A 55,307-nucleotide genomic window follows, 5' to 3' on the forward strand; every position below is an offset into this window, starting at 1 on the left:
GAACGAGGCAGACACATGAGCGAGACAGACACCCCCAAGGGAGAGGACGCCCGCGACCAGCTGGTCGCGCTGGCCGAACAGTTCTACGACCAGTTCCAGGACGGCGACATCCCCCGGATGTCGCTGCCGACGCGCTCGAAGTCCAACATCGAGTACGACGAGGACGCCGACGTCTGGGTGTACGGCGACAGCCAGTCCACGCGGTCCGCGAACTCGGTGCGGGGCGCCCGGAAGCTGCTGAAGTCCGTGTTCACCGTCGACTTCCTCGTCCAGCAACTCGAGGAGGGGCGGTCGTCCACGCTGCGTGAACTGTACTACCTCTCGGAGTCCTGGGACGAGGAGGAAGCCCAGTTCAACGACCAGAGCGAGAGCGACAAGCTCGTCGAGGACCTCGAGATCATCTCCGGCGTGAAACGCGAGGACTTCCACATGCGCCCCGAGGAGTCCGGCGCGAAGGTCATGGGGCCGCTGCTCCTGCGCGAGCAGACCAACCGCGGCGACCGCGAGATCCACTGCCAGGACGACGTCGGGCAGGGCGGCTACCAGATTCCGAACAACCCAGACACCATCGAGTTCCTCGAGAACGACGCGGACTTCGTGATGTGCGTGGAGACCGGTGGGATGCGCGACCGCCTCGTCGAGAACGGCTTCGACGACGAGCACAACGCCATCGTCGTGCACCTCGGCGGGCAGCCCGCCCGCGCCACCCGACGGCTCACCAAGCGCCTCCACGACGAACTCGACCTCCCGGTCACGGTCTTCACAGACGGCGACCCGTGGTCGTACCGCATCTACGGCTCTGTCGCCTACGGCTCCATCAAGTCCGCGCACCTCTCGGAGTATCTCGCCACCCCGCAGGCGCAGTTCGTCGGCATCCGCCCGCAGGACATCGTCGACTACGACCTCCCCACTGACCCACTCAGCGACTCCGACGTTAACGCCCTCGAATCCGAGCTCGAGGACCCCCGCTTCCAGAGCGACTTCTGGACCGAACAGATCGAACTCCAGCTCGACATCGACAAGAAGGCCGAACAGCAGGCACTCGCCTCCCGCGGCCTCGACTTCGTCACCGACACCTACCTCCCCGAGCGCCTCGACGAGATGGGCGTTATCTGACGGCGGTCGTCGACGCTGGCCGTCGGTCGGCGTCACTCGGTTCGCGTCTCCCGCTAGAAGTTCCGGTTCCGTCGGTCACTCGTCCAGCGCCACCGGAATCCCCCTGCTGGCGACGTCGCAGGCGAACAGGCGGCTGTCGCCGGCCAGCCGCTCGAAGGTGTTGTAGTGGACAGGGACGACGAGCTCCGGGTCGAGGCGTTCGGCGAGGTCGACGGCCTCGGTTTCACCCATCGTGATGCGGCGGCTGATGGGCGCGAGGAACACCTCGGGGTCGAGGTCGCGGTGGGCGGCGAGGGCGTCCGAGTCTCCGGGGTAGAACACTGCTGTGTCCCCGTGCGTGAGCACGAACCCGCAGCCGAAGCCCGGCGGGTGCGAGGACGTGCCGCCGGGCTCGTCGGGTGCGGTCTCGGCCGGAACGGACTCGACGGCGACGCCGGAGACGGTCGGCTCGTCGCCGCACTCGACCCGGCGGACGTCGTAGTCGAGGGCGTCGACCGATGCGACGCTGCGCCCGGTGTCGTCGGCCGAGACGCCGTCGTAGACGACGATGGTCGCGTCCTCGCTGGCGACGCGCTCGATGCCGTGGGGGTCGTAGTGGTGGGCGTGCGTGACGACCACGACGTCTGCGTCTTGGGCGTGGTAGTCGCTGGCCGGCGGGTGGTGTCTGGCGCCCTCGAAGTCACCGGGCGTCCACTCGCCGGTGAGCACGCCGTACCGGCCGGGGTCGGTGTAGGCGACGGTGCCGTCCGGCCACTCGATTCTCGCAGTCGCGTACCCGAGCCACTCGACGGTCAGCCCGGCCTGAGAGACGGTCATACGTCACACTACGGCTGGCTGGTCTAAAGGGGCGGTCGTGATTCCCAGTGCGTTGGCCAGCGCCGGCGGTCACTCGAGGAGGCGGTGGACGTCGCCCAGCGAGTCGAGAACGTAGTCCGGTCGGACGCCCGCTGCGAGCTCGCCGTCGACGTCGTCGTCGACGGTCGTGTCGCCGTCGACGCCCGTGCGCACGAGCGCCGTCGTCATACCGACGGCGTCACCCATCGCCACGTCGGTGTCCAGTCGGTCGCCGACGAGCAAGCACTCCTCCGGTGGGACGCCGAGCCGGTCGGCGGCGAGCCGGGCGGTCGTCTCCGAGGGTTTCCCGAGGACGGCGTCCGGCTCGCGCTCGGCCACCCCCGCGACTGCTCGCACGATGGCGCCCGAGCCGGGTTCGAGGCCGTCGCTGGTCGGAATCGTGACGTCCGGGTCCGTCCCCACGAACGTCGTCTCGCCGTCGGCGAACGCGTCGATGGCGGCCTGCAGGTCCCGGAAGTGGAATCCGCTGTCGAACCCGGCGACGACCACCTCGGCGGCCGCCGGGTCGTCGGTCAGGTTCACGTCGGTGTCCCGGAGCTGGGCGACGATGGCGTCGTCGGCGATGGGGTAGATCCGGTCGCCGTCGTGACGTTCACGGAGGTACGCGACGGTCGCGTCCGCCGACGTCAGGACTTCTCCGGGGCTGGCGTCGACGCCGTGGTCCCGCAGCCGGCTGGCGTGCTCGCTAGCGGGCCGCAGGGGGTTGTTCGTCAGGAACAGCACCGCTTCGGCGTGCTCGCGCAGCGCGGCGACCCCTTCCTGGGCGCCGGGGAGCAGCGCGTCGCCGCGAACGACTGTGCCGTCGAGGTCCAGAACGACGCCACGGTAGGTCACGGTACTCGCTAGGGACTGCCGGGGTTTGAACACTCGGGGCCAGCAGTTCGGCACTCGGCGCCCCCGGCCGACTGCTGTCGCTACTGCTGGTCGGCGAGTCGCTCGACGCGCTCGATGGTGTCGGCCGTCTCGGGCGTCTTGTCCTCCCGGACGGAGACGAACCGCGGGAACCGCAACGCGTACCCCGAGGAGTACGTCGGGGAGGTCTGGATCTCCTCGTAGCCGACCTCGAGGACGACCGCCGGCTCGATGTCGACCGTCTGGCCGTCCTCGCTGCGGACGTGTGGCTCGAGGCGGTCGGTGAGGGCCGCCAGCTCCTCGTCGGTGAGCCCAGTCGCCACCTTCCCGATGGTCTCGAACTCCCCGCCGTCGTCGTCGTCGTCCCGGGCCGACAGCAGGAAGGTCCCGAGGAACGAGGCGCGCCGCCCCTCGCCCCACTCGGCGCCGGTCACCACGAGGTCCAGCGTCTCCACGTCGGGCTTGCGCTTCAGCCAGTCTTTCCCGCGGTCGCCGGGCGTGTACGCCGCGTCCGGGCTCTTCAGCATGATGCCCTCGTGGCCGTCGTCCAGCGCCGTCGCCTCGAAGTCGGCTATCTCGTCGGCGTCGTCGGTCACCAGCAGCTCGGAGACCGCCGACTCGTCGCCGACGACCGACTGGAGGCGCCGGTGGCGCGCTTCGAACGGGGTCTCCAGCAGGTCCTCGCCACCCGCGTGCAGGCAGTCGAAGGCGTGCAGTTCGACCGCGACCTCCTCGCGCATCGACGCGACGTCGTGCTTGCGCCGGAACCGCTTCAGAATCTCCTGGAACGGCAGCGGGTCGCCCTCGTCGTCGACCGCAACGGCCTCCCCGTCGAGGATGACCGGGGCCTCGACGTGGGCCTCGACGAACTCCACGAGTTCGGGGAGCGCGTCGGTCACGTCCTCCATGTTCCGGGAGTACAGCGCCACCTCGCTGCCGTCGTAGTGGACCTGCACGCGGGCGCCGTCGAACTTCGTCTCCACTGCCGCCTCGTCCCACTCGTCGAGGGCGTCCGTGACCGTGCCCGCCTGCGCGAGCATCGCCTGCACGGGTCGCCCGACTTCCAGCCCCATCGCGTCCAGCGCCTCGACGCCCTCGTCGCGTGCGGTCTCCGCTACGAGGCCGTAGTCGTTCGAGACCTGCAGCGCGCGCTGGACGGACGCCGCGGGCACGTCGAACGCCTCGACGACGGCGTCCCTGACGGTACCCTCACCGACACCGATACGCATCTCGCCCAGCACCAGCCGGGAGAGGTACCGGGCCTCCTCGCTGGAACACCGATTGAACAGCCCGAACAGCAGCGTCACCTTCTCGTCCTGGCTGCCGTCGCCGGCCGCCGCGGCGAGGTCGGCGAGTTCGTCGGCGACCTCGCCCACGGTCAGGTCGTCGCTGCCGCCGCCGGCGTCGCCGAACGCGGCGAGGCCGGCCTGTCCGCCGAGGTCGAGGTCCGCGGCGACGGCGCCGATGTCGCCCGCCTCGGCCAGTCTGTCTTCGACGTCGTCGACGTCGACGTTCCGGCCCGCCGCCCGCGCGAGCGCCTCGTAGCAGAGCCGCGGCCCGATGTCGAGTTTCGTCTCGGAGTGCGCTGGGAACACCCGGCCCTGCACGAACCGCGCGACGACGCCGAGGTCGTCGCCGTCGGCGGCCGCGAACAGGTCGGCGACCAGGTCGACGACGGCGAGGTCCGCGGACTCGGCCTCGACGTCGGCGGCGCGCGCGGCGAACGTCTGGAACTCCATCGGCCCGCCGTAGCCGCCACCCGAAGGTAAATCCCGCGAACCGTCCGGCAGGTCGCTGGGCACGCGGTCCCGCGCCGCCACACATTTCACGGGGCACACCGATATCTCGGCGTATGCCAGCACCGGACCTCGTGGACCGCGTTCGGGACGTCCTCGATGTCGACGCCGACACGTTCCAGCAGCGCGTCAGTGACGACGCCGACGTCGTCCGCGAGGAGATCGCGGCCGGAACGTTCGACAACCCACAGGCCATCGTCGGCCTCGAGTACGAGTTCTACGCGACGACGGACGACGGGTCGCTCGCCCGCGTGCCGCGGCGCGTCCTCGAGTTCGTGGGCTTCGAGAAGGAACTCGGCCTCCACAACGCCGAGATGACGACCAGCCCGATGCCGCTCAACGAGTACGGGCTCGCCGCCCAGGAGGCCGAGGTCCGCGCGAAACTGGACGCCGCTACCGGGCCGATGGCTGCGGAGGGCCTGCACCTCGTCAGCGACGGCATGTGGACCATTCCGCCAGCGGGCGAGTCCGCCGAGAGCTACCTGACGGACAGCGTGAACCACGACGGCGTGGAGGTGGCGACGAACATGAGCGACTCGGCGCGCTACCACGCGATGGCCAACACCGACCAGCCCGCCGGGATGCAACTGGACGCCCCACACGTCTCGCTTGCGGCCGAGACGGTGATGCCGGAGGCGCTCATCACGTCGATCCAGCCCCACTACCAGGTCCCGCAGGCGGTCGACTTGCCGACGTACTTCCGGTACGCGCTGCGGTTCGCCGCGCCGCTGCTCGCGCTCTCGGTGAACGCGCCCGTGTTCCCGCCGGACCTCTACGACGAGGACGCCACGCCCGAGGAGATTCTCGCCGACGGCTGGCAGGAGTCCCGCATCGACGTCTTCGAGACCGTGCTGAACGTCCCCGGCGAGTCGGAGAAAGTGCGGTTCCCGGAGGACCTCGACAGCGTCGCCGACGCCGTCGACCGGGTCGCCGACGACGAGACCATCGTGCCGATGCCCGTCGACGAGGGCGGCCGATTCGACGACGAATTCGCGCACTGGCGGCGCAAACACGGCACCTACTGGCGGTGGGTGCGTCCCGTCTTCGGGGGGTCGTCGAAGGAGTCCGCGAACGCCCGCATCGAGTTCCGGCCCATCGCCGGTCAGCCGACCGTGCGGGACACCATCGCCGTACAGGCGGCGTTCGCCGGGCTCCTCGAGAACCTCCCGCGCACCGAACACCCGCTGTACGAGCTCTCCTGGGAGACGGCCCGGGACGCGTTCTACGACGCCGCCCGGGACGGCCTCGACGCCGACCTCGCGTGGGTGACCGCCGACGGCGACCACACGACCGACAGCCACGAGCTGTACGTCGACCTCTTCGAACAGGCCGAAGCCGGCCTCAAACGGCGGGGGCTCTCCGAGGAGCAGGCCGCGAAGTACCTCTGGCCGCTCCGCCAGCGCGCCCGTCACGCCGTCACGCCGGCGGGCTGGAAAGTCGAGCGCATCCGGGAGGCACTCGACGAGGGGAACTCCTTCGAGAACGCAGTCTACGCGATGCAGTACGAGTACATCCAGAACCAGCGGGAGACGCTGCTGGCCGGGAGTTTCGCGGACTGGGTGGGGCGCGGCGAACAGCTCCCCGAGAACTGAGCCGACTACAGCAGGTCGTCGAACTCCTTGTGGCCGACCGTGTCGACGCCGTCTGCGGTGATCTTCGTGATGTGGATGCCGTTACCGGAGGCGGTGTCGCGCTCGCTGGCGGACTTCACGGCGCGCGCGGCGACCTGCTGGGCCTCGTCCATTGTCAGGTCGTCGCTGTACTCCTGCTCGAGGACACCGAGCGCGTACGGCATCCCGGAGCCCTGTGCGGTGTACTTGTCGGAGAGCGAGCTGCCCGAGGGGTCGAGACTGAAGACGTGGGCGCCGTCCTCGTCGACGCCGCCGAGGATGGGGACGACGACGAAGAACGGGCCGCCACGGAGGAGGTTCGACGCCATCGTCGACAGCGCGTCGATGGACATGTACTCGCCGCGGCGGGCCTCGTAGAGGTTCGCCTCGGCGCGCAGCGAGCGGATGAAGCTCTGGGAGCCGCCGACGGAGCCGGAGATGGAGAGGGCGGCGTTGGGCTGGATCTCCTCGACTTTCTGGACGTTCTTGTTGGAGACGACGCGGCCGCCGAGGCTGGCGCGCATGTCGGAGGCCATCAGGACGCCGTCCTCGGTGGTGAGGCCGACGATGGTGGTGCCGGTCTTGTTGACCTTGTCCGAGTCGGCGGCGGTTCGGTCGCCGTCGGGCAGCGAGCCGACCTCCGGCTCGTAGGGGTTCGGCGTGTCGTCGAGCCGCGCCCGATTGCGGGCGAAGTCAGAGCCGTCGTTCGGGTTGAACATTACCAGTCGATACCAGTCCGGGACTGATAAAAGCATCTCTTCCGGGGATTCCCCGGCCGTCCGAAACCTCCGGATATACGCCGTCTACGCGGTGCTCTCAGGCGGCTGCGGCCTCGTAGGCTTCGGTGGCTCCCTCGACGAGCCGCCCGACCGGCAGGGTGACGCCAGCGCGGGCGGCGAGCAGCGCGAGCGGCATCGCGAGGATGCCGACGACGAGCGTGGACTGGTAGAGCGCGAGCAGTCCGAACCGGGTGACGCGTTCCAGCATCGATGGCAGCCACTCAGCACACGACCCTTGATATACTTACCGGCCGAGAGTGTCCGTCGAAGTCGGAGCTGTCGTGCGATTGTGTGATCTGGGGGAGGGGTCCCGCTGTCTCGCCTCGCTGACCGGCTGATTGACGTAGGCACGGGATTGGTGTGAGGACACGTTCGCGTACGTTACGAGAATAATCCGGGTCACGTCCGCCGAGCGCCCCGAACCACAAAGCACGACTTGCCACGCCACATTCGTCCCTACATGAGCAACTACGTCGTTGCGATGGAAGCCGCGTGGCTGGTCCGTGACGTCGAGAACTCCGACGACGCCATCGGCGTCGCCGTGAGCGAAGCCGGCAAGCGACTGAACGACCAGGACCTCGACTACGTCGAGGTGGAGGCCGGTGTCACGGGCTGCCCCGCCTGCGGGGAGCCGCTGGACGCCGCGTTCCTGGCGGCCGAGACCGCCCTCGTGGGACTGGTGCTGGAGCTGACCGTGTTCAACGCCGACAGCGAGGAGCACGCCCAGCGCATCGCGAAGAGCGAGGTCGGCGGCGCGCTCCGTGACGTCCCCCTCGAGGTCATCGAGGTCATCGAGGAGGACGCCGAGCCGGAGGAGGACGCCTAGACCCCCGAAGCTTTATTAATAACTCTCGGTTATCGGGGCGTATGCACCTGCCGACGCCCCAGGACCTCCGCGAACGGCGAACCAGCCTGGACCTCACCCAGAGCGAACTCGCCAGCCGCGCGGACGTCTCGCAGCCGCTCATCGCCCGCATCGAGGGCGGCGACGTCGACCCCCGGCTCTCGACGCTCCGCCGAATCGTCGAGGCCCTCGAGGAAGCCGAGGGCGACGTCGTGCGCGCCGAGACCCTGATGCACGAGGAAGTCATCAGCGTCTCGCCCGACGACGCCGTCCACGACGCCGTCCAGAAGATGCAGGAGGCGGGCTACTCCCAGCTGCCAGTCATCTCCAGTGGCGTCCCCGTCGGCTCCATCAGCGACAGCGACGTCGTCCACGCCGGCGAGGACGTCGGCGACCACGCCGTCCGCGAGGTCATGAGCGAGAGCTTCCCGACCGTCTCCGCGGACGCCACGCTCGACGAGATTTCGAGCCTGCTGGACCACTACAAGGCCGTGATGGTGACCGAAGACGGCGAGACCGTCGGCATCATCACGCAGGCCGACGTCGCCGCCCGGCTCAGCTGAGCGGGACGCCGAACTGGCCGGGTCGGTTACAGCGACAGCCCGCGAACCGCGACGCTCTCGCCCTCCTCGACGTGTCCGATGACTTCCCCGTCCGTCTCGCTCACCAGCGACTCGGCAGCAGGCTCCGGGAGTGCGACGACGAACCCGGTGCCCATGTTGAACGTTCGGTGCATCTCCTCGTCGCCGACGCCGCCGGCGTCCTGTACGTACTCGAACACCGCCTGAGCGGGCAGCGGGTCCGAAATCTCGTAGTGGAACTCGCCCATCCGTTCCAGGTTCGTCCAGCCGCCGCCCGTGACGTGCGCGGCTGCGTGGACGCCGTGCTCGCGGAAGTCTTCGAGCAAGTGCGTGTAGATGCGGGTCGGTTCGAGGAGCGCCTCGCCGACCGTCTCGTAGCCCTCGTAGGGATACGGCTCGTCGTAGCCGCCCTCCCGGGTCGCCGCCTCGCGGGCGAGCGTGAGGCCGTTCGAGTGGATGCCCGAGGAGGGGAAGCCGACGAGCGCGTCGCCCGCCTCGGCTTCGCCGGGGAACAGGTCGGCCTCGGTGGCGAGGCCGGCGACGGTACCGGCGATGTCGAAGCCCTTCACGACTTCCGGCATCACCGCGGTCTCGCCGCCGACGAGCGCGACGCCCGCCTCTTCTGCGCCCGCTGCGAGTCCCTCGCCGAGCTCGGCCTCCCGGCGTTCGCTCGGCTCGTCGACGGCGAGGTAGTCCACGAACGCCGCCGGTTCGACGCCCGCCGCGACGAGGTCGTTGACGTTCATCGCGATGCAGTCGATGCCCACCGTCGAGTAGTCGTCGACGGCCTCTGCGACGAGCAGCTTCGTCCCCACGCCGTCCGTGGCGAGCGCGAGGTACTGGTCGCCGAGGTCTACCAGCCCGGCGTACTCGGTGGTGTCGGCCTGCTCGGAGACGGCGCCGACCAGCGCCGCAGTCGCCGCCTCGCTGTCCTCGATGTCGACGCCTGCTTCGGCGTACGTCAGTCCCTCCTCGTCCTGTTCGGTGTCGTCGTCGTCGCCGGCCGCCTCGCCGCCAGTCATACACGGACGTGTGTAACTCGGGGCGTTAAGCGTGCCGGTCTGTGCGAGTCGGTCCAACTACCCGAGCACGCCGAAGAAGAACAGCACCGCCGGGCCGATGGTGACGGCGGCGGCCAGCGCGTACGCCACCGGACTCCAGTCCAGCACCGTCGCGCCGTCCAGCGGCCCGAACGGGATCATGTTGAACCCCGCCAGCAGGACGTTGATGAACAGCCCCCGGGAGCCGATGTCGGGCGCGACCGGCAGCAGCGCCAGCGACACGACTGCGAGGGCGACGTTCGTCAGCGGCCCGGCGACGGCGATGAGGCCGTTCTCTCTCGGCGTGATTCGGCCGCGGTGGTGGACAGCGCCCGGCGCCGCGAACAGGAACCCCGCGAGCCCACCGGCGACGGCCAGCCCCAGCATCCCGTAGTCCGCGCGGAACTCGGCGTCCTGCCCGAACCGCACCGCCACGACCTTGTGCGCGAGCTCGTGCAGGAGGAACGCCACGCCGACGGTCGCCAGACTCAGCAGGAACTCCCGCGCGAAGAAGTCGCTGGCGAGCACGTCGGTCATCGTCGTCGGCGACACCGGCACCCGGAACAGCGCGAACGCCACCCCGAGCAGGAGCCACGCCGCGACGAGGTCGCGGAGCTCTCGGCGAGAGACGTTCACCGTACCAGCCCCCAGAGCGCCTCGGCGCTGTTCTCGGCGCCCCGGACCATCGCGTCGGAGACCGCACCCACCGAGTCGAACGGTCCGCCGATGAGCGGGAGGACGACGAACGGGAACAGCAGCGTCGCCACGGTGCTGCCGATGTTCGTCATCGCGACCACCGCGATGAGCCGGAACAGCGGCACGTCCAGCATGTCCGAGACGATGTCACGGATGGGGCGGGTCTCGTCGTCGAGCAGGTCGTTCAGCGTGGAGATGTCGGCCACCCGCACCGAGAGGTAGCGGAGTTCGACGTAGCCGGCGAACCAGCCCGGCGCCAGCAGCGGATTGATGGAGGTCAGCCACGCGACGGCGCCGCCGACGCTCGCGGACGTCCAGTGTGCGCCGGCGAGCTTCGCCGTCACGAGAGAGATTACGCCGTTGAACAGGAACCACGCGCCGAACACCTGCAGGAGAATCGTGTTGTCGACGCCCGCCATCACGAGCAAGACGAAGAACGCGAGGAAGCCAACCGTCAGCAGGAAGCCGAAGGCCTTGAAGACCCACGACCCGCCGGACTCGCGGCCGGTCAGCGACTCCATCGGCGGCAGCTCTCCGGGGTGGGCGAGGTAGTGCTCGATGCCCTCGCGGTGGCCGGCGCCGACGACCGCGACGACGTGCTTGCCCTGTGCGCGCAGCGCGACCAGATTGTGCGCGATGAAGGCGTCCCGCTCGTCGATGAGGGCCTCGGCGCCCCCGGGACTGAACCGCCGGAACTCTTCCATCATCGCCGAGACGACGTCGGTGTCGGTGAGTTCGTCCATCGAGAACTCCTCGACGTCCTCCTCGGGGGCGGCTCGCGCGAACACCACGACGAAGACCGCGCCGAGCACGAGCCCACCGGCGATAGCGAACATCCCGACTTCGGCGAGCGCGGTGAGCAGGCCGGCGACGCCGCCGAGCACGCCTGCTCCACCCGGGACAGCCGGCAGGAGGTACGGGCCGCCCAGCAACTGCGCGACGACGCCGACCAGCCCGCCGACGAGTCCGCCGACGGCGAGCCCGAGCGTGCGGCTGTCCGTGACGCCGAGCGCGAGTTCGCCGACCATCCGGAGCTTCTCGGCGCCGGACATCCGGGCCCAGAACCGCTGGATCGTCACCTGGATGTCGCGGTCCACGAGCGCCACCTCCGACCCGGCGGCCTCGGCGGCGTCGACGGCCGCCTGCATGTCGGCGCCCGGTTCGATGCCGAACTTCTCGCCGAGGCGTTTCTGGACGTACGACAGCAGCCAGTACGCCAGGAACTGGAACGCCATACTCCCCTTCAGGAGGTCTTTCGCGTCGAGGTCCTCGGGGGCGTCGCCCTGCATCTGGCGGAACCGTCCCTCGTCCAGCTCGACGGCGACCGTGTCGGGCTGCTCCTCTGCGACGACGCGCTCGACCTCCTCGACGCTGTCCGAGGAGACGTGCGCCGTGCCGACGACCCGCACCGACCCCTCGCGGTCGGTCGACGCGGCTTCCTCACTCATTACCTAGCGGGTGCGGAGGACCGGCCTTACGCCTGTCGATACCCCCGAGGTCGGGGAGCCGTCCCCGGCAGTCGGCTGGTGTCGCAAGCTTTCAATCCCCGGACGGGCAAGGAACGCGTATGGCTGACTCCGCCCGGCTGATGGACTCGTACACGGAGATGACCGAGATGCTGCTGCCCAACGACACGAACAACCTCGGGCGGGCGCTGGGGGGCGCCGTCCTCCACTGGATGGACATCTGTGCGGCCATCGCGTCGATGCGGTTCGCCGGCAACCAGGTCGTGACGGCGTCGATGGACCACGTCGACTTCATCAGCCCCATCGAGATGGGCGAGGTCGCCGTCGTCGAGGCCTACGTCTTCGACACCGGCTCCACGAGCATCGACGTCAAAGTCGACGTGCGCGCAGAGGACCCCCGTGAGGGCACGGAGCGCAAGACGACGGAGTCCTTCTTCACGTTCGTCGCGCTCGACGAGGACGGAAAGCCGACCGACGTGCCGGACCTCGTCTGCGAGTCAGAGGCAGAGGAGGGGCTGCAGACCGCAGCGGTCGAAGCCCGACAGGAACAGGCGCGACAGAACTGAACGTCGGGACTGCGTTCGAGGTGCCGGCCGGGGCGTGTTCGCGCCGAGCGGCTACGCTTCGACTGCGGCGGCGGCGTTGACGATGGTCTCCTCGCCGAACTTCGGGCCGACGAGCTGGAGGCCGACCGGGAGGCCGTCGGCTTCGCCGGCGGGCACCGAGATGGCGGGGAGGTTCGCGAGGTTCACCGGAGTCGTGTTCGCGTCCGCGAGGTACATCTGGACGGGGTCGTCGAGGCTCTCGCCGAGCTCCGGCGGGAGCACGGGCATCGTCGGCGACGCCACGACGTCGACGTCCTCGAACACCTCGTCGAAGTCCTGTTTCACCCACGCGCGGGCCTCCTGTGCCTGCTTGTAGTACTTGTCGTGGTAGCCCGCGGACAGCGCGTACGTGCCGAGCAGGACGCGGCGCTTGACCTCGTCGCCGAAGCCCTCCGAGCGCGACTCGGCGAACGTCTCGTTCCAGTTGCCGTCGAAGCCGCCGGAGTTGCCGTACCGGACGCCGTCGAACCGCGCGAGGTTCGAGGACGCCTCGGACATGGCGATGACGTAGTAGGCGGCGACGGCGTACTCACAGGACGGCAACTCGACGTCGACGGTCTCGGCGCCCTGCGCGCGGAGGTCGTCGAGGGCCGCCTCGAAGCGGTCGACGACGCGCTCGTCTGCGCCGTCGAGGAGTTCGCGGGGGACGCCGACGGTGAGGCCGTCGACGTCGCCCTCGGCGGCACCGGCGTAGTCGGAGTCGGCGCCCTCCGCCCGGGTGGTGCCGTCGTTCTCGTCGGGGCCGGCGATGACGTCCAGCAGCTCGGCGGCCTCCTCGACGGTCGGCGCGATCGGGCCGATCTGTTCGAGACTGTTCGCGTACGCGACGAGGCCGTACCGGGAGACGAGGCCGTAGGTGGGCTTGATGCCGACGACGCCGCAGAACGCGGCCGGCGCGCGGACGGAGCCGCCGGTGTCGGAGCCGAGCGCGAGGTCGGCCTCGCCGCCCGCGACAGCCGCGGCGGAGCCCCCCGAGGAGCCGCCGGGGACGTGGTCCTCGTCGACGGGGTTCTTCGTCGGGCCGAAGTACGACGTCTCCGTCGTCGTGCCCATCCCGAACTCGTCCATGTTCGCCTTCCCGACGATGGTCGCGCCGGCGTCGGTCAGCCGCTCGACGACCGTCGCGTCGTACGGCGGCTCGTAGTCTTCGAGCATCCGCGAGCCACACGTGGTCGGGACGCCCTCCGTGGAGATGTTGTCCTTGACGGCCACCGTCTTCCCGTCGAGGACGCCGTCGCCGTCGCCCTCGATGTCCGTCTCGGTGATGAATGCGTTCAGGCTCATTACGAGACGTTCGGCCCCTTGAACTGTCCGTCCTCGGTCTCCTCGGCGTTCTTCAGAGCGGCCGTCTGGGAGAGTGACTCCTCGACCTCGTCGGGCCGCATCACGTTCACCAGGTCCGGCTCGGCGTCGACCTCCGGGACCTCCTCCAGTTGCTCGAAGCGCTCGAGGACGTCCCCGCACTGCTCGGTGAACGCCTCGACCTCGTCGTCGTCGAGGTCGAGGCGCGCGAGGTCCGCGACGTGGCGAATCTCCTCCGCGTCGACGGCGTCAGTCATACGCGACTGGTCGCGCGTGCCGTCGGTAAGCGTTTCGATGGCCGGACCCGACAGCTACCCCGAACACATGTGGTAACATCTGCCAAAGCTCTTTTGGTCGCTCGCGCCCTCGTTTGATACGAACCCGGCGCTGTGTCCGGTCCCGCAGCCCGCCCCACCATGACTGACCAACGCACGACACGGGAAGCGGAGCGAGAATCCGGCGAGGACGAGGAGCAGGAGACGGAGGAGTCCGCCGAGCGAGAGCGCCAGCAGGTGTGTCCGGAGTGCGGCGGCAGCCTCCTCGAAGACGAGGAGCACGGCGAGACGGTGTGTTCGGAGTGCGGTCTCGTCGTCGAGGAAGACGGCATCGACCGCGGCCCCGAGTGGCGCGCCTTCGACTCCCGCGAGCAGGACCAGAAGTCGCGGGTCGGGGCGCCCACGACGAACATGATGCACGACAAGGGGCTGTCGACGAACATCGGCTGGCAGGACAAGGACGCCTACGGCAACAGCCTCTCCGGCCGCCAGCGCCGGAAGATGCAGCGATTGCGGAAGTGGAACGAGCGGTTCCGCACGCGCAACAGCAAAGAGCGCAACCTCAAGCAGGCGCTCGGCGAGATCGAACGCATGGCCTCCGCCCTCGGCCTGCCGGAGAACGTCCGGGAGACGGCGTCGGTCATCTACCGCCGCGCGCTCGGCGAGGACCTCCTGCCCGGCCGCAGCATCGAGGGTGTCGCCACCAGCGCGCTGTACGCGGCCGCCCGGCAGGCGAACACGCCTCGCAGCCTCGACGAGGTCGCGAGCGTCAGCCGCGTCGGCCGCGACGAGATCGCGCGCACCTACCGGTACGTCGCCCGCGAGCTCGAACTCGAGGTCGCGCCCACGGACCCCGCGAGCTACGTGCCGCGGTTCTGCTCGGAGCTGGGGCTCACCGAGGAGGTCGAGCGGCGCTCCCGGGAACTCCTCGGTGCGGCCGCCGACGCCGGCATCACGTCCGGGAAGTCCCCGGTCGGGCTGGCCGCCGCCGCCGTCTACGCCGCCGCACTGCTCGCCAACGAGCGCGTCACCCAGAGCGAGGTCAGCGAGGTCGCGAGTATCAGCGAGGTCACCATCCGGAACCGGTACCACGAGATTCTGGAGGCCGGCGGCGAGACCGGCGTGGAAGCGTAACCACTATTCGCCGCGTCACGCCACCTCCCGGCATGGAGACCACGCGGCACTTCACCGCCACCGTCTACGTCGTCAACGACGGCGCGACAGCCCTCCACGAGCACGGCCGCCTCGGCATCACCATCCCGCCGGGCGGCCACGTCGACCGCGACGAACTCCCCCACGAGGCCGGCAAGCGGGAGGTCGCCGAGGAACTCGGACAGGAGCCCACGCTGCTCGGCACCGCTCCCGAGGTGCCGGCGCCGGACGGCTTCGCGCTGCCGACGCCGCGCTACCAGCTCTGCTACGACATTAACGTCCACGGCGACGGGTCGGTCGGCCACCAGCACATCGACCACGTGTACTTCGCGACTGTCCCTACCCGGGCCGTCGACCCGACCGACGACGAGGCACCGCCCGAGGTCTGGGGCTGGTACACGCCGGACGACCTCCGGGCCGCAGACGACGTCGACCCGGACACCGCGAAAATCGGTATCGAAGCCATCGAAGCAGCCGCCAGCGAGTAGCGCCCGGTGGCGCCGTTGGTTACTAGTTCGTGTTCGTCATCCCCCCGTCCACGGTCAGGCTCTCGCCGTTGACGTAATCACCGGCCGCACTCGCGAGGAACACCGCGGCATCTGCGACGTCCCCGGGGTCGCCGAACCGACGCGACGGGATGTCCTCGAGGTACTCGTCGCCGCTCTCGGTGCCGACGATGGGGACATCGTCCGTCGTCATCGCCGTCTCGATGACGCCGGGGTGGATGGCGTTCACGCGCACCCCCTCCGGGCCGAGTTCGGCCGCCAGCGAGTACGTCAACAGCCGCACGGCGCCCTTCGACGCGCAGTACGTCGCGAACCCGGCCGACCCCTCGAGGCCGGCGACGCTCGAGAGGTTCACGATGGCGCCCCCGTCGCCGTCCTCGACCATGCGCTCGGCGGCGGCCTGCGCGCCGAAGAACGTCCCCTTGACGTTGACGTCCATCAGCCGCGAGAAGTCTGCCTCGGTGGCGTCCAGAAAGCCGCCGCCGCTGAACACCCCGGCGTTGTTCACCATCGTGGTGACGCCGCCGAAGTCGTCGGCTGTCGCGACCGCCGCCGCCGTGTCCGACGGGTCGGTGACGTCGCACTCCACGAAGGCCGCCGACTGGTCGGTCTCGCGCGCCACGAGGTCGACCGTCGACTCGTCCTCGTCGGGGTCGCGGGACTTCCGCTGGAGGTCCGCTACCACGACGTCGGCGCCCGCCTCCGCGGCCGCCAGACTGATTGCTCGTCCGATGCCCGAACTGCCGCCCGTCACGACGGCCGCGCCGCCGTCAAGGTAGTCAGTACCCATGCACAAACATCCGCCAGCCAACACCTTCACTCTACGCGTCGCCGCCCACCACAGCGAGTCAGTCGACGCCGCCGTCGTCCGCGAGTCTGGCTTCGACGTACTGGGTGACGTGGTCGACCATCCGGCGCTTGAACCCCGCCTGCCGGGCGAGCCGGTCGACCTCGCGCGCGACGAGGCTGCCGTACTGGACCGCTTTCTTGTCCCGGTCGGCGACCACGTCGGGGAGCCACGCCCGGGCGGCCTCTCGGAGCGCGCGCTTCCGGGTGTTGCCCGAGACGAGCCACTCACCGGGGAGTTCGAGCGCCGCCCGGACCACGTCGTCGTGCAGCAGCGGCGTGACCGGCTCCACGCCCGCCGCCCGGAGCGCCCGGAGGTCGCGCTCCAGCTGGGCCGGTAGCGACAGCACCGTCTCGCGGCGCGCGCCACGAACGGTGTCGGCGTCTGTTCGCGGGTCCTCGGGCGCTTTCGCGACCTTCGCGTAGCCGCCGAACAACTCGTCGGCGCCCTGCCCGAGCGCGAGGCGGTCGTAGCCGTCCGCGGCCGCCCGTTCCGCGACGAGGTACAGCGGCGAGGCTATCTGGACGTCCATCGCGTTCGTCCGGCCGATAGCCCGCGCGACCTCGGGCACGGCGGCCTCGATGTCGTCGAGGCGCACCTCGTGGACGCGCAGGTCGTCGCTGCGCCCCATCGCGGCCGCCGACTCGCGGGCCGCCTCGATGTCGCTGCTGCCCTCGTAGCCGACGACGTACAGCGGCGCGTCCAGCTTCGCCGCGAGCAGCGCCGAGTCGACGCCCCCGGAGAACGCGACGGCGACGTCGTCGCCGCTCGTCGGGACGCCGTCGAGGGCGCCAGCGACGGCGTTCCGGACCCGTTCGACCGGGTCTCCGAGAACTGGCTCCGGCTCGGGCAGCGACCACACCTGCTGCCCGCCGCCCGTTGCGTCGGCCTCTCGGAGGTGGCCCGCCGGGAGGAGCGTCGGGTCCGAGAGGTCGCCGGGGTCGTGGCTCCACTCGTCGCCGTCGACGTAACAGAGCTCGCGACCGAGCACGTCCCGGGCGAGCCGGCCGTCCGGGAGCGCGCCGGCGAACCCACCGGTGCCGGGGAGGGGGTCGCCGGACTCGACGGCGGCCGCGACCACGTCCGGGGTCGCGTTGCGCATCGTCAGAACAGCTCCGCGATCCGGTTTTTCACGCGCCGCTTCGCGCCGCCCGCGGCCTGCCGGAAGCTGATGTGCCATGGCGTGCGCTTGCCCTCGACGCTCGTCTCACCCGCGCGGATGGCGTCGAGGACGGCTCCGACGCTGTGGTCGTCAGCGCCCACGCGCGTGACCGCCTGCCCCACCATCTCGGCGATGTGCGCGTCGCTCCCGGCGGTCATCGGGAGGTCGTTGCGCTTCGCGAACTTCTCGGCTTTCCGGTTTGCGCGCCCCGTCAACAGCCGCGAGTTGTACACCTCGATGGCGTCCGCCGACGCCAGTTCGGCCCGCGAGATGTTCGGCGCGACGCCGCTGCGCGAGGACTGGAACGGGTGGGGGACGATGGCGATACCGCCGCGGTCGCGGATCTCGGTCAGGGTGTCCGAGAACGGCAGCCCGGCCGGCACCGCGGAGTCGACGCCGATGGCGAGCACGTGGCCGTCCGCGCTCGTCACCTCCATCCCCGGGATGCCGACCAGGCCGTAGTCCTCGGCGAGCTCGGCGGCCCGCAGGCTCGCGTCGATCTCGTCGTGGTCCGTCACCGCGAGCGCGTCGAGCCCCACTGCCTGCGCCTGCTCCAGCAGCATCTCGACGGGGTCCCGGCCGTCGTAGGAGAGTTCGGAGTGCGCGTGGAGTTCGACCGACAGCACGCCCCGAGGTTACAGAGGTGGGGAGAAAAGCGCCTCGGTACCGAACCGCCCGCCGGATAGCCACGAACGTGCACATAGAAACGACTAAACGGCCCGGCGAAAACCAAGAAGATGAATGCCACTCGCCGACTCGGACCGAGAACTGGTCGTGGACGAACTCGGCCGCGACCCGACGCCGGCGGAGGCCGCGCTGTTCGAGAACCTCTGGAGCGAACACTGCGCGTACCGCTCCTCGCGCCCGCTGCTGTCCGCCTTCGACAGCGAGAGCGAGGACGTGGTCGTCGGACCGGGCGACGACGCCGCCGTCGTCCGCGTCCCGGGAACGGACCAGTTGCTGACGTTCGGCGTGGAGAGCCACAACCACCCGAGCTACGTCGACCCCTACGACGGCGCCGCCACCGGGGTCGGCGGCATCGTTCGGGACACGCTCTCGATGGGGGCGTACCCCATCGCGCTCGCTGACTCGCTGTACTTCGGGGAGTTCGACCGCGAGCACTCCCGGTACCTCCTCGAGGGCGTCGTGGAGGGCATCGGCGACTACGGGAACGCCATCGGCGTCCCGACGGTCGCCGGCTCGACGCAGTTCCACGAGGGCTACGAGGGGAACCCGCTCGTGAACGTCGCCTGCGTGGGGCTGCTCACCGAGGACCGCCTCGTCACCGCAGCCGCGAAGGAGCCGGGCAACAAGCTCGTGCTCGTCGGGAACGCGACCGGCCGGGACGGCCTCGGCGGCGCGAGCTTCGCCAGCGAGGACCTCGCAGAGGACGCCGAGACCGAGGACCGGCCGGCTGTCCAGGTCGGCGACCCATACACCGAGAAGCTGCTCATCGAGGCCAGCGAGACGCTGGTCGACCGCGACCTCGTCCTCGCCGCCCGCGACCTCGGTGCGGCCGGGCTCGGCGGGGCGTCCTCCGAGATGGTCGCGCAGGGCGGGCTCGGCGCCCGCATCGACCTCGACGCCGTCCACCAGCGCGAGCCGAACATGAACGCCCTCGAGATTCTGCTCGCGGAGTCACAGGAGCGCATGTGTTACGAGGTCGCGCCCGGCGACGTCGACGCCGTCCGCGAGGTCGCCGAGCGCTTCGACCTCGGCTGCTCGGTCATCGGCGAGGTGACCGAGGGCAACTACGTCTGCGAGTTCGACGGCGAGACGGTCGTCGACGCGCCGGCCGAGTTCCTCGCCGACGGCGCGCCGATGAACGACCTGCCGACCGAGGAGCCGACCCAGCCCGACACCGAGCTTCCGAGCCCGACCCTCGAAACCGCCGTCGACGCCGTCCTGTCCAGTCCGAACGCGGCGAGCAAGGAGTGGGTGTACCGACAGTACGACCACGAGGTCGGCACCCGCACGGTCCAGCGACCCGGCGAGGACGCCGCCGGGCTCGCGCTCCACCAAACAGGTTCCGAAACTGCCATCGCGCTCTCCGCCGGCGCGAACCCGGGCTGGACGGACTGCGCGCCCTACGAGGGCGCCTACGCGACGGCCGTCGAGAACGCGACGAACCTCGCTGCGACCGGCGCCGAACCACTCGCGGCTGTCGACTGCCTGAACGGCGGGAACCCGGAGAAGCACGACGTCTACGGCGGCTTCGCGGCGATGGTCGACGGACTCGCGGACGGCTGCCGGGCCATCGACGCGCCGGTCGTCGGCGGGAACGTCAGCCTCTACAACGACTCCGCCGCCGGCCCCGTGCCGCCGACGCCGACGCTCGCCCTGCTGGGCTACCGCGAGGGCTACGACGCCCCCGGCACCGCCCTCGACGGCGACGAGAACGACCTCGTGCTCGTCGGCGGGCACGCCGACGGCCTCGGCGGTTCGGTCTACCTTCAGGAGCTCGGCGGCAGCGACCAGTTCCCCGCCGTCGACGACTCTGGCGTCGAGGCAGTCCGGAATACCGCCCGCCACGACGCCACGCTGGCCGTCCACGACGTCAGCGACGGCGGCCTCGCGGTCGCGCTCGCCGAGATGGTGACCGAGGAGGCGGGCCTGGACGTAGAAGCTCCGGGACTCCCGGAGCTGTTCTCGGAGTGTCCGGGCCGAGCGGTCGTGGAGACGACCGACGCGGACGCACTCCGGGAGGCCGTCGACGCGCCGGTCGTCGACCTCGGGACGACGACCGACGACGGCGCGCTGTCGGTGTCGGTCGACGGTGAGACCGTGACCCGCGATATCGAGGCGATTCGGGAGCACCGCGCCGTCCTGGAACGCGAACTGGACTGACGAGCGGCTCCAGCAGCTACTGGGACTTCCCGCGCTCGCAGTTGTTCTAGAAGAGAACGAATCGGCGTCGCGTCGCGTTCAGACCAGCACCGGGACGCCGTACGCCACCGCGAGCCCGACGAGGAGCACGACGAAGCCGGTGGTGACCTGCCCCATCGAGAACTCCTGCATTGGTGAGGTGACGCGTCCCTCGTCGCCGTCGTCGTCGCCGTGGTCGCCAGACATACGCGAGCATTCTCGGGCCCCGCACTTGGCAGTATCGAAGCCCGTCAGTCGCCGCGCGCGTCGTCGTGGCGGACGATGTGGACGTCGTAGCGGTCGTCGGCGGAGACGGTCTGCCCGACCGACGCGAGCCCGCCGACGATGCGGCCGGCGTTGTCGCTGCCGACGAACACGACGTCTGCACCGACGTCGACAGCCAGTTCGCGGACGGTTCGGCTCACGCGGCCCCGGGGCGCGTAGGCGTCGACGACCCGGTACTCGAAGCCGGCGTCCGGGTCGACGTCGGTGACAGCCTCGGTGAGGTTCCGGGCCGCCGTCTCGACGTCGAACGTCTCGTCGCCGTCGATCCAGCCTCGCTCGCGAGCCAGCGACGGGTCGCGCTGGATGGCGGTGACGGCGACGACCGCCTGGTCGACGGCCTCGGCGTACTCGACGGCACAGTGTAGTGCCCGCCGCGCGAGCGGCGAGTTGTCGAACGCGACGACGTACGTCATAGCGCCGAATCGTCGGCAAACGAACGTGAACGTTTCGAGATACGGCCGGCGAGACAGCACAGGCCGTCTGCCGAGTGAGGCAACCGGACTCCTTTTCTCGGCGTCGGGCGTACCCTGCCGTAACTGACCGATGACTCTCACCAAGCGCGTCATCCCCTGCATCGACGTCGACCTCGACGACGACGGGAACGCGGCCGTCTACACCGGCGTGAACTTCGAGGACCTCGAGTACACGGGCGACCCAGTCGAGATGGCCAAGCGATACAACGAGGCGGGCGCCGACGAGTTCGTCTTCCTCGACATCACGGCGAGCGCGGAGGGCCGAGAGACGATGCTCGACACCGTCTCGGCGGTCGCCGACGAGGTGTTCATCCCGCTGACGGTCGGCGGCGGCATCCGGGACACCGGGGACATCAAGGAGACGCTGCGGGCCGGCGCTGACAAGGTCTCCATCAACTCCGGCGCCATCGCCGAACCGAGCCTCGTGAACCGGGGCGCGAAGGCGTTCGGCAGCCAGTGCATCGTCATCAGCGTCGACGCGAAACGGCGCTTCGACGAGCAGGGCGAACACTACGAGCAGGTCGACGGGGAGTCCTGCTGGTTCGAGTGCACGGTGAAAGGCGGCCGCGAGGGAACCGGACTCGACGTCGTCGAGTGGGTCCGGGAAGCCGAACGGCGCGGCGCCGGCGAACTGTTCGTGAACTCCATCGACGCCGACGGCACGCAGGAGGGCTACGACCTCCCGCTGACGGCGGCCGTCTGCGAGAACGTCTCCACGCCCGTCATCGCGTCGTCCGGCTGTGGCAGCCCCGACGACATGGGCGAGGCCTACGACGCCGGCGCCGACGCGGCGCTCGCGGCGTCAATCTTCCACTTCGGCGACTACACCATCGAGGAGACGAAAGCCGCCCTCTCCGAGCAGGGCTACCCCATCCGGTCGTAGCACGACCAGGGCCTATCGGGGAAATCTTCGGTTAAACGGCGTTTAACCCGCGTGAGTGACGTTTTACCGTCGAATGACTTATGGTCCGAAGCGTGAACTAGGGAAGTATGTCATACCGCAGTGGGCCCGGTGGGGAGGACCAGCAACCCAGCTCCTGTCCCGCCGACGGCCCCGTCGACCCCGGTCGGTCAGTGGTGGAGGCGGTCGAGTGCAACACTGCGCGGTTCGTCGACCTCTCGGGCGCGTCCGGCGGCGTCACGCCGGTCCACCTCGTCGTCTCCGAGACCGACGGCCAGACGGCGTCGCTCACTCGCACCGACATCCTCGGGCTCCCCGAGCTCCAGAACGGGCTGGCGTTCTTCGGGCCCGGCGTCGACAGCGTGCGCGTACGCACCCGGTCTGACCGCCGGCAGAACGTCCGCGAACACGTGACGGCACTCGCAGAACAGACGTCCCTCGAGGGCTTCGACTTCGGCGGCCGCGAGTTCGCCCTCGAGGTCCAGCTCGGCTAGACCGCGGCCTCGAACGCGTCCGCGAAGTCCCGCAGTTCGTCGCCCGTTCGACCCGCCGCGTCCTGCAGCGCGTCCAGTGGGTCCGTTCCCTCCTCGGTCTTGATGGTGAGCAGGGGCTCCGTCTGGCCACCGGACTGCTCGGGGTTCATGTCGTAGGACGCCGCGGCGACCCCTTCGGTCTCCAGCAGCGCGCCCTTCAGCACGTTCATGAACGTGTGGTTCTCGCCAGCGACCTCGATGGTCAGCTCCTCGTCGCCCTTCTCGATGACCCGCAGATCCATAGGGACGAATTCGCCCGTCCGGCGTTTCAACGTTTCGAACCCCCGACCGGGCCCCGGTCGCGGCGACCCGCTCCCGTGCCGCTGGTTTATTGTCCCGTGGTTCGCAGACGTGTGGTATGCACGTGCCGCCGGTCGCCGTCGTCGCGGCCACGACGCTGGCCGCCGTCCTCCTCGCTGTCGGCGTCCCCCGCCTCCGCCGGCTGCGGTGGGTGAGTGCAGGCGCCGTCGTCGGATTACTCGCCGGGTTCGCGGCCGCAACAGCCATCGGGTCGCTGGGGCCGTGGCGCGCCGTCGCCAACGCCGCCGTCGTCCTCCTCGTCGCCACCGGCGTCGCCGTCTTCACTCGCGGCGACGGCCGCGAGGCACTGCGGGCGGTCCGGTCGCGGCTGCTGTTCGGCGTCCCCTGGGGAACGCTGGTCGTCGTCGCCGTCGTGCTCGCGTTCTACCTGTTCGTGCAGTTCGGCCGAGACGGCCGGCTGCTGGTGGTGCCGTTCGTCTCGTGGTCGTACTTCTACCCGCTGGGCGTGCTGGCGTCCCCGCTCGCGCACGCCGGCCTCGGCCACGTGACCGGGAACCTCATCGGGACGCTCGCGCTCGCGCCGCTGGCCGAGTACGCCTTCTCCCACTACCCGACCGAGCGCGGCGCGTCCTCGTTCGGGTCGTGGCGGTCGAACCCCTACGTCCGGGCGTTCGTCCTGTTCCCGGTCGGCGTGTTAATCGTCGCACAGCTCACCGGGGTGTTCTCGTGGGGCGCAACCATCGGGTTCTCGGGCGTCGTGTTCGCGTTCGCGGGGTTCGCGCTCGTCAAGTACCCGCTGGCGACGGTGGTCGCCGTCACCGGCCGGGACGTCATCTCGGTGCTGTGGCGGACCCTCGGCGACCCCGTGACGTTCGCGTCGGCGTCGCCGTCGTTCGGACCGCCGTGGTGGGCGGGCATCGCCGTCCAGGGCCACCTCTTCGGGTTCCTCGTGGGCGCCGTGCTCTCTGCGGCGCTGCTGGCGCGCCGGAACGAACGCCCGAACGCGGCGCGCGTCTGGATCGGGTCCGTCGTGCTCGCCACCTCGATGTCGCTGTGGGCGGTCTGGTGGTACGGCCAGTCCGCCGAGTACGTCCTGTTCCGCGCGGGCGGCCTGCTGCTCGTGGTGGTGCTGGCCGTCGTGCTCGCGGCGGTGGCCGGCGCCGACGACCGCACGCTCCTCGGCGACCTCACGGGTCGGCAGGCTGCGTCGCTCGCACTCCTGCTGCCGGTGTTCACGATGTGCGTGGTGGCGGTGCCGGTGAACCTCACGACCGTCTCCGACGCCGGCCTGCCGGGCGACCCGGTCGAGGTCGACGGCTACGAGGTCGCGTACGTCGAGAACGTCACGAACGAGCGCGTCGCCGCCGTGAACGTCCCGTACTTCGAGCAGGCGACGGACGTCACCGCCAGCGGGGTGGTCGTCGCCAACCCGGACCGCGGCATGTGGACCGAACAGGTGAGCGCGAGCGAACTGGCGTTCTACGGCGACACCACCGTGACGGTCGGCGGCGTCGGCTGGCGGGAGTCTGTCGGGGTGTCCCGGCAGGGCTGGAACGTCGCCGGCGCGAGCGCCGTCTACAACGTCTACCTCGACCCGCCGGACGGCGACTGGCGCCACGCGTTCGCGTCCGAGAGCGCGACGGCGGACCCGGTCGTGGCCGGCCGACAGGTCAGACTCGACGCCGACGGCGGCGCGTTCGGCGTCTCCGTCGTGCGAAACGACACGGTCCTCGAGACAGTCGGTATCCCCGGCGAGAACGAGACGGCGACGGCGGGCGGGCTGACGTTCGAGCGCAACGGCAGTCGCCTGCTCGCCAGCCACGAGAACACGACGGTGACCGTCGCCAGCGAGGAGTCCTACGAGTAGCCCGCGCTACCACTCGATTCGGAACACTTCCACGTCGAGGACGGCGCGCTCGCTGGTGTGGAAGTCGAACTGGGCGTCGACAGGGAACTCGGCGGCGAACGCGTGCGTGACCGCGCCACCACGGTCGCCGGCGAACGACTCCACGAACGCCTTGCTGCCGGCGTTGTGGACCGAGTACGAGATCGAGGCGACCTCGGCGGTGGTCTCGAGGAAGGCCCGGTCGGCGTGTTCGTTGCCGCGCTGCGCGCCGAACGGCGGGTTCATCACGACGGTGTCGACCGCCGCCAGTGGCGGCCGTCTGGCGTCGGCCAGCAGCCAGTCGACGCCGACGCCGGGCTCGACTCGCGTCTCGTTCTCGCGGCCGACGGCGACCGCGTCCGGGTCGCGTTCGAGCGCGAGGACGCGGTCGGGGTCGCGGGTCGCGGCGGCGAGCGCGAGCATCCCCGTCCCGGCGCCGAGGTCGGCGACAGTCCGGCCCGCGAGGTCGTCCTGCAGGTCGGCGAGCGCGACGAGCTGGGCGGCGAGCTCGGTCGGCGTCGCGTACTGCTCGAGGGCCGGCTCCGGCTCCCGGAACCCCTCGACTGCGGCGAGCCGTCTGGCGAGCGCGCGCTTCACGACCGAGTCGACGTGACGGGCGGCGAAGAATCCTGCGTCCGCAGTCGCCGGTCAGTCAGTCCAGGTCGAGGCCTCGGACGTCGAGTGTGACGCCGTCGCGGCGGGCGCGCTCCTCGACGGCCGAGAGCGCGGGGCGGGCCTTCTCCGGGGCGGTGACGTCGCAGACGTCGACGGTGAGATGGTTGGCCCCGAGGAAGGCGGCGGCGTCGACGAGGTCACGGAGGCGGTCGGCCTCGCGCTGGGTGGCCAGCGAGCAGTCCTCGCCGAAGCAGGCCTCAGTGGTGACCTCGGCGGGGACGCAGCCCTCGCTTGCGAGGTCGTCGGCGAGGCGCCGGAGGTCGTCGTGGGCGGCGTCCGCGATGGTGTCTGCGTCGACGGCGACGGGCGTCTGGTCGGTCGGACGACAGCCTTCGATGGTGCCGGTGGCGGGGGTCGTGCTCATCTTGCTCATGCATACACAGTAGAAATACAAAAACCTTTGCAGATGCACAGTGGTAATGCAAAAGTGCTGGAACGGCGACAGCTTATATGACCGCCCGGTCCGTAGCCGGCGTATCAATGTCGTCTCGTGGCCCGATGTCGGCGACTGTCGAGGGACCCGTCCGCGTGTTGCACGTCGACGACGACGAGGCGTTCCTCGACCTCGCGACCACCCACCTCGAGCGCCACGACATCGAGGTGGTGACTGCCCAGCACGCCGAAGCGGGCCTCGACGCCCTCGAGGAGAGTGACGTCGACTGCGTCGTCTCGGACTACGACATGCCGGGGATGGACGGGCTCGAGTTCCTCGAAGCCGTCCGGGAGGACCACCCCGACCTGCCGTTCGTCCTGTTCACCGGGAAGGGCGACGAGGGCGTCGCCAGCGAGGCCATCTCGGCGGGCGTCACGGACTACCTCCAGAAGGACATCGGCACCGACCAGTACGCCGTGCTCGCCAACCGCGTCCTGAACGCCGTCGACCGGGACCGCTCCAAGCGCGCGCTCGGCGAACACGACCGCCGACTCGAGACACTCCTGCGGAACCTCCCCGGGATGGTGTACCGCTGCCTGAACGACCCCGGCTGGCCGATGGAGTACGTCGACGGCGAAGTCCAGGAACTCACCGGCTACGACGCCGAGGCGTTCGAGTCCGGAAGCGTGCTCTGGGGCGAGGAAGTCATCCACCCCGACGACCGCGAGACCGCCTGGCAGACCGTCCAGGACGCACTCGGCCGCAGCGAGCCGTTCGAGCTCACGTACCGCATCGAGACCGCCGACGGCGACCTGAAACACGCCTGGGAGCGCGGCCGCGGTGTGTGGAACGACGACGGCGACCTCGAAGCCCTCGAGGGATTCATCACCGACATCACGCGGCGGGTCGAACACCGGCAGAAACTCGAACGCCAGCACGCCCGTCTCGAGGCGATGATCGAGCAGTCCCCGGACATGATCAACGTCCACGACGAGGACGGCGCCATCGTCGAGGCGAACCGGCGGTTCTGCGAGGAACTCGGGTACACCGAAGAGGAGGCGCTCGAGATGAACGTCTGGGACGTCGACGCAGACGCCGACCCGGAGGACATCGCCGCGATGCGCGACGAGACCGGCGACGACGACCTCCGCCGCATCGAGGCCACCTACGAGCGCTCCGACGGGTCGACGTTCCCGGCGGAGGCACACCTCACCCGCCTCGACACCGCCGGCGACTGGGAGTTCCTCGTGTTCAGCCGGAACGTCTCCGACCGCGTGGAACGCGACCGCGAGCTCGCGCGCCTCAGGGAAGGCTACGAGACCGTCTTCGAGCACGCGCAGGACGCCCTGTTCCTGCTCGAGGTCGAGGCCGACGACGGCGAGGGCGGGTCGCCGTCGTTCGTCTTCGAATCCGCGAACCCCGCCCAGGAGGAGTTGACCGGCGTCTCCGAGGCGGAACTCCGCGGGAAGACGCCATCGGAGGCGTTCGACGACGCCACTGCTGGCGCCGTCGAGAGCCTGTTCGGGTCGATTCTGGAGACACAGGAGACGGCGACGTTCGAGACGGAGCTGTCGTTCCCAGCAGGGGACGCGGTCGTCAACGCCAGCGTCTCACCGGTGGTCGTCGACGGCGAGGTCACACAGCTGGTCGGTGTCGCCCGGGACACCACCGAACGCAAGCGCCGCGAGCGCGAACTCCGCCGCGAGCGCGACCGCCTCGAGGAGTTCGCGAGCATCGTCAGCCACGACCTCCGGAACCCCCTGAACGTCGCGGAGGGGTACCTCGAGATGGCCCGCGAGGCCGACGACCCGGGCAAACTCGGGAAGGTCGCCGACGCACACGACCGGATGCGGACGCTCATCGAGGACATCCTCACACTCGCACGCGAGGGCTCGACAGTCACCGACTTCGAGGCGGTCGACCTGGCGGACGTGGCGACCGACTGCTGGGAGCCCGTCGACGCCACCCGGGCCACACTACGCGTCGAGACGTCCCGGACGGTGCTCGCCGACCGGGCGCGCCTCCTGCAGGTCCTCGAGAACCTCTACCGGAATGCGGTTGAGCACGCCGGCCCGGACGTCACCGTCACCGTCGGCGACCTCGATGACGGGTTCTACGTCGCCGACGACGGCCCCGGGATTCCCGGCGACCAGCGCGAGGAGATATTCGAGTCCGGGTACACGACCAGCCGCGACGGCACGGGCTTCGGGCTCACCATCGTCTCGGAGATCGTGGCCGCCCACGGCTGGACAGTCGAGGTGGTCGAGAGCGAGACCGGCGGCGCGCGCTTCGAGGTCCGCGGCGTCGAGTTCGCGTGAGCCGAGACGGCCGTGCCCGGGAACCGGCGGGGCGGCTACCAGGTGCCGTGGAAGGTGTCGAAGGAGAGCTCGTCCAGTGGCTTGTTCCCGACCGCAATCTCGTACTCGCCGGGCGTCAACATCGGCTTGTGGAACTGCGGGCCGTCGTCGGTCGTGATGCGCGGACAGCCAGTGTTCACGAACGCGTCCATGTCGAAGTTCATCAGCCGGTCCGGCGTCACCTCGTCCATCGTGATGAGGTAGGCGTTCTCGTTGTTCTCCACGATCTCCTCGGCCTGGTCGAAACGCCCCTGACCGATCTTCGTGCAGAAGATGACGCCCCACTTCTCTGCGTCCATCGCCTTGTGCACTGACGCGTACCGCTCCTTGAGGAACTGTTCGGCGTCCGCGACCGAGACGGCGTTGTTCACCGGGTCGGCGATGACGACGTGCTTGTCCGGGTGCTCCATCGCGAGCCCGAGCGGGTGGAACTTCCCGCCGCCGACGTACAGCACCTGGTCGGCGTCGATGTCCGCGCTGGCGTAGTTGCAGCCCAGTACCTGCCCCTCGTTCGTCAGCCGGTCGTCGCCCCGGCGCGTGTGCACGGTGAAGCCACGCTCTTCCAGCCACGTGCGCATCCCCTCGAACTGGTTCATGTGCTGGGCGGTGGTCACCAGCCCCACGTCGTCCTCGTCGAGTTCGTCGAGCGCCTCCTCCATGATGGGCTCGACGTCGACGTTCGAGAACAGCGGGACGTAGATGATGGAGTCGGACTCCTTCATCGGCGAGTGGCCGAAGTGCACGAACACGTCGGTGCGCCGCATCAGGTACGTGTCGAGGTCGCAGGCGCCGTAACACGGCTGCCCCGACAGCAGGATGCGGACGTCGTCCAGTCGTTCCCGCAGGTCGTCGGCGACAGCCGGGCCGCGGCGCTTCAGTCCCTCGGGGAACTGCAGGCCGACCTTGTCGGCGTCCTGTGCTTCCACCTCGTCGACGATGCGGTCGAGCTCGTAGTCCCAGGTGCGGTCGTGGCGCAGCGACAGCCCCGTGTTCCGGAGGTCTCCGGCCGAACGGGTCTCCTCGTTGCTCATTGGTCCCGTGTAGTCAATTCGCGCGTTTAACCCCGGCGGTTCCCCCACGAGCGGCGCCTATCGGGGGTTCCGGCAGCTTGAAACGACCGCAGCGCCAACCCCGGAGCATGAGCGTCGACACCGACCCGGCGGCTCCGAGCGAGGACCACGCCGCGGACGACCTCGCGCGCCAGCTCGGCGAAGCCATCACGGACCTGCCGGAGTACCAGCGGTTCGTGGAGAGCAAGCAGGCCGTCGAGGACAGCGACGAGGTCCAGAGCCGCATCGACGAGTTCGAGGAGCTCCGCCAGGAGTTCATGCTCGCCCGGCAGTCGGGGGACGCCGGCGAGGAGGACGTCCGGCGCGTGCAGGAGGCCCAGCAGCGACTCCACGAGCACCCGGTGATGGCGGAGTACCTCGACGCACAGGACGCCCTCGAGGCGCGTTTCGAGGGACTGAACGACCTGATCAGCGAGCCGCTGGACGTCGACTTCGTGGGCGAGTCCGGCGCCTGCTGTCAGGACTAGGTGTTTTCTCCCGGTCGGTTTCGGAGCAGCCGTCAGCCGTTGCCGTCCACAGCGTCCAGTGCCAGGTTCTTCGTGGCGCGGCGCAGCCGCTCGCTCGCCGACTGCTCGCTGACGTCGAGCTCGTCGGCGACGGCCGACAGCGGGGCCGACCTCGGGACGTCGAGGTAGCCGGCCTCCAGCGCCACACTCAGCGCCTCGGTCTGGGCGTCAGTGAGTGGTTCCGGTTCCGAGCCGCCCGATTCTCCGTAGATGCTCTGTAGTTCGAAGTCGACGTCCTCGCGCTCGCAGACGCCCTGGAAGTCGGTCAGTGCTTTCCGGTCCGGGAAGCGGACGCGGAGGTACCACGTGCCGTCCTGGCACTCGCAGTTCAGCTGTGCCGCCCCGAGGTCCAGCCACTCGGTGTACAGCTGGACTTCTGCCTGGTCGGCGGTCCGGTAGCTGTAGAGGTGGCGGTCGGGGAGGTCGTCCAGCAGCGTCACGTCGGTCGTCGTCGGGTCCTCCCGGAACGCCGCGTCGAAAGTGTCGAGGTCGCCGCCGGCCGCCCACGCCATCGTCTTTACGTCGCCACCGTTGGCCACGTCGACAGACTCGACGTCGATTGTCACGTCGGGGACCCCGGTGGTCGCCTCGTAGAGGTTCATGCGCGGCGACGACACCGAGAACTCGACGATGACGCTCATCCATAGCCGAAAGTATCCCGTGGCTGTTAAGTCTCCCGGCCGAACCCCCGGAAGCTTAGGGTGGCCAGCCGTACCGCCGGACATGGTGCACTCCGACTGGGGCGACTGGCTGCCGTCCGCCGTCGCCGACGCCGACCCCGACGGGGTCGCGGTCTGGTACCTGGGCTGCAACGGCTTCGTACTGAAGGGCAGTGAGGGGACGACGCTGTTCGTCGACCCCTACCTCGGCACGGGCGACCCGCCCCGGACGGTCCGGATGATTCCCGTACCCTTCGACCCGCGAGACGTCACCGGGGCCGACGCCGTGTTCGCCACACACGAACACACCGACCACGTCCACGGGCCGAGTCAGGCGCCCATCCTCGCCGAGACGGGCTGTCCGCTGTACGCGCCCGACGACTCCGTCGCCGTGGCACGCGACGACGAGGAGTGGCACGACCGGTACGCCGTCGACGACGACCAGTACCGCGAGGTGGTCGAGGGCGATACCCTCGAAGTCGGCGAGTTCACCGTCCACGTCGAGGTCGCTCACGACCCCGACGCCACCCACCCCGTGTCGTACGTCTTCGAGCACGACGCCGGCACGGTGTTCCACGGCGGCGACACCAAACCGACCGACGAGTTCGAGCGTGTCGGCGACGAGTACGACGTCGACGTGGGCATCCTCGCGTTCGGCTCTGTCGGCCAGATTCCTGACAAACAGACCCGCGAACCCACGGTCAAGCGCTGGTACAACGACGAGAACCAGATTGTCGAGTGCGCGCGCGACCTGCAGGTCGACCGCCTGCTCCCCTCCCACTGGGACATGTGGAAGGGCATGACGGCGGACCCGACCGCCCTCCACGAACACGCCCGGAGCTTCGAGCATCCCGAGCGACTCGACGTCGTCGAAATCGGTGACCGCGTCGACGTCGAGTAACCGCACTCCCTCCGAGCGGCGACGGCCGCTGGAGTCGACCGCCGGGCAATTTAAGGGCTTCTCCGCGTAGGTGACTGTATGTACGACCCACGCGAGGGTGATTCCCGTGAGTGACGAGACAGTCGTCGAGACGGAGGGCGTCACCGTCAGCAAGTTCTTCAACGCCGAGGACTTCCCGGTCCCGGCCGTCGCGTTCGACGTCTCCTCCTCTCGCGACGCCGAGGTGACACTGACCATCACCGACGAGATCCCCGACGAGTTCGGCATCGACCAGATCGGGTTCCACCCCGAGTACGGCAGCGAGAACTGGACGGCGACCGGCGACGGCGTCGTGCGATTCGAGCGCGAACTCGAGGCCGGCGAGGAGTTTACGACGGTGTACGGCGTCCGGATGGAGGACGGACAGGACGAGACGCCGTTCCTCTCCGCGCCCGACGTGGACGTCGACGGGGAGCACATCGACGACGTCGTCCCGCCGGAGTCCACGGACGTCGTTCGGGAGCTCGCGGGCGGCGAACGCGACACCGTCCCCGGACTCGAGGACGACGACGAGCAGGCTGAAGAACCGGTCGAGGCCGAGGTCGAGGTCGGAGCGGGCGCGGGCGCTGGCCTCGACTCGACGGTGACCGACGACGCCGAGATTCTCGGTGACGAGGCAGGGCTCACAGACAGCGGTTCCGACGACGAGGACGAAACCGACGGCACCGACCAGCGGGACGCTGGCACCGCACTCGGCGGGGACGCGAGCGACGACGAGCAGGTGCTCGGGGAGTCCGACGCCGACCCCCTCGGCGCCGAGGAGGACGGCGACACCGAGCGGTCGAGTGCCGGCGGCTCCTTCGACAGCGTCGACCACGACGACGACGACGACGAGGACGCCGGGACTGCACTCGACGCCGACTCCCCGCTGTCGGACGATGACCCCGGGTCGGACGACGAGGCTGGCGCCGACGAGGTCACCGAGTTCGGCAGCGACGACGGCGACGACCGGGACACCGGGACGCCCGAGGCCGACCCCGCCGACGTAGCCACACCGGCCGCCGGCGCCGCCGCGCTCGACGAGACAGACGTGGCCGCAGCCCTCGCCGACGCCATCCGGAACGACGAGGTCGACGACGACGACCTCGAGACCATCCAGGACGCCATGGGCGGCGTCTCGCAGTCCACGGAAGTCGAGATCGACCACCTCCAGTCCCGCGTCTCGGAGCTCGAGGCGTACACGGACGCCCTGGAGGCGTTCATCGACGAGAACGGGCCGGCACAGGACCTGCTGGCCGACCTGGAGGACGACGTCGCTTCCCTCGAGAACGACCTCGCGGACGTCCACAACGACGTCGCGAACGTCGAGGAGTCGGTCGACGCCGCCGACGAGGACCGCGACGATCTCTGGGCGCGCGTGGACGACGTCGAGTCCAAGTTCGGGGCGGTCGACGACCTCGAGGAGTCCCTGGACCGGCTGCGGGGCGACGTCGACGCGCTCGACGAACGCCTCTCGGATACCGAGGAGGACGTCCTCGACCTCGAAGACGTGGAGGACGACGTCGACGCCCTCGAGGACGACCTCGAAGACGTCTCCGAGCACGTCGACGACATCGACGAGTGGCGCGACCAGCTCTCCGACGTCTTCGGCACGTAACCACCGGAATCACAACCGTTTTCGGCGCGCACGGGCTGTTCTCGACAATGACAGCAGTTGCGCCGGTTCGCGTCGCCGTCCCGCGGAAGGGACGGCCGCTCGAAGCCGTACTCGACCGGGTGGCGGCGCTCGCCGACGCGACCCAGGTCGCCGACGACGTCGCGTCGACGCTCCGCTACGAGAAGGCAGTCACGAAGGGCCAGCAGACCGAGGACCGCAGCGTCTACGAGCGGCTCGCGGCGTACAGCGACCCGACCGACCCGTCGAAGCCCGACTACACGCTCCTGCGGGACGCCCGCGCCGGCAAACCCCGGCGCATCGTCTTCGACTCCCTCTCGCTGTCCCTCGACGGCACCCCCGTGGAGCTTGTTGGCCGCGAGGAGCCGTTCCGGGCGCTGCGCACCCACGAGTTCGCACTCGGGTTCGACAGCGCCGACCTCGTCCTCGAGGAGGTCGTGGAACTCCGGCCGGAGCCGCTGACGTCCATCGCCGACGTGAACGAGCGCATCGACCCCGTCGACACCGACGTTCGGGTCGTCTCCGGGCTCGGGGACACCGTCTTCCACACGCTGCTGGCGACGCCCGCCAGCCGCGATGGCGTCGACGCACCCGACCTCGACCGGGCGTTCCTCGACGCCTACGAGGGAGCGGTCTGCATCAGCCCTCGATACGAGCGCCTCGTCGAAGCCGTCCTCGGGACTGACGTGACCGACGGCCTGAGGTTCACGTACCCGAGCGGCGACCACGACGAGGAGGAGGAGGGCGCAATCGCCGACACCGGCGTCGGCGTCTACCTCACGGTAACGGGGTCGACTGCCCGCGAGCACGGCCTCGACGTCGGCGAACAGCTGTTCCCCAGCGAGACCGTCCTCATGGAGAACCAGCACGAGACCGATGGCGGCGACGTCGCGGCGGTCCGGGAGGCACTCACTGCCGACCCCGCCGAGACGGCGATTCCCCCGCAGTAGCTGCTCCGGCGTTCTCACCGCGGCGGGTTCACCGACTCGGGCGGACCGCCGCCGTCAGGTCGAGCAGTTCGCGGTCGCCAGCTTTACGCGGCGGACGGGCTCGTGGCCGTCCAGTCGCGTCGGCTGTTCGACACTGTACACGGACACGTTCGTCACGGACGCGGACCGTCCGGTCGGCGAGCGGTCACAGAGGTACGTCGCGAACCCGCCGGGGACGGACTGTTCGTCGGCGCCGGCGACGTTTGTGACGTACTTCCGCCAGCGGGCAGTCGGGTACGACGCCGAGACGTCCGGTGGTTTGTCCCACGCGAAGGCGCCGCCGTGGAACGCGTCGACCCGGTCCCCGTCGGGAGTTCCTGCAGGTGCTTTCAGCCACCGGTCCGTCGACAGCGGCTCGGGTGCGAACATGCTCCAGCGGGCCTCTGGCTGCTCGCCGTCCAGCGGCCCGGCGTCGGGGACCGGCAGGAATCCCACAGACGCAGCGCTGTACGCGAGCTGTGCGACGAGGAAAGCCGCCAGTGTGACCGTGACCGCCGTCCGACCGACCTCCCGAACCCGGTCGGGGAGGGCGGGGCCAGCCACGGCCGGGAACTGCTCCCCGAGGCGAGTCAGCCAGTCTGTGCCTTCGCCGCCAGCTCGGAGTCGCTCCGTCAGGGGTGTGAGCGCGTTCCAGACGTCTGCCGGCAGGAACGGCACGAGTGCGACGACGGCGATCAGCGGGAACACTCCGAGCTGCATCGTCGCCGCCATGCCGACGTGCATAGACGCGAACGCCGCCGCGAGCAGGGCCCGGAGCCACCCCGTCGCGACGACGAGGACGGCCGAGCCGGCGAGCATCGCGAGCCAGACGCGGTCGAACGCCACCAGCAACGCGGGGAAGTCGGTGAGGACGTGGCCGAGACCGACGACGAACATCTCGAGGCTGAACACGGACCGGATGGCTTCCCCCGACAGCCAGGCCTCCCCCCGGAGCTTCAGCACGGCGTTCGTCGTGTAGATGACGACGACCTGGCAGAGGACGCCCGCCGTCGCCACCGAGACGACCCGGTCTCGACGGCTCCCGGCCCGGAGCGCGTCGACGCTCCACCGCTCGCCGAGCGGCAGGAACAGCCCCCACAGGAACAGCATCTGGAGGACGAGGTCGCCGCCGTTCAACACCAGCGGGTTCCGGACGTGCAGCGAGACCACCAGCAGCCCCGTGACCAGCGTCGCGAGCGTGCTCCGGTAGCCGACCAGTAGCGCGACCGCCGCCAGCGCCGTCAGCGCGAACAGGAACCCCTGGAACCACGCCGCCCCGGAGAGCGCGTGCAGCGATAGCGGGCCGAAGACGGGCTGCTGGGCGAACAGCACGCTCCGGGGGAGCACGCCGGCGTCAGTGTAGAACGCCGTCAGTGACCGCGACCGCAACAGCAGGTCCAGGAGGACGACGGACGCGACGCCAACGCGGAACGCCGCCAGCGACCGCACGTCGACGCCGAGTCGCGCGGTCACGGCCTCCCCGAAGTCCATACCCGAACTGGCGTCCGTCCCCCGGATAAGCGTTCCGTGGCCCGGTCGGCCCCGGCAGCAACCCCACCCACCGGTGTGCTCTTCCGCGAGGCAGTTGTCCCCCCAACAGTGACCGACTCCCAGCGGACCACCAGAGAGCAGTCCACGTACACGTGGTCGGCGGGGCGCTACCCGTCGCTGGCCCCGAACCTCCTGCCCGCAATCGCTCGCCTGGTGAGCGCGTGCGGCGTCGACCCCGGGAACCGCGTGCTCGACGTCGGCTGTGGCACCGGGAACGCCGCGCTCACGGCTCGCCGCGCCGGCGCCGACGTGACCGGCGTGGACGTCACCCGACCGATGCTCGAACTCGCCCGGAACAGCACCGAACTGGCCGGCTACGACGACGTCCACTGGGTCGCGGGCGACGCCGAAGCGCTGCCGTTCCCCGACGACGCCTTCGACGTTGTGCTGTCCAGTTTCGGCCACGTGTTCTCCCCGGCCGCCGTCGAGGCGGGCCGCGAGATGGTGCGAGTGGCCCAGCCGGGCGGCCGCGTGGCGTTCACCGCGTGGTCGCCTGACGGGCTCGTCGGCGCGCTCACCGACGTGCTCGACGACTACGTCACGCACGAGGACCACGACCCGTGGGCGCACCTCCGCTGGGGCGAGACGGACTTCGTCCGCGACCGCCTCGCCGACGCCTGCGACCTGACCTTCGAGCGCCGCATCGCCCGCTTCCGGTACGTCTCCCCCGAGCACTTCTGGCGGGACTTCGCCGAGGAAGCCGGCCCGCTGTCCCCAGCACTCCGCGCACTCGACGACCCCGCGACCCGGGCTGCGCTCCGGGACGACGCGCTCGCCACGCTCGACGAGTGGTTCGCCGACAACACGGTCAGGGTCGAGTACCTGCTCGCTCGCGGCGTCGTCGACGCCGAGCACTGATACTCACGATTCTCACTCCGCCACCGCACAGTATCGGCCGTTCAGTCCTTCTGTCGGCTCTTCTAGCCTGGCGAGCGGACACTGTCCCCAAACCCGCAGACCGAATTGTGTATAGCGGTATATGATTTACGGGTGGGCTGTGCGACGCTACGTCAGCGAGTAGACGTGGTCGAGGTAGACCTCGCGGACTCTGTCACCCCAGTTGTGGGTGTACGTGTCGATGATGTCGTCGGCGACGTCCCCGCGGAGATACTTCACGACGCCGCGGTCCCCGGTCCGGTCCCGGAGGTGGGTCGTGAAGAAGTGCCGGAAGTAGTGCGGCGTGACGTTCTCCGCTGCGTTCCCGCCCTCGCGGTACCAGCCCCGGGCCTCGGCGTGCTCGCGGACGACCCCACGCACCATCTCGGGTGTCAGCCGCTCTCCCCAGGCGTCCCGAGTGCTCACGAACAGCGGCTCGGCCGGGGACAGCGTATCCGGCCGTATTGCCAGCCAGCGGACGAGCTCCGCCTTCAGCTCGGCGTCGATGGGTACGAGCGTCCCGCGCTTGCGCTTGTTCGACGCCGTGCGCTGCTCGCCGTTGACCGTCTCGCCGCGGCTCATCGCCGGGTCGACGTACAGCGTGTCCGGGTGACCGTCGAGCTGTCCCCGGGTTCCCAGGTCGTACTCGGCCTCGACGCCGCGGGCGTCCAGGTTGACGTCCCGGAGGTCGAGGTTGCAGAGTTCGCCGACACGCAGCCCGGTCTTCAGTAAACCGACGATCACTGTACGCTCCAGTGGGTGGTCGACGTCGGCGACGAACCCACGCATGGCGTCGACGGAGACCTCCCGCCGCGTCGGGTTCGTGTCGATGGCTTCGTCCATCTCCTGGGTGACCAGCGCCATCGGATTTCCGTCGACGACGCCGACCTGACTCATGTAACTGTAGAACCGGTTCAGGTACGAGGCGTACGTCGCGACCGTGCTCTCGGCGTGGTCGCCCCGGAGGTCGTGGACCCACGCCAGGCAGTCCCGGCGGTCGGCGTCAGCCGGGCGTGTATCGAACGCCTCGAGGAACGTCTCGAACTCCCGGAGCACGCGCTCGTAGGCGTCCCGGGTACGTTCGGACTTCCCGTGGTAGGCCATGTCCTCCACGAAGTACCCGACCGGGTCCTCGACGTCCTCGCCGTCGCCCTCGTGGGAGCCACGGGCTGGCTCGCTCATTGGTCGTCCTGCCGCACGTAGCCCTCGCGGCGCGGGTCGAACCGGATGGCGCCGGACTCCGACAGCGACTGCACCGCGTCGTCGAGGCGATCTTCGAAGTCCCCGGAGAGCTCCGCGACCAGTTCGTCCCACGACACGACACTCGCCGAATCCACCACCGAGAGCACCCGGTCTTCGAGGCCGCTACCCCCGGGGGTAGCGTCCCCAGAACCACCTTCCTCCGGGTCGCCGAGGAACCCCCTGCGACCGGCCTGTACCATCGTCCGCAGGAACTCGCTCTGAGTCATGTCCAGTTCCTCGGCGTGCTCGCGCCACGTGGCTTTTTGCTCCGACGGCACGTACGTTTTCACGACGACTCGGTCCTCGTCGGCCATACCCGGGACGACTCACCGCTTCGCCTTCAATGTTCTCCATACCGAGATAAGGATGTTTATCGATTTCACTAGCACCAACATACGCCGCACTGCAGTACCAAGCAAATTGATTTACGGCTACAGCGTACCACAGAGACAGATAACAAATTGGAGAGAAAGTGCTAGATTCACCGATATAACTTTGCGACTTCGTGGGGTCGTCTCGGTGGGACAGCCCGGGCGCGACCTCAGTCGACCCCGGAAGCCTTCGATCTGAGTCGAAGTCTCTCCGCAGACGCGTCGGGAAGCCACGAAGGTAACGACGCTCGGGACCGTGAGCCTCCGGCAAGTGACTGACGCTGGCAGTCGTCGCGGGCCGTCGCTGACAGGGCTCGGGAGACTTCGCTGGACAATCGGCAAGCCTCGTTGCACGCCAGTCACCTCACGGAACGTCCACGCATGGATGTCGGGTCCAGCCGGTGAAGGGAAAGACCGTATCGGTGAACCAGACACAGCTGTATCGAAGCGCTGTCACCACCGTATCGAGCTACTCGACGATGCCGGCAGCTGTTCAGACCGCTGAGTCGCCGACACAGTTACACCGAGTGGAAACGTCGGCTAGGCGACCCAGCGAACACTCTAACGGGCCGAGCAGCCGCGTTCGACGCTGTCTCGGGCTCGTACGCCAGCAACACGAACAAACACCGTAACGGAACCGGGAGCGCCGCCCGACGCCGCCTCACGAATGGGTACAGGACTACTCGATGTATCGAACAACCACGAACGTCTGGTTGGGCGACTGGCTCCAAGAGCACGAACAGGTGTGGGTCGGGTACGGAACGCGTCGAGCCCGGGGCTTCCGACGAGTGTCTGTCGTCGAGCGGCGGGGCGATTCGGGGTGTTGGCCTTGGCCCCGATTTTGCCCGATCGGCGACTGCTACCTCAGCCCACAAGTATTCGTCTGGCTACAATACGCCATATATCGTGGATGTAAACTCCATTTTGCTATATCGAACTGTTGGTTCCAACTCACCACGGCGACCCCTCGGAATCGGGACAGTTGGGAGCCACTCCTCTTGAGTGGTGGGCTCTGGGCGTCGCTCGCGGCGGAATCGGAGACCGGCCGCTGCGCACGGCCGTTGGCAGACCGCAGCTCGGGATTGGGTTTTTTCGCGCTCCGCGCCCCGGGTACCCGCATGCGAATCAAGACGACACTGAAGAGCAACTTCGTCGCGGGGTTGATTCTCGTCGCTCCGCTCGTCGTGACGCTGTTCGTGTTGCGGACGATCACTGGGTGGATAAGCGGCACACTGACGCCAGTCATCACCGGGACGCGCCTCGAGACGTTCACGGCGAACAACGTCTTCCTCGCGCAGGTCCTGTTGCTGGTGGTGCTGGTCGCTGCCGTCGTCGCCGTCGGATCTCTCGCGCAGCGGAGCGTCGGCCGCCGCGTCTTCGGGAAGACCGCCCGCGTGGTCGACTTCCTGCCCGTCTTCCGGACCATCTACGGGACGGTCCGCGGCATGGCGACGTCCGTGACTTCGCGGGGGTCGGACTTCGAGTCGGTCGTGTACGTCGAGTACCCGACGAAGGGCGTCTACCGCCTCGGACTGGTGACCGGCGAGAGCCCCAGCGACCTCGAGTCCGTCGCGGGCGAACCGGCGTACAACGTCTTCTTCCCGGGGAGCCCGAACCCCACACAGGGGGCGCTGAACCTCATCCCCGAGAGCGAGCTCCACGAGTCCGACATGAGCGTGCGTGCGGCCATCCGGTTCCTGATGACGACCGGGATGGACGGTAAGAAGACGCCCATCGAGTTCGACGAGGAGGAGATGCACGTGCCGCCCGGCGCTCCCGGGGACGGGCGACCGGACGCGGCCGACCGCGGCGAGTCCTCGAACTAACTACTCGAGTGCTCCCCGGAGGTCGGCCGCGACGTCGTCCATCGCGCTGTCGGCGCGGTCGACGTCGTCGGTGAGACTGAGGAACCCGTGGGCCATCGTCGGGTAGTGTCTGTGAGTCGCCGGCGTCCCGTCTGCCGTCAGCGCTGCTGCGTACGCCCGGCCCTCGTCGCGCAGCGGGTCGTGGCCGGCCGTGACCACTGTCGCCGGTGGGAGGTCGCCGTGGTCGGGTGCCCGGAGCACGCCCGCGTAGGGGTTGGCGGCGTCGACTGGGCTCCGGCAGTAGTTCGCCCAGAACCACTCGACGTCCCGTTCGGTCAGCAGCGGGCCGTCGCCGTGTTCGTCGTAGGACTGCCGGTCGGTGTCCGGGTCCGTCATCGGGTAGAAGAGGGCCTGGTGGGCGACGTCGGGGCCGTCGTGGTCGCGGGCCCTGAGTGCGACGCTCGCCGCGAGGTTGCCGCCCGCGCTCGTCCCCGCGACGGTGAGACGGTTCGGGTCGCCGCCGAACGCGTCCCCGGTGTCGGCGGCCCACTTCAGCGCAGCCCAGGCATCGTCGTGGGGCGCCGGGAACGGGTGTTCCGGTGCCAGCCGGTAGTCGACGGACGCGACGACGCAGTCTGCGCGCGCGGCGAGCTCCCGGCAGATGTCGCCCGCGGAGTCGAGTGTGCCGAGCGTCCAGCCGCCGCCGTGGTAGAACACGACGAGTGGGGCGGGCTGTGGCGGGTCGTCGTGGTAGACTCGCACCGGGACCTCGCCCCGTGGCCCCTCGAAGGCGAGGTCGCGCACGAACGCCACCTCTCGGGGGTCGTCGGACGCGAACACGCGGTCCTCGACCGCCCGGGCGTTCGGAACGGACAGCTTGTGCCAGGCGGGGACGCCGGCCGACTGGACGTCGCCGACGACGGCCGCGAGCTCGGGGTCGAGGTCGGTCATTCGGTGGGTGTTGCACCTCGGCTCCCGTGAACGTTCTGGCGTGGCACTACGCTTATCGGGGTGACACGCCACGACCCGGACATGGACGACTTCGACGGGTCGCAGTCCGCCGCGCGGATGCGGGACGCGGAGGCGGCGCTGACCGGCCTCCGGGAGCGCTTCGAGACGCCCGGGGACGCCATCTACCTCGACGGTAACAGCCTCGGGCTGTACGGCGAGGACGCGGCCGAGACGCTGCAGCGAGCGGTCGACCAGTGGCGCGACCTCGGCATCGAGGCGTGGACGGAGGCGGACCCGCCGTGGTTCGACTACGGCGAACTGCTGGGCGACCGGCTCGCGGGGATTCTCGGCGCGAAGCCCGCCGAGTGCGTCGCGGCGAACTCCACGACGGTGAACATCCACACGCTCGTCGGGGGCTTCCTCGACGCCGCCGACGGCACCGAGGTGGTCGTGAACGAACTGGACTTTCCGACCGACCACTACGCCATCCGGTCCCAGTTGCGGGCTCGCGGGCTCGACCCCGACGACCACCTCGTGGTCGCCGAGAGCGAGGACGGCCGCACCATCACGCCCGACGCCGTCGAGGCGGCGGTCAGCGAGGAGACGGCCGTCGTGTTCATGCCCTCGGTGCTCTACCGGAGCGGCCAGCTGCTCGACGTCGACGCCATCACCGACGTCGCTCACGAACACGGCGCGTACGCGGGGTTCGACCTCGCACACTCCGTCGGCGCCGTCGACCACGACCTCCACCGGGCGGGCGTCGACTTCGCCGTCTGGTGTAGCTACAAGTACCTGAACGCCGGCCCGGGGGCAGTCGGTGGGCTGTTCGTCCACGAGGAGAACTTCGACGTCGACCCCCATCTGGCGGGCTGGTGGGGCAACGAGGACGACACCCAGTTCGAGATGCGCCACGAGTTCCGGCCCGCCGAGGGGGCCGCCGGCTGGCAGATCGGGACGGTGAACGTCTTCTCGGCGGCGCCGCTGTTCGGCGCGCTCGACGTCGTGGAGGCGGCCGGCATCGACGAGATACGGTCGCACTCGGTGTCCCTGACGTGGTACCTCGTCGGGCTCGTGGACGAGCGGCTGCCGGAGTGTTCGGTCGGAACGCCCCGGGAGGCGGAGCGACGCGGCGGCCACGTCGCCATCGAACACCCCGAAGCGGGCGCCGTGAGTCGCGCGCTCCGGGACCGCGGTGTGGTCGTCGACTACCGGCCGCCGAACGTCGTGCGGCTGGCGCCGTCGCCGTACTACGTCGGCCACGAGGACGTCTGGCTCGCCGTCGACGAACTCCGCGCGATTCTCGACGAGGACGCCCACGAACAGTACCGGACGGGCGAAGAGACGGTGACCTGAGGCGACTCGGACGAGACGCGTCGTGTCCGGTCAGGGCGCAGTGACCGGCGAGTCGTCGGGAGTGAACTCGAAGCGCGCGCCCCCGGCCTCGCTCTCCGCGAGCTCTACGCGCCAGCCGTGGGCCTGCGCGATGTCCTCGACGATGGACAGCCCGAACCCGGTGCCGTCCTCGCTGAACGTCTCCCCGGACTCGAAGACGACGTCCCGGTGCTCCGCCGGGATGCCGACGCCGTCGTCCGCGACGTAGAACCCCGTGCCGTCTTCGACGTCGAGTTCGCCGACGGTCACGGTGACGCCCCGGCCGCCGTGTTCGACGGCGTTCCCGAAGAGGTTCTCCAGCAGCGAGCCCAGCCGGGTCGGGTCGGCGTCCAGCGTCGGCGGGTCGTCCGTCTCCAGCGTCGCGTCCCGGGTCGTGACGTTCCGCCACGCGTCCTCGGCGGCGTCCGCCAGCGACACCGGGACCGTCTCCTCGAGGCTGCGGCCCTGTCGGGCGAGCGTCAGCACGTCGTCGACGATGTCCGCCATGCGTTCGAGCGCGTCGTCCACGCGCTCGAAGTGCTCGTCGGACTTCGTCTCCTCGGCCAGTTCCACGTAGCCCCGCGCGACGTTCAGGGGGTTCCGGAGGTCGTGGCTGACGATGCTCGCGAACTCTTCGAGGCGGTCGTTCTGCCGCTCGAGCTCGCGCTCGCGCTCCTTGCGCTCCGTGATGTCGGTGTACATCGCGTACCCCTGGACGTTGGGCTCCTCCAGCCGGAACGGCACCACGTCCAGCAGGAAGTCCCGGGGACCGTCGGCCGTCAGCCGCTGGACCTCGACGTTGATGTTCTGGCCGGCTTTCAGTTTCTCGTTGTAGAGGTCGGCCTCCTCCGTGCGGCTCGGCGGCACGATGTACTCGTCGATGTTCTCGCCGACGAGTTCGGTCTCAGTGTACCCGAACACCGACTCGAACGCCGAGTTCACTGACTGCACGATCGGCTGGCCGTCGTCGACGACGAAGCTCGCCGTCGGACTGGGGACGTTCTCGAACAGCGCCGCCAGCCGGTTGCGTTCGCTGCGGAGTTCGGTCTCCTGTTCCTGCAGCCGTCGTTCGCGTTCGGCGCGGTCCAGTGCGGCTTCGGCGTTGGTCGCGAGGACGCCCGCGAGGTCGCGGTCCTCGCGGGTCAGGACGCCGCTCTCCGTCGCCCCGACGAGGAGGATGCCGTGGTCGCCCAGCGGCAACAGGAACTCCTCCTCGATGGCCGTGTCGGGGTTGCTGGTCTTCGGGTGGCTGGGAACGTCTGTCACCCAGTCGGGCTCGCCGGAGTCGTAGACGTCCCAGGCGATGCTCTCGCCGGCACGCAACACCGGAGGGGTGCTGCCGCCGACTAGCCCGGAGTTGACCGCCGGCTGCAGTTCCTCGCCGTTCTCCGACGCGAAGAACACGCCGACGTACGGCAGATTCACGAGACCTTTCGCGGCGTCGACCATCACTGACGCGATCTCGTGGCGGTCCTCGCTGACGAACATCCGCCGCGTGGCGTCGTGCAGGCTCGTCAGCACGCGCTCGCGCTGGGCCTGCTCTGTGACGTCCCGGAGCTCCGCGAACGCGTCGACGCCGGCGTCGTCCGGCATCGGCTTCACGGTGACCTCGAGGAAGCGCATCGACGCCGGCGCGGCCAGCGACGTCTCGACACTGTGTGCCTCCTCGGCGGGGACCAGCTCCTCGGCGTCGGCCTCCAGCAGCTCGTCGAGGGCGCGCTCGCGGAGTTCGGCCTCGACCGCGTCGAACAGCGCTTCTGCCGCCTCGTTGGCGTACTCGACGCTGGCCGGCTCGCCGTTCCGGGTCGAGTACAGCACGAGGGGGTCGTCGGCGTCCTCGAACAGGGACCGGAACCGGCGCTCGCTGGCCGCGACGCGCTGCTGGGACCGGATGCGTTCGATGGCCCGGCTGGCGTGCTCGGCGAGCTGCTCGACGACGGCGACCTGTGCGTCGTCGAAGCCGCCGGGCTGCTCCCGGAACGCCTGGAAGACGCCGGCGTCACCGATGGGGACGGTAACGACCGAACGGGGCGCGTCCGCGGGAACGTCGTCGATCCGGGGGTCCTCGCGGACGTTCTCGACGTGGATGGTCTGGCCGGTCTGGAAGGCGCGGCCCGCCAGCCCCTCGTCGGCGCTGATGCCTGAGGTCTGGGGCGGCTCGCCGGTCCACGTTCGCACGGAGAGCACATCGCTGTCGTCGTGGTCTCCGGCGGCTGCGACCCGCGAGGTGAACTCGAAGGCGCGGTCCGCAGCGCTGGCCAGTTCCTCGAAGACCGTGTGGGTGTCCTCGGCCGTCGCTACTGCGGTCGCGTAGTCGAGGAGGTCGCCTCTGCTGCCCGCAGACTCACTCGCCGTCATCTGTCTCGCCAGGGTCGTCTGACAGCCGCCTGAACAGTACCTCGTAGTCAGCGTCGTCGAAGTCGGCGACGACGTCGTCGAGGCTCCCGCGGAGGTCGGCGAGGTCGTCCTCGAGGCCGGCGAACTCCTCGGATTCGGTCACCGAGGGGTCGTCGGACCCGGAGAGGAGGGCTTGCTTGCGTGCGGCAGCGAAGAATTCAGTGACGGTGTCGTCGTACGTCGAGCGACGGAGCAGGCGTTCGACGGTCTCGAGGAGCGTCTCTCTGTCGACCGGCTTGCGGAGGTAGTCGTCGAATCCGAGGTCGATGATGTCCAGTTCCGGTTCGACGGCTGTGACCATGGCGACTCGGCACTCGATGCCCCGGTCCCGGAGCTCCGAGAGCACTTCGTCGCCCGAGATGTCCGGCATCTGGCGGTCGAGCAGGACCACGTCCACGGCGGCGTCGAGCGCGTCGAGCGCGTCGGTGCCGTCGTAGGCGGTCCGCACGTCGTAGTCGTCCTCGAGCCAGATGGTGTAGAGGTCGGCGAGCCCGCGTTCGTCGTCGACGACGAGCACCGTCGGGTCGTGCTCGTCTGTCGTGGCGTCCGTGTCGGCGTCACTCATTGTTGGGGGGCGTCCCGTTGTCTCATGCGGTGATGGGAGTGAACGTATTTATGGTTTTGCACCTCGTCGAAGTTTTTGGTAAGCCTAAAATAGTCGTGGTGGGTACGACGCGACAATGACGGACGGCCCGTACACGCTCGACGACGTCACTGTCGCCATGGGGACGTACAACGAGGAGGCAGCCATCGAGACCGTGCTCACCGACATCGCCGACCTCACGGACGACCGCGCCAGCGTCGTCTGCGTCGACGGCTCCAGCGACCGCACGCCCGAAATCGCGCGAGAACACGGCGCGACCGTCATCGAACAGGAGCCCCGCGGGTACGGCGTCGCCGTCGCCGCCGCGCTCCGCGCCGCCGACACCCCCGTCGTCGTCACCACCGACTGCGACGACACCTACCCGATGGACCGCATCCCGGACTTCCTCGACCGCATCAACGAGGGCTACGACGTCGTCAGCGGCGACCGCCTCTACTGGGGCGCCGACACCATGCCGGCGTTCAACCGCTTCGGGAACGCCGCCTTCGCCGCCATCACGTCGCTGCTCGTCGGCGAGCGCGTCCACGACACCACGACTGGGATGCGCGCCTACCGGAAAGAGGTCGTCGACGACATCGACTGGACGCAGAACACGGGCCTCTCGGCGGAACTGCTGATTCGCCCGCTGTGCCGGGACTACGACGTCGTCGAGGAGCCCATCGCGTACGCCGACCGGCTCGGCGAGACGAAACTCGACCCCCTCGAGGGCGGCGCCGAGATTCTCGGCTCCATCCTCAAAGTCTGCGCCGAAGAACGACTTCCTTGAGGGGCTGAAACTGCCGAAATCACCGGTAGCTATAAGCTCTTGTCGGTCGTATTAGTAGTATGGTAAAGAACGGCAACTACCCGACCACCCGCACTCCCGCCAAGACCGTCCGCTCCTACGTCGCACGCTCCTTCTACGCTCGCGTGCGTGGATGGACGCCGCTGGTAGCGAAGGCGCTCGCGGGACTGCTGGCGTGGACCGGCCTCTGGTACGCGCTGTTCGTCACCACCGCCACCCCGCAGGTCGCCCAGCTCGCCGCCGTCGGCTTCTGGTTCGGCTGGCTGTTCGTGGTCGCGGTTCTCGTCTTCCTCGCCGGCGTGCTGGTGACTGGTGCCATCCGCGACGTCCGGAAACCGGTTCTGGCCTGACTCCGCAGTTCTCCAGCTCGAATTTTTCGCCGCTGTTCTCATTCAGTTCGCCGTGACCGACGCGTTCAACCACGAGCCGTCGGGCCCGACGCCCTCGACGTAGACGGGCGACTCGTCGCAGGCCCGGAGGTTCGTGCAGAGTTCCTGGGACGGCGTCAGCGCGCGATAGCCGCCGCCACCGGCCGCCGTGACCGGCACCACGACCCGGTACGTGAACCCGGCGCCGTACCCGCCGTCCACGAGCACCTCGACGGTCACGTCGTCGCCCGCCAGCGCCAGTGACTCGTTGCGCGTCGGCGTCACCGGTCCACTGGGAGTGACGCGGCCGTCGTCGACGACCACGGAGACGGTCGCCTCGTCGCGAGTGGCGACGCCGTCGAGCACGTACCGCTCGCGGGCGTCGCCGGACTCGACGGTGACCGTCACGCTCGCGGCCCACGACGGCACGCCGAACGACGTCGTCGCAGTCACCGACTGGCCGGACGCGACCTCGACCTCACGCAGCACCGGGTCGACCGGCTCGCCGCCGTGTGGCGTCCACGTCCCCCGGTACGCGTACCGGTAGAGGTCGCGGTCGGGGTACGCTGTGGCGACCTCGGCGGCGTGGTCGTGGAGCGCGTACACCGTGTCGCCGTCGAATCCGGGGTCGTTGCGGAGCGCCTGGAACGGGTGGTTGAGCCAGTCCCCGTACGGGTCCGGGACGAACACCACGGCGTCCCCGGGCGGCGCTGGTTCGAATGGCTCGTAGGCGGCCTCGTACTGGTCGGTGACGGCCGCGTTCTCCTCGAGCTTCGTGGCCGTCGCGGTGGCGGCGCTCGCCCCGACGACCGCGCTGGCGACGAGCACGAGGGCGGCAGTCACCGCGACCGCCTGCCGGCCGTCCAGACGGGCGGCGGCCGTCGAGCGCGCGCGGTCGGCGAGCGCGAGCAGCCCGACGGCAGCGAACGCGCTCGCCGGCACGAGGAGGTCGTAGTGGTAGTACGGGCCGAGCGTGTGAATCAGGCCGTCGCTCGGGTCGGGAAGCGCACCGAGGACGTTCCGGTTCCCCCAGAACGCGAGATTCCCGACCACTACGCTGACCGCCACGCCACCCAGCACGGCCTGTTGCCACGGCCAGCCCCGGCGCCGAGTGACGAACACCCCGAGGCCAGCGAGCAGACTGCCCAGTGCGCCGAACGGCGCCCAGTCCAGCAGGAACGCCCCGACGACCTCGGCGTTCGACCGCACAGCCAGCGAGAGCGTGTAGTCCTGCGAGTAGCCCAGAATCTCCCGGTAGCCGAACCCGAGCCCGTCGAGCGGCGCGAACGCCTGATACGGGAACACCAGCGGGTCGCCGGTGACGACGGCGTTGTAGCCGAGTGCGACTGCGACCCCGGCAGTGCCGAGGCCCGCGGTCGCGACTCGACGAGCGACGAGGCTCGGGACCGTGCGCTCGCTGAACGTCGTGGCCAGTGGATCGCGGAGCGTCCAGACGGCGTGGACGACGAACGGCGCCGCGAACAGGACCGCCGTGTACGGGCGAGCGAAGAACGCCAGCCCGACGGCGGCGCCTGCGACTGCGGCCCAGCCCGTGCTGGCAGTGCGTTCCGCGCGGAAGTACGCCAGCGCGAACGCGAGGTTCAGCATCGTCGTCGGCGCGTACGGGAGGAAGACACCGGCCTGCACGAGGAACAGCGGCGACGCCAGCAGCGCGACCGCAGCCGTGACCGCCGTCCGACGGTCCCAGGCCTCGCGCACCACGCCGTACAGCAGGGCGACGTTCGCGCCCGCCACAGCGGGGAGCGCATAGCGGTACGAGCCGGCGACGAGTTCGCCGAGCGCGTAGACGGCGGCGGTCGGCGGCGAGTACTTGGAGTAGAGGCCGCGAGCGGACTCGACGAAAAACCACGGCCGGAACGCGCCCTCGACGGGCGGCTGGAGGAACAGCCGGCCCTCGAGGAGCATCGCAGCCTGCTGGAGGTAGACCGCTTCGTCGTGGTTCGTGGAATGATACGGGAAGACGAGGACGGAGACGGCGTACGCCAGCACGGCGGCGACGCCCGCCAGCGCGGCCGGCGCGAGCGGTGCGCGAGCGAGCGCGCGGCGGAGCCGGGCCCGCATACTACTCGGTGGGGTACCACGCCAGCGAGTGGTCGCTGACGAGGTCGACTGTCACCGGCTCGCCGACGCCCATGTCCTCGGCGTGGTTGTGGAGGCAACGCACCACGTCGCCGTTGTCGAGTTCGACGTGGTAGATGAACGACGGGCCGGTGTACTGTCGTTTGACGATGGTGCCGTTTCCGCTGTCGCTGGTGGCGGGGACGGCGCGCAGGTCGTCCGGTCTGACGAGCACGTCGACCATCGCCCCCTGATAGCCGTCAGTGAGGCCTTTGAGCAGCGTCCGGTCGTACGAGCCGATGGCGGTGTCGACCGTGTCCGACCCCACGCGCGCCGAGAGGAACGCCGCCTGCCCGAGGAAGGAAGCCACGAACCGCGACTCGGGGTGCTCGAAGACGCCCTCGGGGTCGCCGACCTGCTCGATGCGGCCGTCGTTCAGGACGGCGACGCGGTCGGAGATCGAGAGCGCCTCCTCCTGGTCGTGCGTGACGGAGACGGCGGTCACGCCGGCCTCCTTGAGGATGCGCCGGACCTCCTCGCGCATCTCCACGCGTAGCCGCACGTCCAGATTCGAGAACGGCTCGTCGAGCAGGAGGATGTCCGGCTCGGGCGCGAGGCTGCGCGCGACGGCGACGCGCTGTTGCTGGCCGCCCGAGAGCTGGTCGACCGACCGGTCGCCCATGTCGGGCATGTCCACGAGGTCGAGCATCTCCGCGACGCGTTCGCTGGTGGCGTCGTCGTCCCAGTCCGAGAGCCCGAACGCGACGTTCTCCTCGACGGAGAGGTGCGGGAACAGCGCGAAGTCCTGGAAGATGATGCCGACGCCGCGGTCCTCGGCGGCGACGAACGTCTCCGGACCGGCGACGGTCTTCCCGCCGAGTTCGATGCTGCCCTCGGTCGGCCGCTCGAGTCCGGCGAGCATCCGGAGTGTCGTCGTCTTCCCGCAGCCCGACGGCCCCAGCAGGGTGAGGAGTTCGCCGTCCTGGACGTCCAGGGACACGTCGGTGACGGCGGTTTCCGTGCCGTAGGCCTTCGTGACGCCGTCCAGTTCGAGGACGGTGTCGGCGTCCGCGAAGTCGTCGGTGGCGGTGTCGTCGTGGTCCTGCCGTTGGGAAGCGGGTTCAGCCATTGTATCGTTCCTGTGCGAGGATGACGACCATCGAGAGCGCCGAAACGCCCACGAGCACGAGGGCGGGAATCGCGGCGGCGCCGTACGAGCCGGCTCCTCTGACCAGCCAGATGTACGACACCAGGGTTTCAAAGCCTATCGGACTCAGCATGAGCGTCGCCGGCAGCTCTTTCATCGTCGTGAGGAAGACGAGCGCGGCGCCGGCGGCGACGCCGGGTGCGATGAGCGGCAGCGTCACCTCCCGGAATGCGCCCGTCGAGGAGCGGCCCAGCGAGCGCGCGGCCTCTGTGAGCTTCGGGTCGACCTGCAGGACTGACGACCGGACGGTGCCGACCGCTTGCGGGAGGAATCTGACGACGTACGCGAACACGAGCAGCGGCACCGTCTTGTAGACTGACTGGACGACGCCGGTGACCGCGTCAGCGCCGACGGGCAGCCACCACGTCAGGAGGTCGACGCTCGTCGTGAGGTAGATGAGCGCGACGCCGATGACGACGCCGGGGACCGCGTAGCCGACGTACGTGAGGCGGTCGACGACCGTCGAGGTCACCGACGTCGAGCGGGCGCTGTAGCCGGCGACCGGCAGCGCCAGCAGCGTCGCGACGACGGCGGCGCCGACGGCCACCCGCAGGGAGTTCCACGCGGCCGTCGGGTCGAACTCGAAGACGGCTTCGCCGCCCCGGACCAGCCACCAGACGAGCACGCCCAGCGGGACGCCCAGACAGAGGACGGCGACCAGCGAACAGAACGCGAGCGCGGGCCACTTCCAGACACCGAGTTCGACGCGATTGGCCCGGCTGGCGCCCCGGGAGATGTACGCGCTCGTCGACCCGCCGACGCGGGATTCGAGCGCGAGCACCACGGCGACGATGGCGAGCAGCTGCAGGGACAGCATCGCCGGGTAGCCCTCGGGGACGCCGAGGCTGCGCTGGGCGACGTATATCTGCTGGGTGAACACCTCGTAGCGCATCAGCGACGGGGTCCCGAAGTCCGAGAGCGCGTACAGCGAGGACAGCAGCGTGCCGGCGGCGACGCCGGGCAGAATCTGGGGGACGGTGACCCGCTTGAACGCCTCCCAGCGGGAGTGGTTCAGCGTGCGCGCCGCCTCGACGAGCGTGCCGTCGAACGAGAGCAGCGCCGCGCGCGTCGTGAGGAACACGTAGGGGTACGTGAACAACACGAGGGTGAGTGCTGCGCCGTGGAGGCCGTAGATGGCGGGAATCCGTTCGACGCCGAGGGGCGCCAGCAGGTCCGCGAGCTCGCCGCGCGGCCCGAAGGCGGCGATGAACGTGAACGCCCCGATGTAGCTCGGGACGACCAGTGGCAGCGCGCCGACGACCGTCCAGAACCGGCGGAACGGCAAGTCGGTCTGGACGGTGAGCACAGCGAGCGGGACGCCGACGGCGACGCAGCCGACGGTGACGATGCCGGTGAGAACGACGCTGTTGACGGCGACCTGCACGCTGCTGGGCTGGGTGACGAGCCCGAGCAGGTGGCCGAGGCCGTAGTCGGTGGCCTGCACCACGAGGACGATAATCGGCAGGGAGACGACCGCCGCGACAGCGCCCGCAGTGACGGCCAGAGAGAAGCCGGCGGCTCCGTCGTCGTCGCCGGTGCCGTCGTTCCGGAGGCGGTCGAGTCGGTCGCTGGTTGCCATCTACGAGAGGATGCCGACGTCGCGCAGGAGCTCCAGCGTCGGCTGGATGTCCGAGAGCTTCTGGAAGTCGAGCTCCGGCGGTTCGAGTTCGCCGAGGCTCGGCAGCGGCCCGACCGGTTCGACGTCGGGAATCATCGGGTAGCCGAAGCCGCGGGTCGCGAAGAACTCCTGGGCTTCCGCGGAGAGGAGGTGGCGGATGAAGTTCTCGCCGAGTTCGGCCTTGTCGGTGCCCTCGAGGACGGACGCGCCGGCGGCGTTCACGAGCGACCCGGCGTCGTTTTTCGTGAACGTGACGTCGATGGGGGCGTCCGAGCGGCCGGCGAGCACGAGCATCGTGTAGTAGTGGTTCGCGAAGCCCGTGGCGAGTTCGCCGTTGGCCGTCGACTGCGCGACGAGGTACTCGTTGTTGTAGCGGTTGACGTTCTGGGCGAGCATCCCGTTGAGCCACTCGCGGGTGGCGTCCTCGCCGCGGATGTGGCGCATCGCGGTGACGAAGCCGTGGAACGCGCCGTAGGTCGGTGCCCAGCCGACGTTGCCCGCGAACCGGGATTCGGTCGCGAAGGCGTCGATGCTGTCGGGCATCTCGGACTCGCTGAACTGGTTGGTGTTGTAGGGGATGGCGCGCGAGCGACCGGCGACGCCGACCCACGTGTCGTCGGGGTGGTACCGGTCGAAGGCGGGAGAGACCGTGTCACTGGAGAGCGTGGTGGACGCGCCGTTCTCGCTGACGTACGCGAGTGACCCGATGTCGACCGACCAGAAGACGTCCGCCTGCGTGGTGGCGCTCTCGTGCTCTTGGACGATGGTGTTCGCGAGCTGGGACGACGGCTGGGTGTCCCAGGTGACCTCGAAGTCGTCGTAGTACTGATTGAACAGCTCCAGCAGGTTGGTGTAGCGGCCACCTTCGCCGCCACCGAGGTAGACCGCGAGCTCGCCCTCGAGGTCGTCGAGTTCTTCGATGGAGGTGCCGCCCGGGGCGCCGCGCCCGGAGACGTACTCGCCGGAGCCACGGAAGTCGCCGATGCCGGGCGCGTCGTCGCTGCTCCCGTTTTCGCCGCCGCCGCCGAGAACGCCGTTACAGCCTGCGAGACCGCTTATCGTCGCTGCGCCGGTTGCCGCGAGGAACTTCCGACGGTTGAGTCCAGCTCGGTCGGACATACTCGGAATTAGGCTCGCCTAAAACCCTTATACCTGCCGGTTCGGTCCCAGCCACTGGGACGAGACTGTGCGAGTGTCGACACGACGACGGCGCCGCTGTCCCGGAGCGCCAGTCGGTTAGAACGTCCGTCGTCTGAGCGGCGGTCAGTGAGAGCGGGCGGCGGTCGGGCACGCAGCCAGTCAGTGTGCCGGCAGCCAGACAGTCAGTCGTCGCTGGCGGTCGCTGCGACCTCGCGGTCGGCGAGCGCGTCCAGACACGCCACCCAGTCCAGCAGGTACTCGCCGCACTCGTTGAGGAACGCGCCGTTGTTGTACTCCTCGTAGTCGCCGGCTGCGAGCCGCCGGCCGACGGCTTCGGCGACGGCCGTGTACGTGTCGTCGGCGGGGTCGACGGCGGCGACCTCCTTCCAGAAGTGCTCGTTCAGTTCGAGGCCCGCGACCTCGTTGGCGAGGTCGTCGAACGTCGACCGCGGGGCCTTGTTGTGCTCGCACAGCGGCGCGCCGTTGTAGATCTCGCCGCCGACCACGTCGGCCGCGCGCTTCAGCAGGACGCCGCTCCAGATGTCGTCGAAGCGGCCGACGTCCCAGGCGTTGTCGTCCATCGGGAACTGGTAGAACGCCGGAATCACCTCCCGGCGGAACGCGAGGTTCATCGAGCAGACGGTGAGGTAGTCGCCCTCGCCGGCGACGAAGTCGCGGTCGAAGTCCTCGAAGCCGGTACGGGTCTGGGCCTGCCCCTGCAGGTCTCCGTCCATCAGGATGCGAACGGCGTCGAGGTCCGGGACGTTCGTCCAGAGGCCCTGCGAGGCGACGACGTGGTCCGTCTCGGTCGTCGTCGTCTCGACGGCCTCGTCCATCGCCGAGTAGGGGTAGCCCCGGGGGTAGAGGTCGGCGTCGGACTGGTAGAGGACGTTCACCCAGTCCTCGTCGCTGGAGGCCTCCTCCACCTCGCCGTCGTGGTGGAGGTTCTCGAGGTGGGTGCCGAAGAAGTCCCACTCGTCGTGGGGGAGCGTGTCGTCGTCGATGAACACGCCGTAGTCGAAGTCGTCGTGTGCCCACATGTACAGCAGCCCGAACGAGGTCTGGGCGTGGCTGGCTGCGGGCACGAGGTGGTCGTACTCGGCGACGCCCTGCTCGGCGTACCACTGCTCGCGCGCCTCGCCGTCGAAGACGGCGCCGGCGACGCCCTCCTCGTCGAGCATCTCGCGCATGCCCTCGGTGTCACAGAAGTCCTCGGTGACGAGGACGACGAACAGGCGGTCGAGGTCGAAGCCGTGCTGGCGGGCGTTCTCGAAGTACGACCGCATACACTCGTACTCCCGGATGGTCGGAACGACGACGCAGACGTCTCGGGTCATCTGTTGCTCGCCTCTATTTAGGCCGCCCTAAAGTGTGTGTCGATGTTTAGGCGCCCCTAACGAATCGGGTGGCGGGCGCGAACGGTCACGTGAGGCCCGCGACCGACTGCTGGAGGCGAATCGTCGGCGGCACCAGCAGTCCACCCAGCAGCACCACGAAGACGTACCGGGTGCTCTCGGCAGCCGCCCCCGGCAACAGCAGCCCCAGCAGGCCGGCGACGGCCACACCGGTGGCAGCCACCAGCACGAACACCAGGTGGCGACGCAGCGTGTCCATCGTCGTCCCGTGCGCCAGCGCCTCCAGTCGCTCGCTGAACACGACGCCGTACGTGGCGAACGCCAGCGCGCCGAGCCCGCGCAGCAACACTGTCACCGTCGTCTCCCCGAGCAAGACGACGACGACCCACTCGACGGCGACCACGACCACGAACCCGAACTCGACGAGCCGCAGCGTCGACAGCGGGATCTCGCGGTCTTCCGGCGCCGGAGCGAGCGCGCTCGCGTAGTACACCTCCCGCATCGAGAACGCCACGAAGGCGATGGTGAACAGCAACGACAGGTCCGCGAACGCCCACACAAACTGGCCGCCGCCGGCCACCGTGCCGGCCAGCCCGAACGCACCGAACAGCGACACGGCCAGCCCCACGTACGTCAGGTACCCCCAGAAGTCGCGGTGCCCCTCGAGGCGGTCCAGCGAGTAGTTCTGCGTCGCGTAGTAGGTGAACCCGAGACCGGCGACCACGAGGATGCCGTACCCGGTGAACGCCACCGCGTCCAGCACCGCAGCCGGGCTGGCTGTCACGGCGCCACCTCCCCGGCCAGGTCACCGGCGAGCCGGTCGAACGCCGTCTGGAAGCCCAGTACCGTCTCGAACCGCGCCTGCTTGTCCGTCGCCAGCGACCGGTCGAAGAGGCTGTCGACGGCCGCCGGCAGCGCCGGGTTCCGGTGGGACGCCGGCACCACCGACTCGCCCGTGACCGGCGGCTCCCCAGTCAGCAGGTAGTACGCCAGCGCGCCCAGCCCGAAGACATCCGTCGACTGGTCGAACCGGCCGTACGTCCCCGGGTTGCGGTGCTCCGGCGCCGCGAACTGTCGCGGAATCGGCGGCGTTCGCAGGCCGCTCGTGGCGTGCGCGAACCCCCAGTCGGCCACCAGCGGCGCGTCCCACGCCCCCACCGGCGTCTCGAGGTACCGAATCACGCCCGGGTGGAGGCCACCGTGGACGACGCCGCGAGCGTGCGCGTAGCTCACCGCCCGCGTAATCCGGTCGACGAGCCACGTGGCCTCCGCGATGGTGTTCGGTGCGCCCCGCTGCGCGAGCGTGTCACCGTCGTCGTATCTGGTCGCCGCCCAGTCCTCGCCCGCGCCGAGCACGCTCTCCACGTGGTCGTGGTCGTCGACGGCCGCCCACTGCCCTAGCGCGTTCTGGAAGGCCTCGCGGACGGCCTCGTCGGTCGCGTCCAGCCGCCGGAACGTCACCAGCCCGTGTTCGAGCGTGTCGTCGACGATCGACGCCCGGAAGTCCGTCGTCAGCGGCGTGCTCCCGATTTTGAGGTCGGGCTCGAGGTCCGCCCGCGTCACCGTCACGGACGGCGGGTCCGGGATTTCCGCCGGTGGGTGCTCCTGTGGCGCGTCGTCGGCCGCCCCCGCGTCCACCGGCGCGTCCTTCCCGAACGAGACGTACACCGGGTGTGCGGGGTCCTCGTCGTCGCCGACGGTGATCACCTCGACGTCGTCCGGGAGGAGGTCGGCGTAC

Annotated in this window: 55 protein-coding genes (2 of these 55 running past the window's edge); 22 read left to right on the top strand and 33 right to left on the bottom strand. The window is 69.6% G+C overall.

What is annotated here, in order from left to right; all coding sequences use genetic code 11:
* Positions 1-19 carry the end of a DNA topoisomerase VI subunit B gene (locus LT971_RS13390; protein WP_237007444.1) on the top strand. Its footprint begins 2,408 nt before the window's first position, so the window shows 19 of its 2,427 coding nt (coding positions 2,409-2,427); its start codon lies off the left edge, out of view; its stop codon occupies positions 17-19.
* Positions 16-1,116, top strand: coding sequence for a DNA topoisomerase IV subunit A (locus LT971_RS13395; protein ID WP_237007445.1), 1,101 nt, complete (start codon positions 16-18; stop codon positions 1,114-1,116). Before LT971_RS13390 ends, LT971_RS13395 begins: the two co-directional genes overlap by 4 nt.
* Positions 1,117-1,191: 75 nt before the next feature.
* Here the strand turns inward: LT971_RS13395 and LT971_RS13400 are convergent, their stop codons facing one another.
* The 3 genes from LT971_RS13400 to ligA all read right to left on the bottom strand — a co-directional run bounded on the left by LT971_RS13400 (position 1,192) and on the right by ligA (position 4,562).
* A complete protein-coding gene (locus LT971_RS13400) occupies positions 1,192-1,932 on the bottom strand; it encodes an MBL fold metallo-hydrolase (RefSeq protein WP_237007446.1) in 741 nt (246 codons plus the stop codon).
* A gap of 69 nt (positions 1,933-2,001) precedes the next feature.
* Positions 2,002-2,805: an HAD-IIA family hydrolase gene (locus tag LT971_RS13405; protein ID WP_237007447.1), complete on the bottom strand. Its 804-nt coding sequence runs from the start codon at positions 2,803-2,805 to the stop codon at positions 2,002-2,004.
* An 80-nt stretch (positions 2,806-2,885) separates the two neighbouring features.
* Positions 2,886-4,562 (bottom strand): ATP-dependent DNA ligase LigA, encoded by a 1,677-nt coding sequence (gene ligA, locus LT971_RS13410; RefSeq protein WP_237007563.1) that lies wholly within the window; start codon positions 4,560-4,562, stop codon positions 2,886-2,888.
* Between the two features lie 113 nt (positions 4,563-4,675).
* Between ligA and LT971_RS13415 the strand changes: the two genes are divergently transcribed.
* Complete coding sequence (locus LT971_RS13415; protein WP_237007448.1) at positions 4,676-6,211, top strand: glutamate-cysteine ligase family protein; 1,536 nt, start codon at positions 4,676-4,678, stop codon at positions 6,209-6,211.
* 5 nt (positions 6,212-6,216) lie between these two features.
* On the opposite strand, the gene psmB is transcribed toward LT971_RS13415, so the two are convergent.
* The gene (gene psmB, locus LT971_RS13420) at positions 6,217-6,948 is read right to left on the bottom strand and encodes an archaeal proteasome endopeptidase complex subunit beta (protein ID WP_237007449.1); all 732 of its coding nucleotides are present in this window, start codon (positions 6,946-6,948) and stop codon (positions 6,217-6,219) included.
* 97 nt (positions 6,949-7,045) lie between these two features.
* Entirely contained in the window at positions 7,046-7,216 is a 171-nt protein-coding gene (locus LT971_RS13425) for a hypothetical protein (RefSeq protein WP_237007450.1), read from the bottom strand.
* A gap of 252 nt (positions 7,217-7,468) precedes the next feature.
* Here LT971_RS13425 and LT971_RS13430 point away from each other — a divergent pair, with 252 nt between their 5' ends.
* Together LT971_RS13430 and LT971_RS13435 are read left to right on the top strand one after the other, a co-directional pair.
* The gene (locus LT971_RS13430) at positions 7,469-7,834 is read left to right on the top strand and encodes a DUF555 domain-containing protein (RefSeq protein WP_237007451.1); all 366 of its coding nucleotides are present in this window, start codon (positions 7,469-7,471) and stop codon (positions 7,832-7,834) included.
* 41 nt (positions 7,835-7,875) lie between these two features.
* Complete coding sequence (locus LT971_RS13435; RefSeq protein ID WP_237007452.1) at positions 7,876-8,415, top strand: CBS domain-containing protein; 540 nt, start codon at positions 7,876-7,878, stop codon at positions 8,413-8,415.
* Between the two features lie 26 nt (positions 8,416-8,441).
* Here LT971_RS13435 and purM read toward each other — a convergent pair whose 3' ends face one another.
* From purM to LT971_RS13450, 3 genes are read right to left on the bottom strand one after another with little or no spacing between them, the layout of a single operon-like run.
* Positions 8,442-9,455: a phosphoribosylformylglycinamidine cyclo-ligase gene (purM, locus tag LT971_RS13440; protein ID WP_237007453.1), complete on the bottom strand. Its 1,014-nt coding sequence runs from the start codon at positions 9,453-9,455 to the stop codon at positions 8,442-8,444.
* Between the two features lie 57 nt (positions 9,456-9,512).
* Entirely contained in the window at positions 9,513-10,109 is a 597-nt protein-coding gene (locus tag LT971_RS13445; RefSeq protein WP_237007454.1) for a zinc metalloprotease, read from the bottom strand.
* Positions 10,106-11,617, bottom strand: a complete 1,512-nt coding sequence (locus tag LT971_RS13450; RefSeq protein WP_237007455.1) for a TraB/GumN family protein — start codon at positions 11,615-11,617, stop codon at positions 10,106-10,108. Before LT971_RS13450 ends, LT971_RS13445 begins: the two co-directional genes overlap by 4 nt.
* A 119-nt stretch (positions 11,618-11,736) precedes the next feature.
* On the opposite strand from LT971_RS13450, the gene LT971_RS13455 reads away from it, so the two are divergent.
* A complete protein-coding gene (locus tag LT971_RS13455; RefSeq protein WP_237007456.1) occupies positions 11,737-12,201 on the top strand; it encodes an acyl-CoA thioesterase in 465 nt (154 codons plus the stop codon).
* A 51-nt stretch (positions 12,202-12,252) separates the two neighbouring features.
* Here the strand turns inward: LT971_RS13455 and gatA are convergent, their stop codons facing one another.
* Positions 12,253-13,524 (bottom strand): Asp-tRNA(Asn)/Glu-tRNA(Gln) amidotransferase subunit GatA, encoded by a 1,272-nt coding sequence (gatA, locus tag LT971_RS13460; protein WP_237007457.1) that lies wholly within the window; start codon positions 13,522-13,524, stop codon positions 12,253-12,255.
* Positions 13,524-13,799, bottom strand: coding sequence for an Asp-tRNA(Asn)/Glu-tRNA(Gln) amidotransferase subunit GatC (gene gatC / locus LT971_RS13465; RefSeq protein ID WP_237007458.1), 276 nt, complete (start codon positions 13,797-13,799; stop codon positions 13,524-13,526). Before gatC ends, gatA begins: the two co-directional genes overlap by 1 nt.
* 132 nt (positions 13,800-13,931) lie before the next feature.
* Between gatC and LT971_RS13470 the strand changes: the two genes are divergently transcribed.
* Positions 13,932-14,951: a transcription initiation factor IIB gene (locus LT971_RS13470; protein WP_425293282.1), complete on the top strand. Its 1,020-nt coding sequence runs from the start codon at positions 13,932-13,934 to the stop codon at positions 14,949-14,951.
* A 32-nt stretch (positions 14,952-14,983) separates the two neighbouring features.
* Positions 14,984-15,457 carry an NUDIX hydrolase gene (locus LT971_RS13475; RefSeq protein WP_237007460.1) on the top strand — a complete coding sequence of 158 codons (474 nt, stop codon included), beginning with the start codon at positions 14,984-14,986 and terminating at the stop codon, positions 15,455-15,457.
* 22 nt (positions 15,458-15,479) lie between these two features.
* Here the strand turns inward: LT971_RS13475 and LT971_RS13480 are convergent, their stop codons facing one another.
* Genes LT971_RS13480 through LT971_RS13490 form a run of 3 tightly spaced genes read right to left on the bottom strand, consistent with a single transcriptional unit; the run spans position 15,480 to position 18,110 of the window.
* A complete protein-coding gene (locus tag LT971_RS13480; protein WP_237007461.1) occupies positions 15,480-16,265 on the bottom strand; it encodes an SDR family oxidoreductase in 786 nt (261 codons plus the stop codon).
* A gap of 58 nt (positions 16,266-16,323) precedes the next feature.
* The gene (locus tag LT971_RS13485) at positions 16,324-17,424 is read right to left on the bottom strand and encodes an asparagine synthase C-terminal domain-containing protein (RefSeq protein ID WP_237007462.1); all 1,101 of its coding nucleotides are present in this window, start codon (positions 17,422-17,424) and stop codon (positions 16,324-16,326) included.
* Positions 17,425-17,426: 2 nt separating this feature from the next.
* Positions 17,427-18,110 (bottom strand): PHP domain-containing protein, encoded by a 684-nt coding sequence (locus LT971_RS13490; RefSeq protein ID WP_237007463.1) that lies wholly within the window; start codon positions 18,108-18,110, stop codon positions 17,427-17,429.
* 115 nt (positions 18,111-18,225) lie between these two features.
* Here LT971_RS13490 and purL point away from each other — a divergent pair, with 115 nt between their 5' ends.
* The gene (gene purL, locus LT971_RS13495; protein WP_237007464.1) at positions 18,226-20,331 is read left to right on the top strand and encodes a phosphoribosylformylglycinamidine synthase subunit PurL; all 2,106 of its coding nucleotides are present in this window, start codon (positions 18,226-18,228) and stop codon (positions 20,329-20,331) included.
* 78 nt (positions 20,332-20,409) lie between these two features.
* Here the strand turns inward: purL and LT971_RS13500 are convergent, their stop codons facing one another.
* The gene (locus LT971_RS13500) at positions 20,410-20,556 is read right to left on the bottom strand and encodes a DUF7550 family protein (protein ID WP_237007465.1); all 147 of its coding nucleotides are present in this window, start codon (positions 20,554-20,556) and stop codon (positions 20,410-20,412) included.
* Positions 20,557-20,600: 44 nt separating this feature from the next.
* Positions 20,601-21,047 carry a universal stress protein gene (locus LT971_RS13505; RefSeq protein WP_237007466.1) on the bottom strand — a complete coding sequence of 149 codons (447 nt, stop codon included), beginning with the start codon at positions 21,045-21,047 and terminating at the stop codon, positions 20,601-20,603.
* A gap of 130 nt (positions 21,048-21,177) precedes the next feature.
* Here LT971_RS13505 and hisF point away from each other — a divergent pair, with 130 nt between their 5' ends.
* Entirely contained in the window at positions 21,178-21,990 is an 813-nt protein-coding gene (gene hisF, locus LT971_RS13510) for an imidazole glycerol phosphate synthase subunit HisF (RefSeq protein WP_237007467.1), read from the top strand.
* A 107-nt stretch (positions 21,991-22,097) separates the two neighbouring features.
* Complete coding sequence (locus LT971_RS13515; RefSeq protein WP_237007468.1) at positions 22,098-22,502, top strand: hypothetical protein; 405 nt, start codon at positions 22,098-22,100, stop codon at positions 22,500-22,502.
* On the opposite strand, the gene LT971_RS13520 is transcribed toward LT971_RS13515, so the two are convergent.
* Entirely contained in the window at positions 22,499-22,783 is a 285-nt protein-coding gene (locus LT971_RS13520; protein WP_237007469.1) for a DNA-directed RNA polymerase subunit L, read from the bottom strand. The genes LT971_RS13515 and LT971_RS13520 overlap by 4 nt on opposite strands.
* A 116-nt stretch (positions 22,784-22,899) precedes the next feature.
* Between LT971_RS13520 and LT971_RS13525 the strand changes: the two genes are divergently transcribed.
* Positions 22,900-24,669, top strand: coding sequence for a rhomboid family intramembrane serine protease (locus LT971_RS13525; RefSeq protein WP_237007470.1), 1,770 nt, complete (start codon positions 22,900-22,902; stop codon positions 24,667-24,669).
* Positions 24,670-24,675: 6 nt separating this feature from the next.
* On the opposite strand, the gene LT971_RS13530 is transcribed toward LT971_RS13525, so the two are convergent.
* Positions 24,676-25,284, bottom strand: coding sequence for an METTL5 family protein (locus LT971_RS13530; RefSeq protein ID WP_237007471.1), 609 nt, complete (start codon positions 25,282-25,284; stop codon positions 24,676-24,678).
* Positions 25,285-25,339: 55 nt separating this feature from the next.
* Positions 25,340-25,726, bottom strand: coding sequence for a DUF7961 family protein (locus tag LT971_RS13535; protein ID WP_237007472.1), 387 nt, complete (start codon positions 25,724-25,726; stop codon positions 25,340-25,342).
* A 116-nt stretch (positions 25,727-25,842) separates the two neighbouring features.
* Here LT971_RS13535 and LT971_RS13540 point away from each other — a divergent pair, with 116 nt between their 5' ends.
* Positions 25,843-28,053, top strand: coding sequence for a PAS domain S-box protein (locus LT971_RS13540; RefSeq protein WP_237007473.1), 2,211 nt, complete (start codon positions 25,843-25,845; stop codon positions 28,051-28,053).
* A 35-nt stretch (positions 28,054-28,088) separates the two neighbouring features.
* On the opposite strand, the gene dph2 is transcribed toward LT971_RS13540, so the two are convergent.
* Positions 28,089-29,123, bottom strand: a complete 1,035-nt coding sequence (gene dph2, locus LT971_RS13545; protein WP_237007474.1) for a diphthamide biosynthesis enzyme Dph2 — start codon at positions 29,121-29,123, stop codon at positions 28,089-28,091.
* A gap of 107 nt (positions 29,124-29,230) precedes the next feature.
* On the opposite strand from dph2, the gene LT971_RS13550 reads away from it, so the two are divergent.
* Complete coding sequence (locus tag LT971_RS13550) at positions 29,231-29,629, top strand: YlbF/YmcA family competence regulator (RefSeq protein ID WP_237007475.1); 399 nt, start codon at positions 29,231-29,233, stop codon at positions 29,627-29,629.
* 32 nt (positions 29,630-29,661) lie between these two features.
* On the opposite strand, the gene LT971_RS13555 is transcribed toward LT971_RS13550, so the two are convergent.
* A complete protein-coding gene (locus LT971_RS13555) occupies positions 29,662-30,309 on the bottom strand; it encodes a helix-turn-helix domain-containing protein (protein WP_237007476.1) in 648 nt (215 codons plus the stop codon).
* An 82-nt stretch (positions 30,310-30,391) separates the two neighbouring features.
* On the opposite strand from LT971_RS13555, the gene LT971_RS13560 reads away from it, so the two are divergent.
* The 3 genes from LT971_RS13560 to LT971_RS13570 all read left to right on the top strand — a co-directional run bounded on the left by LT971_RS13560 (position 30,392) and on the right by LT971_RS13570 (position 33,832).
* On the top strand, positions 30,392-31,228 hold the full coding sequence (locus tag LT971_RS13560) for an MBL fold metallo-hydrolase (RefSeq protein WP_237007477.1): 837 nt from the start codon (positions 30,392-30,394) through the stop codon (positions 31,226-31,228).
* A gap of 106 nt (positions 31,229-31,334) precedes the next feature.
* The gene (locus LT971_RS13565) at positions 31,335-32,864 is read left to right on the top strand and encodes a hypothetical protein (RefSeq protein ID WP_237007478.1); all 1,530 of its coding nucleotides are present in this window, start codon (positions 31,335-31,337) and stop codon (positions 32,862-32,864) included.
* 47 nt (positions 32,865-32,911) lie between these two features.
* Positions 32,912-33,832: a phosphoribosyltransferase HisG-related protein gene (locus LT971_RS13570; protein ID WP_237007479.1), complete on the top strand. Its 921-nt coding sequence runs from the start codon at positions 32,912-32,914 to the stop codon at positions 33,830-33,832.
* A gap of 54 nt (positions 33,833-33,886) precedes the next feature.
* Here LT971_RS13570 and LT971_RS13575 read toward each other — a convergent pair whose 3' ends face one another.
* A complete protein-coding gene (locus tag LT971_RS13575; protein WP_237007480.1) occupies positions 33,887-35,341 on the bottom strand; it encodes an HTTM domain-containing protein in 1,455 nt (484 codons plus the stop codon).
* A 108-nt stretch (positions 35,342-35,449) separates the two neighbouring features.
* Here LT971_RS13575 and LT971_RS13580 point away from each other — a divergent pair, with 108 nt between their 5' ends.
* A complete protein-coding gene (locus LT971_RS13580) occupies positions 35,450-36,259 on the top strand; it encodes a class I SAM-dependent methyltransferase (RefSeq protein WP_237007481.1) in 810 nt (269 codons plus the stop codon).
* A 147-nt stretch (positions 36,260-36,406) separates the two neighbouring features.
* Here LT971_RS13580 and LT971_RS13585 read toward each other — a convergent pair whose 3' ends face one another.
* Positions 36,407-37,459: a tyrosine-type recombinase/integrase gene (locus tag LT971_RS13585; protein ID WP_237007482.1), complete on the bottom strand. Its 1,053-nt coding sequence runs from the start codon at positions 37,457-37,459 to the stop codon at positions 36,407-36,409.
* A complete protein-coding gene (locus LT971_RS13590) occupies positions 37,456-37,833 on the bottom strand; it encodes a DUF5805 domain-containing protein (RefSeq protein ID WP_237007483.1) in 378 nt (125 codons plus the stop codon). Before LT971_RS13590 ends, LT971_RS13585 begins: the two co-directional genes overlap by 4 nt.
* Positions 37,834-39,008: 1,175 nt before the next feature.
* On the opposite strand from LT971_RS13590, the gene LT971_RS13595 reads away from it, so the two are divergent.
* Positions 39,009-39,716, top strand: a complete 708-nt coding sequence (locus LT971_RS13595; protein WP_237007484.1) for a DUF502 domain-containing protein — start codon at positions 39,009-39,011, stop codon at positions 39,714-39,716.
* Here LT971_RS13595 and lipP1 read toward each other — a convergent pair whose 3' ends face one another.
* Positions 39,717-40,646 (bottom strand): LipP1 family hormone-sensitive lipase, encoded by a 930-nt coding sequence (lipP1, locus tag LT971_RS13600; protein ID WP_237007485.1) that lies wholly within the window; start codon positions 40,644-40,646, stop codon positions 39,717-39,719. It abuts the gene before it with no gap.
* Between the two features lie 81 nt (positions 40,647-40,727).
* Here lipP1 and kynU point away from each other — a divergent pair, with 81 nt between their 5' ends.
* On the top strand, positions 40,728-41,999 hold the full coding sequence (gene kynU, locus LT971_RS13605; protein WP_237007486.1) for a kynureninase: 1,272 nt from the start codon (positions 40,728-40,730) through the stop codon (positions 41,997-41,999).
* A 30-nt stretch (positions 42,000-42,029) separates the two neighbouring features.
* On the opposite strand, the gene LT971_RS13610 is transcribed toward kynU, so the two are convergent.
* Positions 42,030-44,375 carry a GAF domain-containing protein gene (locus LT971_RS13610; RefSeq protein WP_237007487.1) on the bottom strand — a complete coding sequence of 782 codons (2,346 nt, stop codon included), beginning with the start codon at positions 44,373-44,375 and terminating at the stop codon, positions 42,030-42,032.
* Positions 44,362-44,979, bottom strand: a complete 618-nt coding sequence (locus tag LT971_RS13615; protein ID WP_237007488.1) for a response regulator — start codon at positions 44,977-44,979, stop codon at positions 44,362-44,364. The genes LT971_RS13610 and LT971_RS13615 overlap by 14 nt, the downstream gene beginning before the upstream one ends.
* Positions 44,980-45,094: 115 nt before the next feature.
* On the opposite strand from LT971_RS13615, the gene LT971_RS13620 reads away from it, so the two are divergent.
* Together LT971_RS13620 and LT971_RS13625 are read left to right on the top strand one after the other, a co-directional pair.
* Entirely contained in the window at positions 45,095-45,784 is a 690-nt protein-coding gene (locus LT971_RS13620) for a dolichyl-phosphate hexose transferase (protein WP_237007489.1), read from the top strand.
* A 59-nt stretch (positions 45,785-45,843) separates the two neighbouring features.
* Entirely contained in the window at positions 45,844-46,152 is a 309-nt protein-coding gene (locus tag LT971_RS13625) for a hypothetical protein (protein ID WP_237007490.1), read from the top strand.
* A gap of 42 nt (positions 46,153-46,194) precedes the next feature.
* Here LT971_RS13625 and LT971_RS13630 read toward each other — a convergent pair whose 3' ends face one another.
* From LT971_RS13630 to LT971_RS13660, 7 genes are all read right to left on the bottom strand, one after another.
* Positions 46,195-48,252, bottom strand: coding sequence for a DUF7846 domain-containing protein (locus tag LT971_RS13630; RefSeq protein WP_237007491.1), 2,058 nt, complete (start codon positions 48,250-48,252; stop codon positions 46,195-46,197).
* A gap of 1 nt (position 48,253) precedes the next feature.
* A complete protein-coding gene (locus tag LT971_RS13635; protein ID WP_237007492.1) occupies positions 48,254-49,378 on the bottom strand; it encodes an ABC transporter ATP-binding protein in 1,125 nt (374 codons plus the stop codon).
* Complete coding sequence (locus tag LT971_RS13640) at positions 49,371-51,035, bottom strand: ABC transporter permease (RefSeq protein ID WP_237007493.1); 1,665 nt, start codon at positions 51,033-51,035, stop codon at positions 49,371-49,373. Before LT971_RS13640 ends, LT971_RS13635 begins: the two co-directional genes overlap by 8 nt.
* Complete coding sequence (locus LT971_RS13645; RefSeq protein ID WP_237007494.1) at positions 51,036-52,193, bottom strand: extracellular solute-binding protein; 1,158 nt, start codon at positions 52,191-52,193, stop codon at positions 51,036-51,038.
* Between the two features lie 203 nt (positions 52,194-52,396).
* A complete protein-coding gene (locus tag LT971_RS13650) occupies positions 52,397-53,551 on the bottom strand; it encodes an alpha-1 4-glucan-protein synthase (RefSeq protein ID WP_237007495.1) in 1,155 nt (384 codons plus the stop codon).
* A gap of 85 nt (positions 53,552-53,636) precedes the next feature.
* Positions 53,637-54,353, bottom strand: coding sequence for a hypothetical protein (locus LT971_RS13655; RefSeq protein WP_237007496.1), 717 nt, complete (start codon positions 54,351-54,353; stop codon positions 53,637-53,639).
* Positions 54,350-55,307: the 3' portion of a protein kinase family protein gene (locus LT971_RS13660; RefSeq protein ID WP_237007497.1), read on the bottom strand. 548 nt of this gene lie beyond the right edge of the window; the window shows 958 of its 1,506 coding nt (coding positions 549-1,506); its start codon lies off the right edge, out of view; its stop codon occupies positions 54,350-54,352. The genes LT971_RS13655 and LT971_RS13660 overlap by 4 nt, the downstream gene beginning before the upstream one ends.

This window comes from Halobacterium rubrum (assembly GCF_021729015.1).
GTDB lineage: Archaea > Halobacteriota > Halobacteria > Halobacteriales > Halobacteriaceae > Halobacterium > Halobacterium rubrum.

What these genes read in the sequence shown, in the direction of transcription:
- LT971_RS13395 (WP_237007445.1), top strand. Translation starts at nt 16, where the DNA reads ATGAGCGAGACAGACACCCCCAAGGGAGAGGACGCCCGCGACCAGCTG.
- LT971_RS13400 (WP_237007446.1), bottom strand. Translation starts at nt 1,932, where the DNA reads ATGACCGTCTCTCAGGCCGGGCTGACCGTCGAGTGGCTCGGGTACGCG.
- ligA (WP_237007563.1), bottom strand. Translation starts at nt 4,562, where the DNA reads ATGGAGTTCCAGACGTTCGCCGCGCGCGCCGCCGACGTCGAGGCCGAG.
- LT971_RS13415 (WP_237007448.1), top strand. Translation starts at nt 4,676, where the DNA reads ATGCCAGCACCGGACCTCGTGGACCGCGTTCGGGACGTCCTCGATGTC.
- psmB (WP_237007449.1), bottom strand. Translation starts at nt 6,948, where the DNA reads ATGTTCAACCCGAACGACGGCTCTGACTTCGCCCGCAATCGGGCGCGG.
- LT971_RS13425 (WP_237007450.1), bottom strand. Translation starts at nt 7,216, where the DNA reads ATGCTGGAACGCGTCACCCGGTTCGGACTGCTCGCGCTCTACCAGTCC.
- LT971_RS13430 (WP_237007451.1), top strand. Translation starts at nt 7,469, where the DNA reads ATGAGCAACTACGTCGTTGCGATGGAAGCCGCGTGGCTGGTCCGTGAC.
- LT971_RS13435 (WP_237007452.1), top strand. Translation starts at nt 7,876, where the DNA reads ATGCACCTGCCGACGCCCCAGGACCTCCGCGAACGGCGAACCAGCCTG.
- purM (WP_237007453.1), bottom strand. Translation starts at nt 9,455, where the DNA reads ATGACTGGCGGCGAGGCGGCCGGCGACGACGACGACACCGAACAGGAC.
- LT971_RS13450 (WP_237007455.1), bottom strand. Translation starts at nt 11,617, where the DNA reads ATGAGTGAGGAAGCCGCGTCGACCGACCGCGAGGGGTCGGTGCGGGTC.
- LT971_RS13455 (WP_237007456.1), top strand. Translation starts at nt 11,737, where the DNA reads ATGGCTGACTCCGCCCGGCTGATGGACTCGTACACGGAGATGACCGAG.
- gatA (WP_237007457.1), bottom strand. Translation starts at nt 13,524, where the DNA reads ATGAGCCTGAACGCATTCATCACCGAGACGGACATCGAGGGCGACGGC.
- gatC (WP_237007458.1), bottom strand. Translation starts at nt 13,799, where the DNA reads ATGACTGACGCCGTCGACGCGGAGGAGATTCGCCACGTCGCGGACCTC.
- LT971_RS13475 (WP_237007460.1), top strand. Translation starts at nt 14,984, where the DNA reads ATGGAGACCACGCGGCACTTCACCGCCACCGTCTACGTCGTCAACGAC.
- LT971_RS13480 (WP_237007461.1), bottom strand. Translation starts at nt 16,265, where the DNA reads ATGGGTACTGACTACCTTGACGGCGGCGCGGCCGTCGTGACGGGCGGC.
- LT971_RS13485 (WP_237007462.1), bottom strand. Translation starts at nt 17,424, where the DNA reads ATGCGCAACGCGACCCCGGACGTGGTCGCGGCCGCCGTCGAGTCCGGC.
- purL (WP_237007464.1), top strand. Translation starts at nt 18,226, where the DNA reads ATGCCACTCGCCGACTCGGACCGAGAACTGGTCGTGGACGAACTCGGC.
- LT971_RS13500 (WP_237007465.1), bottom strand. Translation starts at nt 20,556, where the DNA reads ATGTCTGGCGACCACGGCGACGACGACGGCGACGAGGGACGCGTCACC.
- LT971_RS13505 (WP_237007466.1), bottom strand. Translation starts at nt 21,047, where the DNA reads ATGACGTACGTCGTCGCGTTCGACAACTCGCCGCTCGCGCGGCGGGCA.
- hisF (WP_237007467.1), top strand. Translation starts at nt 21,178, where the DNA reads ATGACTCTCACCAAGCGCGTCATCCCCTGCATCGACGTCGACCTCGAC.
- LT971_RS13515 (WP_237007468.1), top strand. Translation starts at nt 22,098, where the DNA reads ATGTCATACCGCAGTGGGCCCGGTGGGGAGGACCAGCAACCCAGCTCC.
- LT971_RS13520 (WP_237007469.1), bottom strand. Translation starts at nt 22,783, where the DNA reads ATGGATCTGCGGGTCATCGAGAAGGGCGACGAGGAGCTGACCATCGAG.
- LT971_RS13525 (WP_237007470.1), top strand. Translation starts at nt 22,900, where the DNA reads ATGCACGTGCCGCCGGTCGCCGTCGTCGCGGCCACGACGCTGGCCGCC.
- LT971_RS13535 (WP_237007472.1), bottom strand. Translation starts at nt 25,726, where the DNA reads ATGAGCACGACCCCCGCCACCGGCACCATCGAAGGCTGTCGTCCGACC.
- LT971_RS13540 (WP_237007473.1), top strand. Translation starts at nt 25,843, where the DNA reads ATGTCGTCTCGTGGCCCGATGTCGGCGACTGTCGAGGGACCCGTCCGC.
- dph2 (WP_237007474.1), bottom strand. Translation starts at nt 29,123, where the DNA reads ATGAGCAACGAGGAGACCCGTTCGGCCGGAGACCTCCGGAACACGGGG.
- LT971_RS13550 (WP_237007475.1), top strand. Translation starts at nt 29,231, where the DNA reads ATGAGCGTCGACACCGACCCGGCGGCTCCGAGCGAGGACCACGCCGCG.
- LT971_RS13555 (WP_237007476.1), bottom strand. Translation starts at nt 30,309, where the DNA reads ATGAGCGTCATCGTCGAGTTCTCGGTGTCGTCGCCGCGCATGAACCTC.
- LT971_RS13560 (WP_237007477.1), top strand. Translation starts at nt 30,392, where the DNA reads ATGGTGCACTCCGACTGGGGCGACTGGCTGCCGTCCGCCGTCGCCGAC.
- LT971_RS13570 (WP_237007479.1), top strand. Translation starts at nt 32,912, where the DNA reads ATGACAGCAGTTGCGCCGGTTCGCGTCGCCGTCCCGCGGAAGGGACGG.
- LT971_RS13575 (WP_237007480.1), bottom strand. Translation starts at nt 35,341, where the DNA reads ATGGACTTCGGGGAGGCCGTGACCGCGCGACTCGGCGTCGACGTGCGG.
- LT971_RS13585 (WP_237007482.1), bottom strand. Translation starts at nt 37,459, where the DNA reads ATGAGCGAGCCAGCCCGTGGCTCCCACGAGGGCGACGGCGAGGACGTC.
- LT971_RS13590 (WP_237007483.1), bottom strand. Translation starts at nt 37,833, where the DNA reads ATGGCCGACGAGGACCGAGTCGTCGTGAAAACGTACGTGCCGTCGGAG.
- LT971_RS13595 (WP_237007484.1), top strand. Translation starts at nt 39,009, where the DNA reads ATGCGAATCAAGACGACACTGAAGAGCAACTTCGTCGCGGGGTTGATT.
- lipP1 (WP_237007485.1), bottom strand. Translation starts at nt 40,646, where the DNA reads ATGACCGACCTCGACCCCGAGCTCGCGGCCGTCGTCGGCGACGTCCAG.
- kynU (WP_237007486.1), top strand. Translation starts at nt 40,728, where the DNA reads ATGGACGACTTCGACGGGTCGCAGTCCGCCGCGCGGATGCGGGACGCG.
- LT971_RS13610 (WP_237007487.1), bottom strand. Translation starts at nt 44,375, where the DNA reads ATGACGGCGAGTGAGTCTGCGGGCAGCAGAGGCGACCTCCTCGACTAC.
- LT971_RS13615 (WP_237007488.1), bottom strand. Translation starts at nt 44,979, where the DNA reads ATGAGTGACGCCGACACGGACGCCACGACAGACGAGCACGACCCGACG.
- LT971_RS13620 (WP_237007489.1), top strand. Translation starts at nt 45,095, where the DNA reads ATGACGGACGGCCCGTACACGCTCGACGACGTCACTGTCGCCATGGGG.
- LT971_RS13625 (WP_237007490.1), top strand. Translation starts at nt 45,844, where the DNA reads ATGGTAAAGAACGGCAACTACCCGACCACCCGCACTCCCGCCAAGACC.
- LT971_RS13630 (WP_237007491.1), bottom strand. Translation starts at nt 48,252, where the DNA reads ATGCGGGCCCGGCTCCGCCGCGCGCTCGCTCGCGCACCGCTCGCGCCG.
- LT971_RS13635 (WP_237007492.1), bottom strand. Translation starts at nt 49,378, where the DNA reads ATGGCTGAACCCGCTTCCCAACGGCAGGACCACGACGACACCGCCACC.
- LT971_RS13640 (WP_237007493.1), bottom strand. Translation starts at nt 51,035, where the DNA reads ATGGCAACCAGCGACCGACTCGACCGCCTCCGGAACGACGGCACCGGC.
- LT971_RS13645 (WP_237007494.1), bottom strand. Translation starts at nt 52,193, where the DNA reads ATGTCCGACCGAGCTGGACTCAACCGTCGGAAGTTCCTCGCGGCAACC.
- LT971_RS13650 (WP_237007495.1), bottom strand. Translation starts at nt 53,551, where the DNA reads ATGACCCGAGACGTCTGCGTCGTCGTTCCGACCATCCGGGAGTACGAG.